This is a genomic window from Aeromicrobium sp. (genome assembly GCF_036675695.1).
In the GTDB taxonomy this organism is placed as follows: domain Bacteria; phylum Actinomycetota; class Actinomycetes; order Propionibacteriales; family Nocardioidaceae; genus Aeromicrobium.
Genome location: NZ_JAKFEL010000013.1, coordinates 1 through 45005 on the forward strand (window position 1 = coordinate 1; position 45005 = coordinate 45005).

Annotated in this window: 36 protein-coding genes, 1 other RNA gene and 2 pseudogenes; 10 read left to right on the plus strand and 29 right to left on the minus strand. The window is 63.6% G+C overall.

What is annotated here, in order from left to right:
- From V6M39_RS00660 to V6M39_RS00690, 7 genes and pseudogenes are all read right to left on the minus strand, one after another.
- Positions 1-1169, minus strand: a pseudogene (locus V6M39_RS00660) (hypothetical protein); the annotation flags it as partial.
- Positions 1170-1239: 70 nt separating this feature from the next.
- Positions 1240-2121, minus strand: a complete 882-nt coding sequence (locus V6M39_RS00665) for an oxygenase MpaB family protein (protein WP_332641724.1) — start codon at positions 2119-2121, stop codon at positions 1240-1242.
- Between the two features lie 29 nt (positions 2122-2150).
- A complete protein-coding gene (locus V6M39_RS00670; protein WP_332641758.1) occupies positions 2151-3083 on the minus strand; it encodes an alpha/beta hydrolase in 933 nt (310 codons plus the stop codon).
- 37 nt (positions 3084-3120) lie between these two features.
- A complete protein-coding gene (locus V6M39_RS00675; RefSeq protein ID WP_332641725.1) occupies positions 3121-4242 on the minus strand; it encodes a lamin tail domain-containing protein in 1122 nt (373 codons plus the stop codon).
- Positions 4243-4258: 16 nt separating this feature from the next.
- The gene (locus tag V6M39_RS00680; RefSeq protein WP_332641726.1) at positions 4259-5950 is read right to left on the minus strand and encodes a DEAD/DEAH box helicase; all 1692 of its coding nucleotides are present in this window, start codon (positions 5948-5950) and stop codon (positions 4259-4261) included.
- Entirely contained in the window at positions 5940-6209 is a 270-nt protein-coding gene (locus V6M39_RS00685) for a DUF3039 domain-containing protein (RefSeq protein WP_442880637.1), read from the minus strand. Before V6M39_RS00685 ends, V6M39_RS00680 begins: the two co-directional genes overlap by 11 nt.
- Positions 6210-6243: 34 nt before the next feature.
- A complete protein-coding gene (locus V6M39_RS00690; protein WP_332641727.1) occupies positions 6244-6792 on the minus strand; it encodes a YqgE/AlgH family protein in 549 nt (182 codons plus the stop codon).
- Between the two features lie 17 nt (positions 6793-6809).
- On the opposite strand from V6M39_RS00690, the gene V6M39_RS00695 reads away from it, so the two are divergent.
- Complete coding sequence (locus tag V6M39_RS00695) at positions 6810-7592, plus strand: MerR family transcriptional regulator (protein WP_332641728.1); 783 nt, start codon at positions 6810-6812, stop codon at positions 7590-7592.
- A gap of 57 nt (positions 7593-7649) precedes the next feature.
- On the opposite strand, the gene V6M39_RS00700 is transcribed toward V6M39_RS00695, so the two are convergent.
- Positions 7650-8162: a hypothetical protein gene (locus V6M39_RS00700; RefSeq protein ID WP_332641729.1), complete on the minus strand. Its 513-nt coding sequence runs from the start codon at positions 8160-8162 to the stop codon at positions 7650-7652.
- Positions 8163-8303: 141 nt separating this feature from the next.
- On the opposite strand from V6M39_RS00700, the gene V6M39_RS00705 reads away from it, so the two are divergent.
- The gene (locus tag V6M39_RS00705; protein WP_332641730.1) at positions 8304-8987 is read left to right on the plus strand and encodes a TetR/AcrR family transcriptional regulator; all 684 of its coding nucleotides are present in this window, start codon (positions 8304-8306) and stop codon (positions 8985-8987) included.
- Here the strand turns inward: V6M39_RS00705 and V6M39_RS00710 are convergent.
- The 3 genes from V6M39_RS00710 to V6M39_RS00720 all read right to left on the minus strand — a co-directional run bounded on the left by V6M39_RS00710 (position 8974) and on the right by V6M39_RS00720 (position 11919).
- Complete coding sequence (locus V6M39_RS00710; protein WP_332641731.1) at positions 8974-10002, minus strand: DUF3048 domain-containing protein; 1029 nt, start codon at positions 10000-10002, stop codon at positions 8974-8976. The genes V6M39_RS00705 and V6M39_RS00710 overlap by 14 nt on opposite strands.
- 121 nt (positions 10003-10123) lie before the next feature.
- Positions 10124-10915 carry a sunset domain-containing protein gene (locus V6M39_RS00715; RefSeq protein ID WP_332641732.1) on the minus strand — a complete coding sequence of 264 codons (792 nt, stop codon included), beginning with the start codon at positions 10913-10915 and terminating at the stop codon, positions 10124-10126.
- Between the two features lie 2 nt (positions 10916-10917).
- Entirely contained in the window at positions 10918-11919 is a 1002-nt protein-coding gene (locus tag V6M39_RS00720) for an OmpA family protein (RefSeq protein WP_332641733.1), read from the minus strand.
- 113 nt (positions 11920-12032) lie between these two features.
- On the opposite strand from V6M39_RS00720, the gene V6M39_RS00725 reads away from it, so the two are divergent.
- Positions 12033-16565, plus strand: a complete 4533-nt coding sequence (locus V6M39_RS00725; RefSeq protein ID WP_332641734.1) for an ATP-dependent helicase — start codon at positions 12033-12035, stop codon at positions 16563-16565.
- Positions 16566-16585: 20 nt separating this feature from the next.
- Positions 16586-17365, plus strand: coding sequence for a DNA-formamidopyrimidine glycosylase family protein (locus tag V6M39_RS00730; protein WP_332641735.1), 780 nt, complete (start codon positions 16586-16588; stop codon positions 17363-17365).
- A 6-nt stretch (positions 17366-17371) separates the two neighbouring features.
- On the opposite strand, the gene V6M39_RS00735 is transcribed toward V6M39_RS00730, so the two are convergent.
- Complete coding sequence (locus V6M39_RS00735; RefSeq protein WP_332641736.1) at positions 17372-18847, minus strand: flavin-containing monooxygenase; 1476 nt, start codon at positions 18845-18847, stop codon at positions 17372-17374.
- A 108-nt stretch (positions 18848-18955) separates the two neighbouring features.
- On the opposite strand from V6M39_RS00735, the gene V6M39_RS00740 reads away from it, so the two are divergent.
- Positions 18956-19561 (plus strand): vitamin K epoxide reductase family protein, encoded by a 606-nt coding sequence (locus V6M39_RS00740; protein WP_332641737.1) that lies wholly within the window; start codon positions 18956-18958, stop codon positions 19559-19561.
- 33 nt (positions 19562-19594) lie between these two features.
- Complete coding sequence (locus V6M39_RS00745) at positions 19595-20368, plus strand: SHOCT domain-containing protein (RefSeq protein WP_332641738.1); 774 nt, start codon at positions 19595-19597, stop codon at positions 20366-20368.
- Here V6M39_RS00745 and V6M39_RS00750 read toward each other — a convergent pair.
- Together V6M39_RS00750 and V6M39_RS00755 are read right to left on the minus strand one after the other, a co-directional pair.
- A complete protein-coding gene (locus V6M39_RS00750) occupies positions 20365-20652 on the minus strand; it encodes a 4a-hydroxytetrahydrobiopterin dehydratase (RefSeq protein ID WP_332641739.1) in 288 nt (95 codons plus the stop codon). The two genes, V6M39_RS00745 and V6M39_RS00750, sit on opposite strands and share 4 nt — an antisense overlap.
- Before the next feature lie 39 nt (positions 20653-20691).
- Positions 20692-21087 (minus strand): MarR family winged helix-turn-helix transcriptional regulator, encoded by a 396-nt coding sequence (locus V6M39_RS00755; protein WP_332641740.1) that lies wholly within the window; start codon positions 21085-21087, stop codon positions 20692-20694.
- Between the two features lie 134 nt (positions 21088-21221).
- On the opposite strand from V6M39_RS00755, the gene V6M39_RS00760 reads away from it, so the two are divergent.
- The gene (locus tag V6M39_RS00760; protein WP_332641741.1) at positions 21222-22313 is read left to right on the plus strand and encodes a substrate-binding domain-containing protein; all 1092 of its coding nucleotides are present in this window, start codon (positions 21222-21224) and stop codon (positions 22311-22313) included.
- Here the strand turns inward: V6M39_RS00760 and V6M39_RS00765 are convergent.
- From V6M39_RS00765 to urtA, 11 genes are all read right to left on the minus strand, one after another.
- Positions 22306-23100: an urease accessory protein UreD gene (locus tag V6M39_RS00765; protein WP_332641742.1), complete on the minus strand. Its 795-nt coding sequence runs from the start codon at positions 23098-23100 to the stop codon at positions 22306-22308. The two genes, V6M39_RS00760 and V6M39_RS00765, sit on opposite strands and share 8 nt — an antisense overlap.
- Entirely contained in the window at positions 23054-23794 is a 741-nt protein-coding gene (gene ureG / locus V6M39_RS00770; RefSeq protein WP_332641743.1) for an urease accessory protein UreG, read from the minus strand. The genes V6M39_RS00765 and ureG overlap by 47 nt, the downstream gene beginning before the upstream one ends.
- Entirely contained in the window at positions 23787-24455 is a 669-nt protein-coding gene (locus tag V6M39_RS00775; protein ID WP_332641744.1) for an urease accessory protein UreF, read from the minus strand. Before V6M39_RS00775 ends, ureG begins: the two co-directional genes overlap by 8 nt.
- Positions 24456-24458: 3 nt before the next feature.
- Positions 24459-26162 (minus strand): urease subunit alpha, encoded by a 1704-nt coding sequence (locus V6M39_RS00780; protein WP_332641745.1) that lies wholly within the window; start codon positions 26160-26162, stop codon positions 24459-24461.
- A gap of 1 nt (position 26163) precedes the next feature.
- A complete protein-coding gene (gene ureB, locus V6M39_RS00785; RefSeq protein WP_332641746.1) occupies positions 26164-26484 on the minus strand; it encodes an urease subunit beta in 321 nt (106 codons plus the stop codon).
- Between the two features lie 34 nt (positions 26485-26518).
- The gene (locus V6M39_RS00790; RefSeq protein WP_332641747.1) at positions 26519-26821 is read right to left on the minus strand and encodes an urease subunit gamma; all 303 of its coding nucleotides are present in this window, start codon (positions 26819-26821) and stop codon (positions 26519-26521) included.
- 3 nt (positions 26822-26824) lie between these two features.
- Positions 26825-27529, minus strand: coding sequence for an ATP-binding cassette domain-containing protein (locus V6M39_RS00795; protein ID WP_332641748.1), 705 nt, complete (start codon positions 27527-27529; stop codon positions 26825-26827).
- Positions 27522-28283, minus strand: coding sequence for an urea ABC transporter ATP-binding protein UrtD (urtD, locus tag V6M39_RS00800; RefSeq protein ID WP_332641749.1), 762 nt, complete (start codon positions 28281-28283; stop codon positions 27522-27524). Before urtD ends, V6M39_RS00795 begins: the two co-directional genes overlap by 8 nt.
- Positions 28284-28285: 2 nt before the next feature.
- Positions 28286-29380 (minus strand): urea ABC transporter permease subunit UrtC, encoded by a 1095-nt coding sequence (urtC, locus tag V6M39_RS00805; protein ID WP_332641750.1) that lies wholly within the window; start codon positions 29378-29380, stop codon positions 28286-28288.
- Complete coding sequence (gene urtB / locus V6M39_RS00810; protein ID WP_332641751.1) at positions 29377-30261, minus strand: urea ABC transporter permease subunit UrtB; 885 nt, start codon at positions 30259-30261, stop codon at positions 29377-29379. Before urtB ends, urtC begins: the two co-directional genes overlap by 4 nt.
- A 113-nt stretch (positions 30262-30374) precedes the next feature.
- Positions 30375-31610: an urea ABC transporter substrate-binding protein gene (gene urtA, locus V6M39_RS00815; RefSeq protein ID WP_332641752.1), complete on the minus strand. Its 1236-nt coding sequence runs from the start codon at positions 31608-31610 to the stop codon at positions 30375-30377.
- A gap of 190 nt (positions 31611-31800) precedes the next feature.
- Here urtA and V6M39_RS00820 point away from each other — a divergent pair, with 190 nt between their 5' ends.
- The 3 genes and pseudogenes from V6M39_RS00820 to V6M39_RS18025 all read left to right on the plus strand — a co-directional run.
- Positions 31801-32916: a HoxN/HupN/NixA family nickel/cobalt transporter gene (locus V6M39_RS00820; RefSeq protein WP_332641753.1), complete on the plus strand. Its 1116-nt coding sequence runs from the start codon at positions 31801-31803 to the stop codon at positions 32914-32916.
- A 458-nt stretch (positions 32917-33374) separates the two neighbouring features.
- Positions 33375-33605, plus strand: coding sequence for a hypothetical protein (locus tag V6M39_RS00825; protein WP_332641754.1), 231 nt, complete (start codon positions 33375-33377; stop codon positions 33603-33605).
- Positions 33602-33859: pseudogene (locus V6M39_RS18025) on the plus strand (helix-turn-helix domain-containing protein); the annotation flags it as partial. The gene V6M39_RS00825 and the pseudogene V6M39_RS18025, both read left to right, overlap by 4 nt.
- A gap of 103 nt (positions 33860-33962) precedes the next feature.
- Here the strand turns inward: V6M39_RS18025 and V6M39_RS00830 are convergent.
- The 4 genes from V6M39_RS00830 to ssrA form a co-directional block, all read right to left on the minus strand.
- Positions 33963-34091 (minus strand): hypothetical protein, encoded by a 129-nt coding sequence (locus V6M39_RS00830; protein WP_332641755.1) that lies wholly within the window; start codon positions 34089-34091, stop codon positions 33963-33965.
- A gap of 666 nt (positions 34092-34757) precedes the next feature.
- Complete coding sequence (locus V6M39_RS00835; RefSeq protein WP_332641756.1) at positions 34758-41354, minus strand: RHS repeat domain-containing protein; 6597 nt, start codon at positions 41352-41354, stop codon at positions 34758-34760.
- A complete protein-coding gene (locus V6M39_RS00840; protein WP_332641757.1) occupies positions 41342-44179 on the minus strand; it encodes a LamG-like jellyroll fold domain-containing protein in 2838 nt (945 codons plus the stop codon). The genes V6M39_RS00835 and V6M39_RS00840 overlap by 13 nt, the downstream gene beginning before the upstream one ends.
- A gap of 663 nt (positions 44180-44842) precedes the next feature.
- Positions 44843-45005, minus strand: a transfer-messenger RNA (tmRNA) gene (gene ssrA / locus V6M39_RS00845); the annotation flags it as partial.

A 45005-nucleotide genomic window follows, 5' to 3' on the forward strand; every position in this document is an offset into this window, starting at 1 on the left:
CAGGAGTTGCGCTTGAGCGGGTAGATCGTGCAGAGCTGGTTGTTCTCGACGAGCAGGTTGACCAGGATGCGCTGGCCTCCGCGCCACGAACGCTCGAGCCACTTGTAGTAGGTGCCCTCGTGCGTGAGCGAGTTGGGAGCTGGCCAATCCTTGAATGTCGGCCAACCGACCGTGTCGTGGGGCGCGATCGGTAGGCCGCCCTTGAGGAAGTTCTCGACGACGGCACCCGAACCGCCAGTGAGCGAGTGGTCAGGGCAGTCGACCAGAGCGGCGGTGACGCCGTACGGGTGCCACGGGCGGCCGCAGTGCAGCTGTCCACCGAGGAACTCGAATGCCATGCCGTGCGTGTGCGCGTCGACGTAGCCGCGTACCTCTTGGTACGTCGTCTTGCCGCCGAACGGATTGCCTGTCACGTTGACATCGACCTCTGGCCACGGCTCGCAGCCGGTCGTCATCTTCAGCGCGAATGTCGTTGCGGCGCCATTGAGAAGCTTGCCGGCAGCATCGACGTTGACCGCCTTCGCGAGCGTCGGCTGCGTGAACGTGAACGCGGTGCCGACTCGCTGCACTGTCCAGTCGCCGGCGGCCGACGGCTTCGCAACGGGCTTGATCGCCGAGCCACTTGATGAGAGGAAGCTCGCGGGCTTCCCGTAGAGCAGATACGTACCGAGATCAGTGGCCTGGAAGTGGAACGGCTCAGCCTCCGAGATGGTTGCTCCGGATGCCGTGTAGCCGGTGCCAGCTCGCGCAACCCATTTGCTGTTGCTCTTGGACTGGAGAGCGTAGCAGCCTCCGGCCATCGCATAGCGATCCTGCGGCACTGAGGTTCGGGCGGCCGGCGACGGCGTACTGACGAGGGTGGGATCAGCCTCCAGGCGTTGCGCCTCGACGCCGGTGATGCCTGCGACCGCTTCGAGGGCGGTCGTGGTGTCGGCGGTTCCGGCTGACGCAGGTGCGCGGGAGATCGCGTTCTTGGTCGCAGGATCCGTGTGCGAGTGTGCGTGCCCGTCACCCTCGTCGACGGCCTTCGGAGCGACCGTGTTCGCCGAGTCGCCGTGGAACTGGTCGGTCCATGCGGCATACGCCGGGAACGTGCCGACTGTCAGAGCGATCGTCACCACAGCGATCGAAATTGGCCAGAAGTGACGGTGCCGCAGGACTCGTGACATGGATTCCCTCTCGAAGTTACCCAGCTGTCACAACGAGACGTGCGACACAAAAGTCACGAAGAGTTACACGTCAAGCAACGGTTGATTCGTCTTTCATTTCCGGCATCGACTCAGGGAATGTGCCGAGCCGTTCGACGATGAACCCGCCCGGATAGGACTTGATCCGCTTCAGGTCGATGGCATGCTGCGGCTTGCGACGGGGCGGCATGAGACGCACAATCCGGGCGCGCATACGAAGGCTGGCGCGCGAAAGCCACACGACAGGGCGCGATGGCTTCTTGTAGGCGAAGGCCTTGAGCAAGTGATCGTCCATCAACGCACGGCTGAAGAGGTTGGTCCCCTTGGCGAAGATTCGCGGATAGAACGACACCAGAAGATTGAGCGTCGCATCGGCAACCGCGCGGGACTTGTCGTCGTACGCGAAGTGCTCGTCCTCGTACGTGTCGAGCAGCTCCTCGAACTCCGCGAAGTCGGCTGGGATGTCCTTGATGCCCATGAGTCGGCCCAGGCGTTGGTAGTAGCGGACGGCGGCGACCTTCTCGGCCTCGACGCCCTTGCGCCAGCCGTAGTCACGGATCCAGCGCTGCGGGATCACGACGAACGTCGCGAGGACGTAGCGCATGTCGTCGTTGGAGATGTCGTAGCTGCCGTGCATCTGGTTCATGCGCCGTACTGCGGAACGGCCCTTCTGCGACTCCATGCCCTCGTCCAGCACGGACTCGAGGACCAGAGCCGTGTCGTCGTGGCGCTTCTGGGTGTCCCCCGTGAACTGGTCGGTGTCGTAGAGCAGCCGGCCGATCGACGGGACGGCGTACGTACGGAACAGCGCGAAGCTCAGCGACTGCTGGATGTCCCAGGGGAACTCGTAGTAGCTGATGATCCGCGAGATCTCCTCGAAATCAGTCTCCGGGTCAAGCTCTGCGATCTTGCGCTGCCAGTGGTCACGTCGCATGTCCGGACTCTATCGTGACAGTGTCACTGTCACAATGCTTGAGCGAGAAAGCCCACGACGTCATCGAGCGCCTGCTTCGCCGGCGGCGACACGCCCGGCAGGCTCATGAATCCGTGGATCGCGCCCTTGTACTCGGCATATCGAACCGGTACGCCGGCCGCGACGAGTGCATCGCGATAGTGCGCGCCGTTGTCGAGCAGCGGGTCGAGCTCAGCCGTCAGGATGAACGCCTTCGGGAGGTCTGCGTGTGACTCGGCGCGGATCGGCGAAGCGCGGAAGTCCTCGGTGCCGTACTGCTCCCCCAGGTAGAGCCTGGCGAACGCGTTCATGTTGCGCGAGGTCAGCACCGGCGCTTCGGCGTTGCGGAGCTCAGAGGGCCACTTGTCGTACATCTCGACACCCGGATAGATCAGCACCTGCGCGCGGATCTCCGGACCTCCCGCGTCACGAGCGAGCAGCGCGACCACAGCTGCGAGATTGCCGCCCGCACTGTCGCCCATCACGGCGATGCGCTCGGGGTTGATCCCCAGGTCCTCGGCGTTCTTGACGACCCACTCCACAGCATCGCGGGCGTCCTCGATTCCCGCCGGGAACCTGTCCTCCGGCGCCAGTCGATAGGCCGGAGAAATGACGACGACGTTGTTGCGTACGGCGACTCGGCTCGCCAGCCAACCCGACTGCTCAGGGTTGCCCTGAACCCAGCCACCGCCATGAAAGTTGACGACGCACGGAAGAGGAGCGATGGAGTCCTTCGGCCGGTAGACAAGTGCGCGACGGTCCGCGCCCCAGCTGATCTCCTCGACCTCGGCACCCTTGTCGAGCGATCCGAATACGCGGCGACCGATGGCGGAGGTCTGCAGCTTGCTCCGGTCAGCCCGCAACTTGGCGAAGTCCTCTGCTTCTTCGACCGGCGTCGACACGCGACGAAGGACCGCGGCGAAGACGCGCGTACGCATCGGCATGGAGCTCACTGCTGTGCCCTTCTCAACATCGTGCCCCTCAACACAGTGCCTTTCCGGTGTTGTCGCCCCTGTAGCGACAGATGTCCGCGACCTTGCGCTTTCCGTCGATCAGCGTGGCCGTGTCGCCGGAGTTGTTCCACACATCACCCCAGTTGGCGTGCTGCACGGGATTGCCAGCTGCATCTACTCGGCTGCGGCCTTCAGACGACAGGATCGTGAGCGTACCTCTGGCTGGGATCACCGTCTTGGGCATCCGGTATTGGCCGTAGCCGATCTCGTCACGGACGACCCAGCCAATGAGCTTTGCCGGGGAGTTGCCGGTGTTGTGCAGAATGATCTTCTCGGACTTGCCGCTGTAGATGATCGAGTCGATCGTGACGTTCCTGTTGGTCGTGCCCGTGCCGGCCGCGAACGGGAGCAGTCCGATCTTGGCTCGGGTGATGGTCAGCTTGCGGTCAGGGCAGCCCTTCATCACCCGGTCGATCGCTTCCTTCTCCCGCTGGTCGACAGTCATGCTCCAGCGCGCCTTCACGGCGATCCACGAGGCGATGTACTTGCACTTGTTGACCTTGGGGACATACCACTGCGGGTCGTCCGCAACCTTGTCGTAGTTGAGGTCGGATGTCGTCGGAACGAGGCCTCGCTTCTCCTTCAGGTCGTTCGCGAAGCGGATGCGGGTCGCCTTGGTCCACTGGTACGCGCCGGAGTCCCAGGCCTCGGCGAGTGGAACGAGGTGGTCGATCTGCACCTGGAAGCTCTTGGTCCACGTCTTGTTGTCGTAGTACGAGAGCCACTTGCCCAGGTAGATCTTGCATCCCTTGGTGACCGGTACGAGCGACTCTCGGGCCAGCACTTCCTGACGGGTGTCCCGGCAGTCCTTGTCGGCGTCGATCCAGCCTTTGCCGAAGTAGGACCGCAGGTAGGCCTGCCGGTCCTCCGGTACGACATTCAGGAGACGGGACGCTTTACGGAACGACGTGACGGTCACGCCTTTGGCTGGCTTCACCGGGGGCGCAGCAGTGATCGATGACCTCGACGGGGATGCGGTTGGCTTCGTCGTGGACTCGCCGTCCAGCTCAGGCTCGATGTAGCCGTTCCACGCCAGGAACCCGAGGACAACGATCACGAGCATCGTGATGAAGGCCCGCAGGGAACGCATGCGAAGAGCGTACGGCTCAGCCCGATGCCTTCAGGGCCCAAGCGCGCAACGCGTCAATGCGTTCCTTCAGCTCAACTGCCGAGGCTGCAGTCGCGGCTGGGCCGCCACATTCCTGACGGAGTCGGGTGTGTGTCACACCGTGCGGCGTTCCCGTGCGATGGTGCCACGCACCGACCAGCGCGTGCAGCTCCTTCCGAAGCGCCGCACGACGCTCAAACGCCACATCAGCCGCAGCCTGGGTGCCCTTGGGGGCCGCCTTGGCACGCTTGCTTCGCGACTTGCGGAGCAGTTCAGCGACCTGATCCGGGTCCAGCAGGCCCGGGATGCCGAGGAAGTCGAGCTCGCCCTCATCGTCAGCCATCGAGTCGTACCCGAACTCGCCGCCGTCATAGACGAGACGATCGAACGAGGCATCGCTGCCAAGCGCCCGGTACTCTCCGAGCTGGTCGGAGGCTGATTGTTCCTGCTGCGCCCGGGACATCAGTTCTGCCTCAGCGGCAAACAGATCAGCCTCGTCCGAGACAGGCCGCCCGATCACATGATCGCGTTGAGCCTCAAGGTCGGACGCGAGTGCCAGCAATGCCGGGACGCTCGGTACGAAGATCGATGCCGTCTCGCCCCGACGCCGCATACGTACGAAGCGACCAACCGCCTGCGCGAAGTAGAGGGGCGTTGCCGTCGTCGTGGCATAAACACCGACCGAGAGCCGCGGGATGTCCACGCCCTCGCTGACCATGCGTACGGCAACCATCCATGGCGTCATACCGGCGGAGAAGTCGGCGATCCTCGCGCTCGAGCCTGCCTCGTCAGACAGCACGAGCGTCGGCTCGGTCCCCGTGATGGCGGCGAGCACGGAGGCGTACTGGCGCGCGGTGTCCTGATCACTGGCGATGACGAGTCCACCCGCGTCCGGTACGTCGCGACGCACCTCCATCAGTCGGGTGTGCGCGGCCTGCAGAACGGCGGGGATCCACGAGCCCTGCGGGTCGAGAGCCGTTCGAAGAGCTTGTGCGGTGGCCGCTCGATCGAGCGGCTCCCCCAATCGAGCTGCCACCTCGTCACCAGCACGGGTACGCCAGTGCATCTGTCCCGAGTAGGCCATGAACAGCACCGGCCGTACGACGCCGTCCTTCAGCGCGTTCCCGTAGCCGTAGGAGAAATCCGCAACGCTCGAGACCGTGCCATCGTCGGCCGGCGCGTACGAGACGAATGGGATCGGGTTGTCGTCGGAGCGGAAGGGGGTGCCGGTCAGCGCGAGCCTCCGAATGGCAGGTTCACACGCCTCCTGCACGGCATCGCCCCAGCTCAGCGCATCAGCGGCATGGTGGATCTCGTCGAGGATCACCATCGTCGCGCGGGTTTCGATACGCGTGCGGTAGCTGTTGGCGTTGACGGCAAGTCCCGCGTACGTCACCGCGAACCCGTCGAAGTCGGCGCCCAATCGGCCCTGGCCAGCCAGGGACGGGTCGAGGGTGATGCCGATGCCGGACGCGGCCAGAGCCCACTGGGTCTTGAGGTGGTCGGTCGGCGTGACGATGACGACCCGCTCGACGATGCCACGGGACATCAGGTCGGCGGCAATGGTCAGCGCGAACGTCGTCTTGCCCGCACCCGGCGTCGCAACCGTGAGGAAGTCACGGGGTTGCGTGCGTTGGTAGAGCTCGAGAGCGTCTCGCTGCCAGACCCGGAGGTGCTGGCTACGCGTCACCCGACGGGTCCCCCTCGTCGCCTTCGTTGAGGCTCTCCCAGATGTCTTTGCATTCCGGGCACACCGGGAAACGTTCGGGATCGCGGCTGGGAACCCACACCTTGCCGCACAGTGCGATCACGGGGTGACCCATGATCATGGCCTCGGTCAGCTCGTCCTTGGGGACGTAGTGGGAGAACTTCTCATGGTCCCCCTCCTCCGTGCGCATGTCAGTGCGCTCGTCCACCACCGTCTCTGCACCACGTCCGAAGAAAGCCACGATGTCAGTCTAACGAGAATCGGTGACAGCTTCTCTAGTTGGCCGAGGGGTCGTCCGGGAATGTCGTCAGGAATCTCGCGTCCGTGTCGAGTCGTCGCAACACCTCGCGCCACAGCGTCTCGGGTTGAGGCGAAACGAGGTCCTCATCGCGGGCATCGATGACGAGCCAGGCGCCCTCATCGATCTCGTCCTCGAGCTGCCCGGGACCCCATCCGGCATAGCCTGCGAACACCCGGAGTCCGGTGAATTCGCCGTGGCTCGGCACCGGCCCCTCAAGGTCAACGAGTCCGACACGACCGGCCATCTGGCGCCATCCGATCGGCGGCGCGGTATCAGAGATCACTCCGAGCGCCAGTGCTGAGTCCATCGCCACCGGTCCCCCGTCGAACAGGCACACTGGAGCGTTGACCAGATTGGCCCAGTCGGGCAGGACATCATCAACGTCGGATTCGAGCGGCCGGTTGACGATCACACCCAGCGCACCGTCTCCGTCATGGTCGAGCAGGAATACGACACTGCGCATGAATGGGCCGGACTCGATCGCGGGCGTCGCGACCAGCAGCCGTCCTCGCAGTGTGTCCATGCCTCTATGATGCAGCCATGTCCAGAGACGCGTCGGCGGTCGAGGAATTCACCGTCGATGAGTTGGCGGCACGAGCCCAGATGACCGTCAGGAACGTTCGTGCCTATGCCGGTCGCGGGCTCATCGCCGCACCCCGGCTTGAAGGTCGTACGGGCTACTACACGCTCGAGCACCTGCAGCGATTGCAGCTCATCCGACAGCTCGTCGATCGTGGCTACACATTGGCCGCCGTCGAGAAGGCAGTTTCCGGTGCACCCAGTGCCGCAGCGGGTCACGCTCTCGACTTGATCAGCGTCCTTGACCTGCCGAATGACGATGCTGGCGCTGCTGAGGTACTGACGCGTGATGGTCTGGCGGCGCTCGCAGGAGTCGAACGCAATGACGCCCTGATCGACTCGATGCAGGAGTTCGGTCTGGTCGAGTGGGTCGACGGTGATCGTGACGTCGTACGACTTCTCGAGCCTGTGGTCGTACGCACTGGCGCCGCGGCAGTCGCGATCGGGCTGGCACCCGAGACAGTCATCGCCCTGTTCCCGATCCTGAAGTCACGACTCCGTGAGATCGCCGATGCGTTCGTGAGTGAAGTGTCGGCCGAGATCATCCAGCCGTTCGTCGACGCAGGCCTGCCCGAGGACGAATGGCCACGCATCCTTCAGACGATCGAGAGCTTGTTGCCGATTGCCAGCCAGGTCACTCTGGGCATCTTCCGCAGTCAGTTCCGCGAGGCGATCGACACCGAGGTCGGTCAGCAGCTCAGCGCATTGAGCGAAGCAACCCAAAAGGCTTCAGACAAGAGATAACCCCGCCCGGCGCCGAGGGGAGGGAGATGGCGCCAGGCGGGGTGATCGTTTACCCGGTCAAGCAGCGCGGCTGCGCAGCTTGCTGAGAAGCGAACCGCTGTGCGGCGCTTCAACCTCGGTGACCTCGGCGTACACGACCGACTCACGAGCTGAGTCCTGCAGTCGCTTGCCGTGACCGTTGAGGTCCGGGTGGTTCCAGGGCACTCCGGCCGATGCGGCGAGAAGCGTGAGCTCCTTCGCGAAAGCCTTGCCGAGTGCGGGGTTGTTGATCTCGGCATCCAGCAGGGTGCGCGCGCCGGGCATTTCGCTGGCGGCGTTGACCCAGGCGCTGATGGCCATGATCTCGGGAGTGTCGACGCCTTCGATGAGGAGGCGATCCAGCTGGCCACTGAGGCGCTGGAACCAGCTCATCTGGAGGTCGAACAGGAGCTCGGTTTCGTTCGCGTAAGCCTCGCGGCCTCCGTCGACCGTGTCGAGCAGATCGGTGATCGTGATGTCGCGGCGCTGGTCAGCGATGGCGAGCATCTCGCGTAGTACTTCCTTGCGACGGTTGTAAGCATTCCAGGTCATGGGGTGCTCCTTTCGTCTCCGTCTTGTACGAGAGTTCCATACCCTCGGTACGTACTCTGAGTATGTTCCATACTCGCGATAAATACAAACCCCCGGTATGTGATCCGAGGCACATGACATGCAGGGTCATAGACTGGTGGGATGCCGCACTCGTCAAAAGTGGTCCACAAGAGCGTCCTTCGCGCCGCGCGCAAGACAACCCGACGCCAGGATTACTCCTCCAGCACCAAGCGTGCTCTCCTCGACAACGCTGCGCGCTTGTTCACCGATCACGGCTATGCAGGCACCTCTCTGGACGAAGTCGTCGCCGCGGCACGCGTGACCAAGGGCGCCTTCTACCACCACTTCCCCAGCAAGCTTGCCCTTTTCGAAGCGGTCTTCGACCGGGTACAGAGCAACACCACCTCACAGGTCGAGAAGGCGATCGAAGGATCAAAGGACCCGTGGGAGCGCGCTCAAATCGGCCTCGAGAAGTTCCTTGAGGTCTGCCGTGAGCCACAGTTCCGTCGCATCTGCATCCAAGAGGGCCCGGTCGCGCTGGGACACGAACGCTGGCACGAGGCCGAGAAGGCCTCCACCCTTGGCATCGTGCAGCGCACGGTCGACGCCTTGCTCGAAGACCTGGGCGGCGGCGAGGACCTCAACGAGGCCTTCGGCATGATCTTCTACGGTGCCATCAAGTCCTCATCCGAGTTCGTCGCCGACGCGGAGGACCCGAGTGCTGCCAGTGAAGAAGTCCAGGGCGCGATCGGGGCAATCCTGGCCGGTATGCGCCTGCTGCCGACGATCGACATACCCATCGGATCGACGACTAGCGGAGCCTGACGGTTCCGTTGCCCTTGGGCGCCAGCTCGACGAACACCTTGCCCGGTTCGATCGTGATCGGCTGACCATCGGCACCTGTGAACGAGATTGTCGAGCTCAGCTTCGGCTTGGACCAGGTGGCCTCGGTGACGGTCTTGCCGTTGAAGATCACCGCACGACCGGTTCCCTTGACGACGGTCTCAGGCACCGGGTTGTTGGAGATGTCGGTGTAGCCGGCGTCGACGATCCTGGCGAACATCACGATCATCGTGTCGGCCTTGAAGTCAGTGGCGCGAGGCGCGTGGCTGTTGGTACGGATCCACTTGCCACCCTTGAGCGCCCAATCCGTGTATGTGCCGGGCGAGAATCGCACCGTCGCCGCTCGCGCGGTCTTGGGCTCAGTCGCAGGAGTCGCTGAGTCGGTCGGTGCCGGCTCGGACTCCTTCGCAGCACCCTCGGGAGTCCAGGTGAAGTAGGGGCCGACAATTTCAGTCGGCTTGGCCTTGCGCGCGACTGTCTTGAGGTTGATCAGCCGGTTGTAGGGACGCGACTTGGCAGGGTCACTGCTGAAGCCAGGCGCGCCGTGGTCCTCGGAGAAGATCGTGGTGCCGGCCCTTCGGACCTCTTTGTACGTCTTGTTGGCGCCGCCGGAGGCAATGATCTGTCCGCCAACCGGGGCAGCGAGGCCGATGTCGGTCGTACGCATCGAGCGCACGTGTCCGACCGTGGACGGCAGGTCGCTGTAGAAGAACGCGGCGAGGCGAGTCAGGCCACCTTCGACGAGCTCTTCGACCACGAGGTCAGCCTTGTTGAGCCCGATCTGTGGCTCACCGCCGTACGTGTTCTCGATCTTGACGACGAAGACCGGGTTGTCGGGACGGCCGTCAGGCATCGGTGTGCCGTTCAGCGGCGAAATCTCGACAATCTTCTCCGCGGTGCCCTCGTCGGGGTCAGGAGTGGTTTTCTTGTCGTCGCCTCCGCCGGAACAGCCCGCGAGAGTCAGAGTCGCTGCGGTGAACAGGAGCGCACTGGTCATCTTCAAACCGTGCACGGATGTCTTCGAAACAGGCATTGCCTCAGCATGCCGCATGGACCTAGCGAAGGAGCGCACCGGGCCAGCGTGGCGCGCTACGCTCCTTCGCTCGTCCGTCAGCTGATCAGGCGTTGCGAGGCTTGCGGAAACCGGCTGCGACCGCAGCGGCTTCTGTCCTGAACCACGTCTCTGCGATGGTCTGTCCGTAGAACGGGCTGTCAGGCGTGTGATAGATCATCGAGTCTTCATTGCCCTTGATCTTGTACGCCGCCGACGGCGCGCGTCCTCCCGAGAGCGGCTTGGCCGATCCGGGGAACTTGCCGGCCGCGACAGTCGTCTTGGCAGCGGCCTTCGCCGGAGCCTTCTTGGCAGCCGCCTTCGCCGGAGCCTTCTTAGCTGGGGCCTTCGTCGCGACAGCCTTGGCAGGAGCCTTCCTGGCGACAGCCTTGGCCGGAGCCTTCGACGCGACAGCCTTGGCCGGAGCCTTGGCCGGAGCCTTGGCCGGAGCCTTGGCTGGAGCCTTCTTTGCCGGAGCCTTCTTGGCGGCTCCGCCCGTTCCCGGAGGAGTGAATCCGGCGGCGCGAGCTTCGGCCTCAGACTTGAACCAGACCTCAGCGATCGTCTGCTCGTACGACGCGCTGCCGGGCGTGTGGAAGTACATCGAGTCCCTGTTGCCCTTGATCGTGTACTCAGCGGTCGGGGCTCGGCCTCCCTTGCGGGCGTTCACAGGTCCAGCCGACTCGACACCGCCGCTCAATGCGACTGCCTTCGCGGGTGCCGGTGCTGCCGCCGTGCGTCCTGCGGCAGCGCGCGCCCGCTGGTATTTCTGCTGGCGAAGCAGCCAGCCGAGGACAAAACCGAGGATCGCGGCAAGGAGCAGCCAGACGATGATCTCTCCAATGGTGTAACCCGACATGCTCAGTTTCCCTTCACGATGAAGTCGACGCGACGGTACTGCTCCGCATATGCGTCGCCGTCGGTCTCCGGATCAGATCCGTAGCTCTTGGTTGAAAGTCGGTCGGCATCAACGTTCGCCGCCACGAGGAACGCCTTGACTGCCGCAACACGTGCGTCGCTCAAGGCCTGGCCGCGAACCGGGTCAGTGGGACCTGCGTGGCCGCCGATCTCAAGCTCGAGACCAGGCACCCGTAGGAGCACGTCAGCCAGGGTGAGGAGTGCCGCCTTGCTCTTCTCGTCCAAGATCGACGAGCCTCGAGCAAAGTAGACGTTGGCTGCGTCGACATACGACGCCTGCTCCGCGCTCATCGAATCTGAGTCGACCTTCAGCGTGTTGTCGAAGGTGAGTCCCGGCACAGCCGGTTCGACAAGCGCAGTCACAGCGTCCACGCCCTCCTGGGTGGTGACGGCGCCGCCGATGGCGATCGAGTCGCCATCGACAGTGAGCGCGAGATCGTTGACGCCTTCGAGATCGGGGATCAGCTTGGGCAGTGTGTTGAGCCAGTCGGCGGTGCCGACGTTCGGGTCGACCTTCAAGTTGCCGGTGACTTCACCCAGCGAAAGGGCCGCATCCTTGAGCTGCCGTGCGACAGCGGCGTTGGGGACAACTCCCGACAGGTTGACCCCGTCGGCGCCGCGCGTCATCGAGAAGGTCGGAGGTGCGGGCAGTGTCGTGTCGCGGTCGGAGTCGATCTTGGCCCAACGGACTCCCGTGACTCCTTCGACGATCTTCTCGGCCTTGGCGAGCTCCTCGGGAGTGCCGTTGCTGAGCTTGGCCTCGCGCCCGTCGAAGTCGACCCTCACATTGCTCAGGCCCGCTTGGACAAGAGCCTCGTATGCCTTGGGAGTGAGGTCGTCTCGTACGGAGTTCGCCCCGGCAACCGATCCGATGGCGATGACGGCGGCCAACGCAATGCCTGTCATTCCGGCAAGCTGTTTGGTCCTGGTCTGCGGTGTGGTCACTTCACCATCCCCTGGTGTAAGTCTCGGCCGCGCCGAGTCGTGTCTACCCTAACGACGCAGGTCAGCTGACGCTACGAGATTCATATGTCGGATATGGCTGGAAGAATGGCCAGATGCCAGGCACACCAGCGTCGTTCGCACCCGCAACGCGGGAGTGGTTCGACAGCTCGTTCGCTGAGCCGACCCCTGCCCAGGTGGGCGCTTGGGACGGCATCGCCGGCGACGAGCATGTCCTGGTCGTCGCTCCGACGGGTTCAGGCAAGACCCTCGCCGCGTTCCTCACGGCAATAGACGAGCTCATGAAGCCCGGCGATTCGACCGGTACACGCGTCCTCTACATCTCTCCGCTCAAGGCACTGGCAGTCGATGTCGAGCGCAACCTCCGGTCCCCGCTGGTCGGCATCACGCATGCCGCCGCGCGTCGCGGAGATGAGTTCCGCGAGGTGTCGGTCGGCCTGCGTTCAGGTGACACCTCAGCCAAGGACCGTCGAGCACTGGTGACCCGTCCCCCGGACATTCTGATCACCACGCCCGAGTCGCTCTTCCTGATGCTCACGTCGGCGGCACGCGAGACTCTGCGCGGCGTCGGCACGGTCATCATCGATGAGATCCACGCCGTCGCCGGCACCAAGCGCGGCGCCCACCTCGCCGTGTCGCTCGAACGCCTCGACGACCTCCTCGACAGCCCGGCGCAACGCATTGGACTGAGTGCCACCGTGCGGCCACATGAAGAGGTCGGCCGGTTCCTCGGAGGCGCTGCTCCCGTACGCATCGTGGCTCCCGAGTCAACCAAGACACTCGAGCTCCAGGTCACGGTGCCGGTCGACGACATGACCCAGCTGCCCGCGTCGCCTTCGGCGGGCGATGATCCTGACGCCCCGCGCGGCAGCATCTGGCCCCATGTCGAGCACTCGATCGTCGAACGAGTGATGCAGCATCAGTCGACGATCGTCTTCGTCAACTCGCGCGGTCTCGCCGAGCGACTCACGGCGCGGCTCAACGAGACACATGCCGAGCAGTTGGGCGTCGCATCCGGCTCCGACTCCAAGCGACCTCCAGCGCAGCTGATGGGTGGCAGCGCGCAGACGTCGGGCGCCGAGCCAGTGCTGGCTCGCGCTCACCACGGATCCGTCAGCAAGGAGCAGCGGGCCCTCATTGAGGACGACCTCAAGGGTGGGCGGCTGCGCTGCGTCGTGGCGACCTCGAGTCTCGAGCTCGGCATCGACATGGGTGCCGTTGACCTCGTCATCCAGGTGTCGACGCCGCCGTCGGTCGCCAGCGGTTTGCAGCGGGTAGGGCGCGCGGGACACCAGGTCGGGGAGATCTCCCGCGGCATCGTCTACCCGACGTCGCGCCACGACCTGCTCGCGTCTGCCGTCACGACGGCTCGTATGTCAGACGGGCTGATCGAACGCCTCGACATACCTTCCAACCCGCTCGACATCCTGGCCCAGCAGACTGTCGCCGCGACCGCCCTCGACACCCTCGACGTCGAGGAGTGGTTCGACGCCGTACGCCGCAGTGCTCCCTTCACTACACTGCCGCGCACCGCATACGACGCCACCCTTGATCTGCTGTCGGGCCGCTATCCCACCGACGAGTTCGCCGAGCTTCGCCCGCGCATCATTTGGGACCGCGAGGCCGGGACCATCACGGGGCGGCCCGGTGCTCAGCGACTCGCTGTCACGAGCGGCGGCACGATCCCTGACCGCGGAACGTTCTCCGTGACCCTCGCGGCCGGCACAGATGAGACCGGCTCGCGCAAGGTCGGTGAGCTCGACGAGGAGATGGTCTACGAGTCGCGCATCAACGATGTGTTCGCGCTGGGCGCGACGAGCTGGCGCATCCAGGAGATCACCCACGATCGCGTCGTCGTCACCCCGGCGTTCGGGCAACCTGCACGCCTTCCGTTCTGGAAGGGCGACAGCGTCGGGCGACCCTACGAGCTCGGTGAGGCGATCGGCCAATTCGTCCGTGAGATCTCCACTCTCACACCCGCGAAAGTCGCAGATCGCGCCTCCGCCGTGGGTCTCGGCAAGCAGGCGGCGGACAATCTCGTCGCCTACCTGCACGACCAACGACAGGCGACCGGACAGATCCCGTCAGACCGCAACCTGGTCGTCGAACGGTTCCGCGACGAGCTCGGCGACTGGAGAGTCGTCCTGCACTCCCCCTACGGCCGCCGGGTTCACGCTCCCTGGGCGCTGGCCGTCGCAGCGCGCATCATCGAGCGCTACGGCATCGATGGCTCCGTCGTGGCCAGTGACGACGGCATCGTCGCCCGCATACCCGACACCGAGGTCGAGCCGCCCGGTGCTGAGCTGTTCGTGTTCGACGCCGACGAGCTCGACAAGATCGTCACCGAGGAGGTCGGCGGCTCGGCGTTGTTCGCGTCGCGGTTCCGTGAGTGCGCCGCGCGGGCATTGCTGCTCCCCCGTCGCAACCCCGGATCTCGCGCCCCGCTGTGGCAGCAACGGCAACGCTCGGCGCAGCTGCTCGACGTCGCGCGCAACTACCCCGAGTTCCCGATCCTGCTCGAGACCGCGCGCGAGTGCCTGCAGGACGTCTACGACCTTCCGGCCCTGACCGGTCTCATACGCCGCATCGACTCCCGCGAGATCTCGATCGTCGAGGTCACGACCGACAAAGCATCGCCGTTCGCGCAGACGTTGCTGTTCGGCTACGTCGCCGCCTTCCTCTACGAAGGTGACACGCCACTGGCCGAACGCCGGGCTTCGGCACTGACCCTCGACCCGACCCTGCTCGCCGAGCTGCTAGGACGAGCCGAGCTGCGCGAGCTGCTCGACCCCGAGGTCATCGAACGCACCGATCGAGAGCTGCAACGTCTCGCCAAGGACCGCCGAGCCAGGGACGTCGAAGGCCTCGCCGACCTGTTGCGCATGCTGGGCCCGCTGTCGATCGCCGAGGTCGCCGAGCGGCTCGAGCCAGACGTCGCGACGAATGCCGAATCGTGGCTCGTCGAGCTGCGAGACAACCGGCGTGGGGTGGCCGTGGCGATCGCCGGCGAGGAGCGATGGGCTGTCGTCGAGGACGCTGGGCGTCTGCGCGACGCGCTCGGCGTTTCTCTCCCGCTCGGAATCTCCGAAGCTCTTCTGCAGCCCGTGGCCGATCCACTGACCGACCTGATCTCCCGCTATGCCCGCACCCACGGCCCGTTCACCACCGACGAGGTCGCGTCGCGATTCGGCCTCGGAACCGCGATCGCACTCCAGGTTCTGCGTCGACTCTCCCATGACGGTCGTCTGACCGAAGGCGAGTTCAGTCCACAGGCCACCGGAACCGAATGGATCGAGCCGGGCGTGCTCCGCCGCATACGATCTCGGTCACTGGCTGCTGCACGACAGCAGGTCGAGCCCGTCGATCCGGCGACCTTCGCCCGGTTCCTGCCGGCGTGGCAGGGGGTCGGATCATCCGTGCGGGGTGTCGAAGGTGTGCTGTCGGCCATCGACCAGCTCGCTGGTGTCGCGCTGCCCGCATCGGCCTGGGAGTCATTGGTGCTGCCGGCCCGCGTCCGCGACTTCACCCCGGCGATGCTCGACGAGCTCACCTCGGCGGGTGAGGTCGTCTGGTCAGGTGCCGGTTCACTGCCCGGCAACGATGGCTGGATCCAGCTCTCCCCGCCAGATCTCCTACTCCCATCAGCCGCGCCTCCCTCCGATCTCACGCCACTGCACGCGGCGATCATCGACGCTCTCAGCGGCGGAGGAGCGTTCCTCTTTCGCCAGCTCACCGAGCTGCTCGCTCTGTCAGATTCTGCGCTGCCGCACGTGGATGACGACCGCGCAACGGCGGATGCGTTGTGGGATCTCGTGTGGTCCGGGCGGGTCAGCAACGACACATTCGCACCCCTTCGCACCCTCGTCGGGCGTGGCGGAGCGCACCGAACGACCCGACCGGCACCGCGCGGTCGCGTCCACGGGCGACGGCTCCAACCACGCGCGGCGCTTCAGGGCCCACCCACCGTCAGTGGCCGATGGTTCGCGCTGCCCGATGCGCCGCATGACACGACCGCACTCCAGCTGGCTCGCACCCAGACGCTGCTCGGCCGCTATGGCGTCGTCACCCGCGGGTCGGTCATGGCCGAAGGCACTCCTGGCGGATTCGCTGGCGTCTATCGCGTGCTTCGCGAGCTCGAGCAGACCGGCGCCTGCCTGCGTGGCTACTACGTCGACACGCTCGGTGCCGCCCAGTTCGCGGCGCCGTCGACCGTCGACCGGATGCGCACCCACGTCATGAATGACGACACGGTCACCGATGCCGAGGCCCTGACCCTCGCCGCAACAGATCCGGCCAACCCCTTCGGTGCCGCCCTTCCCTGGCCGATGCGCACGACCGACTCCAAGCACCGACCCGCCCGCAAGGCTGGGTCCCTCGTCGTCATGCACGACGGCCGGCTCGTGCTCTACCTCGAGCGCGGCAGCAAGAAGGTCCTGGTGTTCGACGATGACCCGATGCGCCTCCAGGCGGCGGCTTCGTCGCTCGCTGCGACGGTGCGCGGCCGCCGCGTGCACCGCCTCAGCGTCGAAACCGCCGACGGTGCACCCGTCGAGGGCACCCCACTGGGTGAGGCGCTCCGCGCAGCCGGGTTCGAGCGGATCCCCAAGGGACTCCGACTCGATGCTTGACCTCTGCGGCCGGTGGGCCGATGCCTGAGGGCGATACCGCCTGGCGCACAGCGCGACTGCTGCACGAGACTCTGGCCGGTCACGAGCTGACCCTGAGTGACTTCCGGGTGCCCGAGTTCGCGACGCTCGACCTCAGTGGCCAGCGGGTCGACGAAGCCGTGAGTCGCGGCAAGCACCTGGTGATCCGGGTCGGCCGCCACTCGATCCACACCCACCTCAAGATGGAGGGCTCATGGCACGTCTATCGCCTCGACGAGCGGTGGCGTCGTCCTGCCCACACGGCTCGCGTCGTCCTCGCGACGTCCGAGCGACAGGCCGTCGGGTTCTCCCTCGGCATCACCGAGGTGCTCGACCGCCATGCCGAGCCAGCAGCGCTCTCCTACCTCGGGCCTGACCTGCTCGGCCCGGACTGGAACCTCGAGGAAGCCGTACGCCGGGTCACTGCTCACCCGTCGACCCCAGTGTTCGTGGCTCTGCACAACCAGCGCAACCTCGCCGGGTTCGGCAACGAGTACGTCAACGAGATCTGCTTCCTGTCCGGTCTGTTGCCGACCAGGCCGGTCGCCGACGTACACGACATCGCGCACGTGATCTCGCGGGGTCAGACGATGATCCGGGCCAATCGAGAGCGCACGATCCGCACCTTCACCGGCGTTGCCCGCAACGGGCAGAACGAGTGGGTCTTCGATCGGGCAGGTCGACCGTGCCTGCGGTGTGGCACGACCATTCTGCGGGGCGAGCTCGGCGACGCACCCACCCGGATGCGCCGCACCTTCTGGTGCCCTAGCTGCCAGACCTAGCTAGCCCTAGCTGGCCACGGAGGTTGCGGGAACCTTTGCGTTGCCGAACACCATGGCCTGCTCGAGATCCGTACGCTTCATGTCGCGCGAGTCAAGGAACCAGTTCTGGCGGATCGTCCACGGTGACGTCACACCCTGCTGAGGCAGCTCATTGACCACGCGCTGCACGTAGCCAGACGTCAGATCGAGGATCGGGCGTGGAGCATCGCCGGCGCCCTTGGGGTCGGGCATGCCGTAGTCGTAGCCCTTCCGGTCAAGCAGGTTGATGAGCTTGCAGACGTACTGCGATGACAGGTCGGCCCGCAGCGTCCACGACGCGTTGGTGTAGCCGACGCACCAGGCGAAGTTGGGCAGTCCGCTGAACATCAGCCCCTTGTAGACGTACAGCTCGTGCGGGTCGATGTCCTTGCCGTCGACGCTGAGCTTGAGCTGGCCGAACGCGACAACCTGCAGACCTGTCGCCGTGATGACTATGTCGGCGTCGAGGCGCTTGCCCGACTCGAGCTCGATGCCCTTGGCGTCGAAGGTCTTGATGTGGTCGGTGACGATCGATGCCTTGCCCTGGCGGATCGTACGGAACAGGTCACCGTTGGGCACGATGCAGAGGCGCTGGTCCCACGGGTCATACACAGGAGTGAAGTGCGGATCGAGGTCGTACCCCGCGGGCAGTTTCCTCTTCGCAAGCCTCGTGAGCAGCTTGCGTGACTGCTTGGGGAATCGCTGGCAGAACTGGTACATACCGACCGAGAACGCTGCGTTCTTGCGGCGGATCGCACGGTGGGCGAAGCCGTCGGGCAGCACCTTGCGCATGACGTCTGCGATCTTGTCCTCCTGCGGCAGCGACATCACGTACGACGGCGAGCGCTGCAGCATCGTGATGTGCTTGACGTCGTCAGCCATCGACGGGACGAGCGTGACAGCGGTCGCGCCGCTGCCGATGACGACGACTTCCTTGCCGGCGTAGTCGAGGTCCTCAGGCCAGAACTGCGGGTGGATGACCTGGCCCTCGTACGAGTCGAGGCCGGGGAACTCCGGCGTGTAGCCCTTGTCGTAGCTGTAGTAGCCGCTGCAGAGGTAGATGAACGAGGCGGTCTGCGTGACGGTCTGGCCGTTGGCGGTCGAGGTGACGGTCCACATCGCATCGTCTGTCGACCAGGCGGCCGAGGTCACTCGGTGGCCGAACTGGATGTGCTCCTCGATGCCGTACTCGACGGCCGCCTCTCGGACGTATGTACGGATGTCATCGCCGTCGGCGATTGCCTTGGGGTTCTTCCACGGGCGGAAGGGCCAGCTCAACGTGTACATGTCGGAGTCCGAGCGGATGCCCGGGTAGCGGAACAGGTCCCACGTGCCGCCGATCGCATCCCTCGACTCGAGGATTGCGTACGTCTTGCCGGGGCACTCGGTCTGGATGCGGTAGGCCGCGCCAATGCCGGACAGTCCTGCGCCGACGATGATGACATCACTGTGTTGGACCGTCATGATTTCCTCTTTCGCATACCCTCGGTATGCGAACACTAACCCACAGATACCCCTCCGGTCACGGGTCTGAGCCACTCTCCTTTGCCGGCTGACTCTAGGATCAGGCCTATGACCGAGCAGACCGTGGACACCACGACCGACGACAAGACCGAGACCTCCCGAGGACTGGGAATCTTCCTGGCGCTCGCCGGATCAATCGGCCTGTTGTCATCAGCCATCTTGATCATCGAGAAGATCAAGCTCCTCGAGGACCCTGCGGATGCACTGAGCTGCGACATCAACCCGTTCGTCAGCTGCGGCAATGTCATCAACACCGATCAGGCCTCCGCTTTTGGCTTCCCCAACCCGCTGATCGGCGTCGCGGGGTTTGCCATCGTCGTCACGCTCGGCGTGCTGCTCGTCGCCGGGGTCAAGCTCCCAAGCTTCGTGCAGGCTGGGCTGTGGCTCGGCTCGTTGCTCGGTGTCGGTCTGGTGACCTGGCTGCAGTACCAGAGCATCTATGACATCGAGTCGTTGTGCCCCTACTGCATGGTCGTGTGGTCGGTGACGATCCCGATCTTCGTGCTGGTCTCGGCATGGGTGCTTAGGACTCTCCATCCCGGTGCCGCACTCACCCGCTTCGTGAACAACTGGTCGGTGCTGATCATCGTGCTCTGGTACGTGGCCATCGCCTCGGCGATCTGGTTCCAGTTCGGTTCCGACCTCTGGGCCTAGCCCGCGAACCGGCGAGCAGGCCAGACTGATCCCATGAAGCTTGCAGTCCTCGGCGTAGTGACCGCCGCCATCGGCCTCATCCTCTCCGAGTCCGGCCTCGCCGCGATCGGTGTGCTGTGGGTCGTCCTCGGCCCGATCATGCGACAGCACGGTCGCAGGCTGGAGGCGATGAAGGGCCCTGACGGCAAACCATCCATGGATGGCCGAACGTTTGCGTCCGGCACACTGCTCTGGCTTCTGCTGGGTGTGCCGTCGCTGTTGGTCGGCGTGCTCAAACTCGGCATCTCTCCCGAGCACGAGAACTGGCGCTGGCTACCGATCGTGATCGGTGTCTTGGCGCTGGGCATCGGCATTCTGGGCGGGCTCCTGTACGCGACAGGTTCGGCGATCGGCGCAGTGACCGGCAACTCCACACCGCCGACGGTGCCAGCCACAATCCGGATCAAGTCCAGCAAGGAAACCGGCACGTTCATCAACGAGCGGCCGCGCCTGGAGCTCGAGCTCACGGTGGAGCCAGAGCCGAGTTCCGGCGTGGCGTCGTACGAAGTCACCAAGCTGGCGACGGTGCCGTTCACCGCTCTGGGCTCCCTCAGGGTTGGGGACGGCTTCAAGGCGCTCGTGGCCGGACCGGACGAGCCGACCTCCATGGAGATCCATTGGGACCAGCCGATCGCAGCGCAGGGCAGTCCTGAGGAGCCAGTTGACGTGCCTGCCCGGCTGGCTGAGCTTGACCGGTTGCACCGGGCTGGGAAGGTCAGCGACGAGGAGTACGGCGCTCAGCGCGAGCGCATCCTTGGATCGCTCTAGGTAGCGTCCGCGACTCGTTCAAGAACCGTTGCCAGCCTGGTGTCGCGGTCAGTCACTCCCCCGACGTCGTGGCTGCTTAATCTCACCTCGACGCGGTTGTAGACGTTCGTCCACTCCGGGTGATGGTCCATCTCCTCGATCGGACCGGCTGCTCGATTCATGAAATCCAGTGCAGCTCGAAAGTCGGCAAACTCGTACGTCTTGGTGATCGCGTCACCATCCGCTGACCAACCGGCCAGGTCCTCGAGCGCAATGGCGATCTCATCATCCGTGAAGGTGCTCATGTCTTCGACGGTACGCCCGCTGGAAAGCCGGCCGATGGCTCAGGCCCGCAGGGCAACGACCGAGACGGCTTCGAAACCCACGCCAGAGTCAACCTCACGTAGGCGCCGCGCCAACTGTTCGCCGCGCGACGAGAGAGCCACGACTGCGCGCCTCTTGTCGCCGGGATCGATACGTCGGATGACGAGACTGCGCTCGACCAAGCGATCGACGTGACGGGTCAAAGTGGCGGCGGGAAGCACCGAGGCCTCGGCAAGTTCGGTCATGGGCAAGCCCGGCTGCTCAAGCAACGCGGCAAGCACCTGCCAGTGCTCGAACAAGATGTCCTCGGCGTCAAGAAGGGGTTCGAGGGCGCGACGGAGTGCGTGTTCGGCCTGCTTGAGCCGCAGCGTCACGCTGGTCTCCGTACCGACCTGCACCATCGATTTGCCCTCCATTCCGCTAGTTCATCACAACCGTGTTGCTTTTCGGTTTCACAACTGTGACTTTTGCCTGGCATTGCAACGAATAGCCCCATTGTGCCTCAGACTGGGAAAAACCACAGCACGAAACGACGCCGCGCGGAGAACTTTTGACTGTTCTGCCTCTCCAGATGCACCGTCAGCGCCAGGCGCTGTCGGTCGCCTTCGTGGTGCCACTGCAGGGACCGACCGGAATCTACGGCCCGTCGTGTCTGGCATGCGGCGAGCTGGCAGTCGAGCAACTCAACTCTCGCAACGGCATCGCGGGGCGCGAAATCAGGCTCGTGATCGTCGACGGTGGCCGAGACCCCGAGGTCGTAGCGGCTGAAGTGGGTGAGTTGGTCGACTCGGGTGCGGTCGAAGCTGTCGCAGGCTGGCACATCTCCGCGGTGCGGCAGGCGATCACCCGCCGTATCGGCGGCAAGGTTGTCTACGCGTACGCCGCCATGCACGAAGGACGCGATGACACACCCGGTGTGTTCATGCTCGGCGAGCGACCAGTCAATCAACTCTTGCCCGCCGCTCACTGGATGCGCGAACAACTGGGCGTGGGCCGCTGGTCGATCGTCGGCAACGATTACGTCTTCCCTCGGGTCACCGGCGCAACCACTCGCATTGCCCTCCAAGACTCGCTCTCAGAGATCGTCAGCGAGACATATGTCCCGCTCGGCACGACGAACTTCACTCCCGTGCTCCAGGAGCTTCAGCGCGGCGACGTCGACGGCGTGATCATGCTGCTCATGGGCCAAGATGCCGTTCATTTCAACCGTCAATTCGCGAAGCATGGACTCGCGGATCAGCTCACTCGGCTCAGCCCGGCGATCGAGGAGAACACCCTGCTTGGCGGTGGCGCCGGAGCCAATCACAACCTGTATGCCGCGGCGGCCTACTTCGACAACATGGACACCGTCGAGAGCAACGAGCTCGCCAACGCGTACTACAAGCGTCATGGCGCCTGGGCTCCGGCGCTGAACGCGATCGGCGAGTCCTGCTACGAGGCCATGCTGTTTCTCGCGTGGATTGGTGAACGATCAGGCGGCATAGGAATCCACGCCGTCTCGGCCCTCGAACCAGGCACCTTTTACGACGGTCCGCGCGGACTCGTGCGGCTCGACGGCAATCTGCTCAATCAGGACGTCTACCTTGCGGCCGCCGACAACCTGGAGTTCGACATCCAGGAACAGATCGCCTGGGCTACCTGAACTGTTCGTCGACTCGGCGACGAGCCGCCGACCACACGCCTCGCTGCATGGCCAGGTGTGCATCCCAAGCGAGGTGCCGTACGAGCGTGCCCTCCGCTTCCAGCTCATACCGTGCTCCGCACCCGACGACCACGTCCGCGGGAAGTCGCTGACCGAGCATCAGCACCGAACCAATCGCACGCGCTCCGCCGAGCAGCAGCCGTGACGAGTCAGGTCCGACGTCCAACTCCTCATGAAGAACCGGTACGTCCCCGTGCCCGGTGACCGTGAGCTCCTGGTGGAGTGATCCGGAACGCTCGCCGTGGCGTCCGAGCACGAGGGTCTCTCGCCAAGCCATCGATGCGCCAGCGTCGAGTCGGATTGTTGTGCTCCGGAGGACGGAAGCTCCCTCAGACACAACGAAGGGCTCCCCCGCCCATACCAGCGAGGCCGCCGCTGCAAGCTCAATCGTGACACTCCACGATGCGCAGTCACCGTTCATGGCATATGCGACCGTGCCAGCCGGCTCCACCAGCTCCAGCCGAGCACCTGGACCCACGAAGATGTCGACCTTGATCGCGTCCCCCGCCAGCAACAACGCTCCCTCTGGCATCAACGACACGGTGGCACCCGTGTCATCACTGCGCATCAGCATCGGCCTGATGACAGGGCGATCGCTTGAGTCGGCCACGGCCGTCGACACGCGCACCCGGCCGCCAAGAACCGGACGCGTGACGTGCACGCGAGATCGGCTCAGGGGCTCACGCGTGCGCGTGCTGGTGAGCGTCATCGCCATCCAAGTGCACATGGGCGGTGCCATCGGCGTGGGTGTGCGGAGCCATCGGACCGGGATCGGCGGGCACCAGATTGCCGGACCGATGAGCGGCGAGCTGCGTCTTCACCCAGTCGGTCAACGCGGTCACCGAGTCGGCATTGCTGCGCGATAGCGCGATCACCGGACGCCCGTCTCGCACAGCGGAAGCATCCGACACCATCTCGACAGGGTCGACGCCGACGTACGGCGCAAGGTCAGTCTTGTTGACGACCAGGAGGTCGGCACGCGTGATGCCGGGACCACCCTTGCGAGCAACGTCGCCGCCGCCGGCAACGTCAATGATGAACACTTGGGTGTCCACGAGTGCAGGCGAGAACGTTGCGGTGAGATTGTCTCCACCCGACTCCACCAAGACGATGTCGAGCGGCGCGAAATCCTCCTCGAGCTGCTCGACCGCCAGCAAATTGGCGGTGATGTCATCGCGGATCGCCGTATGCGGGCACGCTCCGGTCTCGACAGCGCGGATGCGCTCCGGATCAAGCACTCCTGCCGACCGCAGAAAGCGGGCATCCTCATCGGTGTAGATGTCATTCGTGATCACCGCCAGCTGCAACATGCTCGCCAGCTCGCGACACAACAGCGCGATAAGCGAGCTCTTCCCGGTTCCGACTGGTCCGCAGACCCCGATGCGCAGCGCGCGATCAGCTGCGATGGATAGGTCAGGCACTGAACAACCTCCGTGTTGTCACGGCGTGGGTCTCGGCCCATGCCTCGATCTGGGGGGCACCGGCTGCGGGAATCGAGCCGGGCAGAGTGAGTGATCCGACCTCGACGGCAAGCCGATCGACCACGGGTAGGGCACCGAGCGCCCACGCGCTGACATCAGCGGGGTCGAGCGGGAGCAGCTTGAGAGCGGCGGAGGCGACAGTCTGGACGTCGTCGTATCCAACGAGTCGCGCGAGCGATCTCGGAGCGAGTCCGCAGGCATCAGCAACCGCAGCGAGAACTACGGCACGTGACGCGTCTGAACCCACGGCAAGCACAGATGGATGCTCAGGCCACAGCCGACGCACCACCCGCATGGTCGCGCGCGCCATGGACCGAGACGTCGATCGCATCGCCCCACTTGGAGTTCGCGCCGCCCATGCGGTCTCCACATCGACCAACGGCAGGCCCTGCCTCAAGTGGTGAAGCGCGACTACGGCGCTGGCCGCCTCGACCCGTGTGACAGTGCGCAGACGAAGATCGATGTATTCGGGCACATCTGTGGATCGCAGACCGCTTACAACGGCCGGCTCGAGCCCGCCTGACTGCGTATGCCCAGACGTCGGCAAGCGAGCGTCCGCCAGCAGCATCAGCATGAGATCGGGCGACGTAGTCGGAGTCATGATCTAGAAGAGCGAGTAGAGCTGGGTCAGTGGAAGAGACGTGGCCGGTGAAGGCACCACCGGTTCTCCATCGATGTGGATCGCGAATGTCTCGGGTTCGACCCGGATCTCGGGAAGCGCGTCATTGTTGATCATCTGCGCCTTGCCGACGTCGCGCGTCGCCTTCATGCCGACGAGCCGACGGCGAAGGCCCAGGCGATCGGCCAGCCCATCCTCGATCGCGGACGGTGCAACGAACGTGATCGAGAGATCCGCGCCGGCACCGTCAGCTGGATCGACCAGGGTGGGCCGCATGAGTTGCGGCTGCGGCGTCGGAATGGACGCGTTCGGGTCACCTAGCGCTCCCCATACGAGCGCACCCCCTTTCATTACGACCTGGGGTCGGATGCCGAAGAAGCGCGGGTCCCACAGCACGAGGTCAGCAAGCTTGCCCGGTTCGACCGAGCCGATCTCGTCCCCGAGTCCGTGGGCGATCGCGGGGTTTACCGTGTACTTCGCGACATAGCGCTTGGCACGAATATTGTCCGCTTTGCCCCCGAGACTCCCCCGGCTTGCTTTCATCACGTGCGCGACCTGCCACGTACGGGTCACGACCTCGCCCACGCGTCCCATGGCCTGGGCGTCCGACGAGGTGATCGACAGTGCGCCCATGTCGTGCAGGATGTCCTCGGCCGCAATCGTTGTCGCACGAATGCGCGACTCGGCAAAGGCGAGATCCTCCGGCACGCGGGGGCTCAGGTGATGACACACCATGAGCATGTCGAGGTGCTCCGCAACGGTGTTCACCGTGTGCGGCAACGTGGGGTTGGTCGAGCCAGGGATGACGTGCGGAAGCGAGGCGATCGACAAGATGTCGGGCGCATGACCACCGCCGGCACCTTCTGCATGGAAGGCGTGGATTGACCGGCCGGCTATTGCGGCGATGGTCGACTCGAGGTATCCAGCTTCGTTGAGCGAATCCGAGTGCAGCGCCACCTGCAACCCGTGCTCGTCGGCGGCCTTGAGTGCGGCGTCGATCGCGGCCGGGGTCGAACCCCAGTCCTCGTGCACCTTGTAACCTCCGGCGCCCGCAAGGGCCTGCTCGGCCAAGGACCCGGCCGAGACGGTGTTGCCCTTGCCCATCAGCAGGAAGTTGAGCGGCAGCGAGTCGAGCGCACGGTGCACGGTCTGCAGGTGCCAGGCGCCAGGCGTGACTGTCGTGGCCTTGGATCCCTCGGACGGTCCGGTTCCGCCGCCGCCGACAGTCGTCGTGCCGGTGGCCAGCGCCTCGACGAGCTGCGACCGCGACAGGAGGTGCACATGTATGTCGATGGCTCCGGCGGTCAGGATCTTGCCCTCGCCGGAGATGACATCCGTGGACGGCCCGATCAACAACTGCGGGTGCACTCCGTCGGCGATATCGGGATTGCCCGCACGTCCAAGCGCGACGATGCGTCCATCGCGGATACCGACGTCGGCGCGCACAATGCCCCAGTGGTCGAGCACGATCGCATTCGTAATGACAGTGTCCAGAGCTCCGTCGGCGCGAGTCGCCATCCCCTGAGCCATCGATTCGCGGATCGACTTGCCGCCACCGAAGACGGCTTCCTCACCGCCGAATGTCAGGTCCTCCTCGATCTCGATCCAGAGGTCGGTGTCGCCGAGGCGCACCTGGTCGCCGACCGTGGGGCCGTACAGAGCTGCGTACTCAGCCCGCGAGATGTCCACGTCATTCCCCCTTGATCTGGATGCCGGGCACGACGCCCCGACCGCCGAAAGTCACGATGCCGACCTCACGCGATGCCCCGGGCTCGAAGCGACGAGAGGTGCCGGACGGAATGTCGAGTCGCCATCCGCGGGTGGCCTCGCGGTCAAAGTCGAGCGCGGTATTGACCTCGGCGAGATGGATGTGCGACCCGATCTGCACGGGCCGGTCACCCGTGTTGACAATGACGATGGTCCGCCGCTGCTCGGGCGTACGGTTTGCGTTGATCTCGACCGTTCCCTCGGCCACCTTCAGGCTGCCGGGGCCCTGCGTCTGACTGCTCACGGCAACCTCCTACGCACTCTGCTGCTTGTCATCGCTACGCGATGGGTTGGTGGATGGTGACGAGCTTTCGGCCGTCAGGGAACGTGGCCTCCACCTGCACATCGGTGAGCATGTCGACCACATCAGGCATCACCTGGTCGCGCGCGAGCACCTCACGCCCGGAGGTCATCAAGTCAGGCACGCTGGCCCCGTCACGAGCACGCTCGATGACCCAGGTGGCGAGCAGGGCAACTGCCTCGGGATGGTTGAGCTTCACTCCCCTGGCGAGCCGGTCTCGAGCGACCATGCCCGCGACAGACAGCAGTAGCTTCTCGGTGTCAGCCGGAGTCAGATGCACGGCCTAGACCGCCATCGCGGCGCGTACGTCGTCGATCGCTCCCGGGCCGCCCTCGCCGCTCGAGGTGACGCGCCCGGACTCGAGCACGTAGTAGCTGTCGGTGGCCCGAAGGGCGAAGCCGACGTGCTGTTCAACAAGCAGGACTGACAGGTCACCTCGTCGAGTGAGATTGGTGATGAACGCTTCGATCTCGGACACGACATTGGGCTGGATGCCCTCGGTCGGCTCGTCGAGGATCAGCACCTGCGGCTCGGTGATCAACGTTCGGGCGATAGCGAGCTGTTGGCGCTGACCTCCGGACAACAGCCCCGCACGACGAGACAGCAGACCCTTCAGTGCCGGGAAGGTGTCGAGAGCGTCGTCGATCAGTCCCGGTCCGTTTTTGCGTCCGTCGGCGACGAGCTGCAGGTTCTCAAGCGTCGTCATCTGCCCGAAGGAGAGCTGCCCCTGAGGCACATATCCCAGACCACGCTTCACCCGCGCATTGGGCTTGAGCCTTGTGACGTCCTCACCGTTGAGGAGCACGGCGCCCTTCTTCAACGGGAGCAGTCCGACCGCAGCTCGCAGGGTCGTCGTCTTGCCGGCACCGTTGTGGCCCATGATCGCGACTGCCGAGCCCTTCGGCACCACGATGCTGACGTCGTGGAGCACCATGCTGCGGCCGTATCCCGCAGTGACACCCCGCAGTTCCAGTGCTGGTTCAGTCATCAGTGCCTCCATCTACGACTGCTGCGACGCTTCGACCGAGATAGACCTCTTGGACCTCGGCGTTGGCCTGGATCTCGGCGACCGAGCCCTCCGCGAGGACCTTGCCTGCGTGGAGCACGGTGACGATGTCAGCGAACGTACGAACGAACTCCATGTCGTGCTCGATGACGATGATCGTGCGGTCGGCGCAGATCCTGCGCAGCAGCTCACCGGTCTCGTCGCGCTCCTCAGAGCTCATGCCTGCCACAGTCTCGTCGAGGAACATCACCTGGGCGTCCTGGACGAGCAACATGCCGATCTCGAGCCACTGCTTCTCACCGTGAGCCAGTCGGCCCGCCGGGAAGTGGGCGACTTCTTGAAGACCGATCGTCTCGATCACCCGCTCGATCTCCTCCGGAACGCCCTTACGGGCAAAGGCCAGCTGCCATGGCTTGCGATGCAGACCACCGGCGATATCGAGGTTCTGAATCACGGTGAGCTCTTCGAACACGGTTGCCGTCTGGAAGGTGCGACCAATACCAGCACGTACGACCTGGTGAGACTTGAGATCGAGCAGGTTCTGACCGTTGTAGGTCGCGCTTCCGCTGGCGCGCACCAGTCCCGTGAGGGCATCGACGAGTGTCGTCTTCCCGGCTCCGTTCGGACCGATCAGAAAGTGCAGACGCCCTGGCTCGAACGTGACGTTGACGCGCTCATTTGCCTTGAAGCCATCAAAGTCGACGGTCACATCGGCCACCACAAGAGAGCCGCTCATACTCACACCTCCTCTTTCGGGGCAATGCCACGTAGTTCGCTCGTCTGACGTACCAAGTCCTTGCGGAACCGCTTGAGTACGGAGGCGAGGCCGCCCGGAATCAGGAGGATGACCACGATGAACAGCAGGCCCTGGAAGTACGACCACTGATTCGGGAACTGCTCGGATAGCGAGGACTGCCCGTAGCCAACCGCCAGCGCACCGATGGCCGGTCCAAGCAGGGAAGCTCGGCCACCCAGAGCAACACCGGCAATCAGAAGGATCGACGCGGTCGCATCGACATCAGATGGGGAGATGATGCCGGCCACCGGAGCGAACATTGCGCCGCCGATGCTGGCCATGACGGCAGCAACAACGAAGGCGAAGAGCTTGACGTTCGCCGGGTCGTACCCGAGGAAACGCACCCTCTCCTCTTGGTCGCGCGTTGCGACCAGCAATTCGCCGAACCGGCTGCGATTCAGCTGCCAAACGACCAAAAGACAGGCGATCAGCAGACCTGCCGTGATCATGTAGATCAACTGCTTGTTGACCGGGTCGTACAGGTTGTAGCCGAAGAACATCGTGAAGTTGTTGAGCCCGTTGAAGCCGCCCGTCTGCTTGATCGTGGCTATCAGCAACGTGGCGAACGCGACGGCGAGTGCTTGGGTGAGGATCGCGAAATACGCACCCTTGACCCGGCGCTTGAAGATCGCGTATCCGAGAATCGCCGACACGACAGCCGGTAGCACGATGATCGCGATCAGGGTCACAACGGGACTGCGGAACGGCCCCCACCACCACGGCATCGTTCCGTCTCCATAGAGCTGCATGAAGTCAGGAACGTTGCCAGGACCGGCTGCGTCGAGCTTGAGATGCATCGCCATCGCATACCCACCGATGCCGAAGAACACGCCTTGTCCCATGACGAGCATTCCGCCGCGACCCCATGCGAGGCCGATGCCGACTGCGGCGATCGCCCAGCAGCAGTACTTGCCGAGGTTGCTCAGCCGAAAGGTGCTGAGCACAGCGGGTGCCACCGCGAGCAGCAGGACTGCCAGCAGGGCGATGCTGAGCAGCGGAAGCCAAGGCTTGACCTTGGTGATTGCATTCGAACTCATGCCAGCCCCCTCGTGCTAACGGTGAACAGGCCCTGAGGCCGGATCTGAAGGAACACCACGACAAGCGCAAACACGACCACCTGGGCCATCGAGCCGCTGAACCAGTCAGTCATGAACTGAGTCAGAATTCCGACCGAGAACGCCGCGATCACCGTGCCCTTGAGCTGTCCGAGTCCACCGGCGACCACGACCAGGAATGCCGGGATGATGTACGTGATGCCCAAGGTCGGGAACGTGCCCGAGATGAGCGAGATCGCCACTCCGCCGACCCCCGCCAGCCCTGATCCGATGAAGAACGTGATCCGGTCGACGGTCCGAGTCGAGATTCCCATCGTCTCGGCGAGCTCACGATTCTGAACCGTGGCGCGGATCCGGCGACCAAACGACGAATACTTCAGCAGTGCCGCCAGTCCGAGGAGAGCCAGGACGCCGAGCGCGATTGTGAACATGCCTCGATAGGGCCAGTTGTAGCCGAACACCTCGATGTGTCCGCGCAACCATTCGGGCGCCCTCACGGGGTCGCCTTGCGCACCGAAGATGTCTTTCGCCGCCTGCTGAAGAACCAGGCTGACACCGACCGTGACAAGCAACGTGTCCAATGGTCGGTGGTACATCCAGGAAATGATCAAAGTCTCGAGCAAGAGCCCTAACAACCCGGCCACGAGGAACGCGACGGGGAGGGCAATCAGGATCGAGATGTCTGTGCTGGTGATGACCTGCTGGGTCAGGTACGTGGCGTAGGCGCCGGCCATGAGGAACTCGCCGTGCGCCATGTTGATGACGCCCATCTGACCAAATGTCAGCGCCAGACCGAGTGCAGCGATCAAAAGGATCGCCCCGGTGACAGCTCCGGTCAGCAGCGGTGTGGTGAACGACTCCATGCGTGCTCCTCTGAGGTTCTGCGGATGGTGGGACCCGGGGGCCCCGCGCCAGGCGCGGGACCCCCGGTTCGAGGTGAGGCGAGGACGGCGGGGCCGTCACAGCTCACTTCGTGTCAGGGCTTCCACCAGGGGTATCCCTCGAGGAACGGATCCGGTTCAATCGGCCCGTCAGACGACCAGACGATGTCGAACTGGTTGTCCTTGTTGATCTGACCGATCAGACCCGTCTTGGCGATGTGATGGTTCTCGCCGTTGATCGTGACCTTGCCCTCGGGAGCATCGAACGAGACTCCGTCAGATGCAGCGTTGATCTTGTCGACGTCGAAGGAGCCAGCCTTCTCGACCATGTTCTTGTACAGGTAGAGCGAGGTGTAGGCAGCCTCCATCGGGTCAGATGTCGGACGTCCCGGGTACTTCTTCTGGAACGCCTTGATGAAGGTGTCGTTGGTCGGCGACTCGACGGACTGGAAGTAGTTCCAGGCGGCGTACTGACCGGTGAGGTCCTCGCCCATCGAAGGAGCCTCTTCTTCGGCGATCGATACCGAGATGATCGGTGTCGTCTTCGCGGTCAGACCCTGCTCGTAGTACGCCTTGACGAAACCGACGTTGGACGAGCCGTTGATCGTGTTGAACACGAAGTCAGGCTTGGCCTTGACGATCTTGGCGACCTGAGTGCTCCAGTCGTCCTTGTCGAGAGGTACGTACTCCTCGCCGACGATCTCGATACCGAGCTCCGTGGCGTACTGCTTGATGATCTTGTTCGCCGTACGCGGGAAGACATAGTCGGAACCGGCCAGGAAGAGGGTCTTGACGCCCTTGCTCTTGAGGAACTCCATTGCCGGGATGATCTGCTGATTCGTCGTTGCGCCGGTGTAGTAGATGTTCTTGGAGGCTTCAAGACCTTCGTACTGAACTGGGTAGAACAGCAGGCCGTGGTCGCCTTCGACGACAGGCAGCATTGCCTTGCGAGAAGCCGACGTCCATCCGCCGAACACCGCTGCGACACAGTCACTGGTCAGCAGCTTGCCAATCTTCTCGGCGAAGATCGCCGGATCGGATGCACCGTCTTCTTCGATCGGCACAATCTTCTTGCCGAGGATGCCGCCATCGGCGTTGATCTCCTCAGCTGCCAGGTTGAGCGAGTCCCGGACAGTCTGTTCGGAGATCGCCATCGCACCTGCTGTCGAGTTGAGGAACCCGAGCTTGACGGTGTCGCCTGACGTGTCGACACAGCTTTCGGCCTTCGAGCCTGAGCCGCCATCGGATGACTTCGAGCCACACCCTGTCAGGATGAGGGTGGCCGACAACGCCGCCGCGGTGCCTGCGACGAGCCTTGCGCGTGATTTCACCACTGGATTCCCTTTCGTTCTGCGCGTGCGGCTCGTTGGTGCGCCGCTTGATACCTGCACGCTAGGAACGACAGATTTCCGTTACTTCCAAATGGTATTACTTTCGTGTTAACCCTTTCCTCGTCCGAATAGGAGCTCCAAAACCTCGACTACGTTGAGGAGTAGTTCCAGATGGAAGGGATCTTCGCCCATGCCCGCACGCACGTTCACCGCATTCCACCGGAGCCTGAATCACACCGACTGGCGGTCACTCTTCGGGATGTTCGGGCTCATCCTTCTGCTGCACATCGCCGGCTTCGGGATGCTCTTCGGACTCGTCGTCCCCCAGCACTTCAGCATCGGTGGGGATCACGCCGTCTTCACGGTCGGAGTGGGCGTGCTCGCGTACACACTCGGTCTGCGCCACGCCTTCGACGCGGACCACATCGCCGCCGTCGACAACACAACCCGCAAGCTCATCGAGGACGCGTCCGTCAATGGCGACCCACGCAAGCCACTCTCGGTCGGCTTCTGGTTTTCACTTGGGCACTCCACGATCGTGTTCGCACTGGCACCGCTCCTCGCAGTCGGTGTCAGGACACTCGCCGGGCCGATAGAGAACGACGATTCATTCCTCCACTCGGTCACCAGCGTGATCGGACCGTCCGTGTCAGGGGTGTTCTTGTGGATACTCGGCATCCTCAACCTCGTCGTGTTGATGGGGATCATCAAGGTGTTCCGCAACATGCGGGCCGGTGTCTACGACGAAGCCGCCCTCGAGGAGCAACTGAGCAAGCGTGGTGTCATGAACAGGATCTTGGGCGGCCTGACAAAGTCGGTCCGCAAGCCTTCGCACATCTATCCGATCGGTGCGCTGTTCGGCCTCGGCTTCGACACCGCCACAGAGGTCGGCCTTCTCATCCTTGCTGGCGGCGCCGCCGCGTTCAGCCTCCCGTTCTATGCGATCCTCGTGCTCCCGATCCTCTTTGCCGCGGGTATGTGTTTGATGGACACGATCGACGGCGTCTTCATGAATGCCGCGTACGGATGGGCGTTTGCCCGGCCGGTTCGCAAGCTCTTCTACAACATCGCGATCACGTCAATCTCGGTCGCAGTCGCCCTCCTCATTGGGACCGTCCAGCTCATCGGCGTTCTCGCCGAGCAAGCGAACATCACCGATGGACCGCTCGCCGCGATCGCGAACATCCCGCTCGACTATGCGGGCTACGGCATCGTCGCCCTGTTCTTCATTTCGTGGCTGATCGCGCTCTCCGTGTGGCGCTTTGGCCGCGTCGAGGAACGTTGGTCTGCCCCACTCGTGCGCTGACCGCGTGACGGTGCCGGATTCTGGAGCTGCCGGGATCCCGCTCCTACTCGCTGCGCTCGTGGGGGGACCCCCAGTGCGGCAACGCTGAGTGGCGCTCCGCGCGATCGCAGCACTGCGTTGGTGGGGCCCGACTCGATTCACTCTGCTTGATTCACGAATGACAAAGCCCCCCTCAGGCAACGCTGGCGGGGCGCTTCGCGCGGAACACCATTGCGGGGGGTGGGCCCACTCGATTCCCGGCAGCTCCACGACGAAGGACCTCCGCCCATCGGGCGGAGGTCCTGTCTTCGTCGTGGAGCTTGCGGAAATCTATTCGAAGCAGGCACACCTAACTTCCGGGTGGCAGCAGATCGTCGCCTACCAGTTGCCAATGGAAACGCGGCAGGTTGCGCACTCCGTGTCACGCAACCTGTCACAGCGACTATCAGATCAGCAGATCCAAGAAATCATCGACCGCTATGAAGCCGGTCAGAACTCTCGCCAACTCGCAGATCAGTTCCGGATTTCACCGCCAAGCGTGCTTCGACTACTGCATCGCAACGGCATCGAAGTTCGAAGCCGAGGAGCGTGGGATCGACGCGAACGGTGACCCATCGGCTCTCACTGTTGGCGGGAAGCCAAGTGCCGTGCTACTCGGACTAACCGAGGAAACGATCGTCCTCGAGGGAACCTTCAGCGAGTACCCGTGACCGACACCAACTTCGCCGCCCGCCTCGTCGCTGCGCGCAAGTCCGCCTTGCTCACCCAGCAGCAACTCTCGGACCGCGCCAGCGCGCACGTCACCCAGATTCGTCGCTATGAAGCCGGCAGCAGCCAACCCACCCTCGACCTCCTGCGGTCGTTGGCGCTCGCGCTGAACATCAGCGCTGACTCGCTCCTATTCGACGAAGACGAACGCGGCCCCCAAAGTCAATCGCTGCGACTCAAGCTCGAAGCCGTCGACCAATTTCACCCCCGACGAACAACGGCACGTCGCCGCCTTCATCGAAGGTGCACTCCTGCGCCACCACGCCAAACAGGCCCTCACCGGCCGAGCCAGCTCACGCTCAGCTCTTGCCCGTCTCGTAGATCAGCCGCCCTGCCTTCTCTTCGGCTGCAAGGTAGTCAGCGATCTCCTGGCCGTGAGCAGCATCGCGCTCATCGACCGCGAACATGCTTGGCGATGACCATTCCACCAGCGCACCCCGCTCAGTGAGGCCGACCACAACGTCGTCTCGAAAACCTTCGTTCGCCTGCTGGCGACCACAGCCGTAGTGCTGCCGCAGAGAACAGCGAGCAGCGCACCGACCAGCGCAACTAGTACCTTGACAGCCGTCGCTAGTCGTCGCACCGGACGCTCTTCTGAGTTGCTCACTGCTGCCCGCTATCCACCAATCCCCAAGGCCCAGCATCGGGGACCTTCACGCGCCGGTAGGACTCCCGAGCCTCAGCTGAGTTGAGGAGCACCGCAATCCCGGCAGCGGAGTCCTCTGCGAATTCGTCCAAGCCATCCCATGCCGGATCAACGCGGCGCAGCAGCCACCGAGCTGGAGTTCGTTGCTTGAGATTCAAGCGCGGAAGACCGTCACGTTCCACAGTCAAGGTCGTGATCAGCCCACCCCAAGTCGTTTGCGCGACAGCCCGTGTTTTTCCATCCACGGGATACCGAGTGGACCCCTTTTGAAGCCAAATGCCCGTTTCGTCTGCCGCCACGTACGTCGCCACCACCGTGCCCGACAATCGGGTGGCGTTACCGGCAGTCACGCCGACAGCAGACTCAGTCTCGTACCGGCGATAGCTCCCAGACTCAATGTCGAAGAGATAGGCCTCGTTGTAGCGGTCTCCGTTTAGCCAGATGCGCGTCACTGGACCCCCAAGAGTCGGTTGATCCACGGGCTTGTGCTTCCCGCGCGCTGGATGATGCTGAGATCCGTCGCGCCCGGCCGCCCGATAAGACCCTCATAGGTTGGGCCGACTGGGTTGCCGTAGCGGCCCGTGTTGCGCCACTCGGCCCATCTATTCAACACCGCAGGCAGGTTCTGGCGCGCTTGAACCTTGAGTGCATTTCGTGACTCGACAACCCCACGGGCGACAACCTCAGCCGATTCGCCAGAAGCGACACGTGCAAGGCCATCATCCGAGATAGCTCGAGCCGAGTCCACATATGACTGACGCGTCGCTCGGATTCCGGTGTTCGCGGCCTTCGCGGTCAGCGACGCCGTTCGTGCGGCATCCTCGGCGGCCATTGTCGCAGCCCGCGGACCGCCGCCTAGCAGCAATCCCAGAAGGCCGACCGCCTCCCCACGCTGGTAGTTGAGTGTGCCGCGCTCTGCACCAAACAGCCAGTCGGTGAAGTCCTGCCCAGGAGTCCCACGCGAGAGGCCGGAGAGACGGGCGAGCGGACTGACGTCCAGCGCTAGGTCACCGAGCGAACTGAAAGTACTTGCCAGGCCGCCCAGGAGATCCTTCTTTGATCCGGTCTTGACCAGATGGGATCGCCTTACCGCATAGACGCGCCCGGACCCGCGGTCTATGCGCGGCACCACCTTCGTAATACCAAAACGGTACGTAGCCGTGTACTGCGTTGGGTGTTCGTTACCTCCAGAACCAGCTGTGGTGAATAGACCTGACGGATCGGAGGTCGTGACCGGCGAGTTGTTGGCGTAGGCGTACCCGTTCATCTGCTGCGGGTCCATTGGGTCCATGATCGGGTCGACGGACATGAATCGGCCGAGTTTGGGGTCGTATTCGCGGGCGCCCAGGTGCGTGGTGCCGGTGGAGGTGTCCTTGGTTTTGTCGAGGTAGCCGTGTTCGTTCGGCCACGCAGGTAGCGGCGTGGTGAGGTCTTCGCCGAACGGCGTGAACTGACGCTTCTGCACCACCAATGTCGCGGCGTTGATCGCCAGCTGGCCAGTGTTGTTGCGGTCCCCAATGAGCACTGTCAGCCCAGCGGCGGTTCGGGTTGCGACGGGCTCGCTTCCCACGCTGTAGCTGCGGACCAGCGACTTAGATTCGGCTTTGACCTTGTACTCGCTGTTGCCGACGTACAGAGTCACAGAGTCGTCGGCCTGATCGGTCTTGAGGATCCGGTTGCCGTCTGCGTCATACACAAAGCTGGTGACCTCATCGGTGCCGGCGTTGGTCACTGACTCCTGGTGGCCTTCGCGGTCCCAGGTGATTGTCTGATCCCCGACTTCACCACCGGCTCGGGTCACCGTGTTGCCGGTGTTGTCATAGGTCAGCGTTTCGGTCTGTGGCGACGAGCCCGATGACACCACAGACGTGACTCCATGTGGACGGGACGCTATAGCAGCAGGGTAGTCCGAGACGTGCGTCGTACTTGATGCTCCACCAGCACCACGGATCTGAACCCACGTCTTGCGGTTGCCGGACTTGTCGTAGGTGTACGCGTCCCAGTAGGGCGACTGTGTGCCAAGGGTGGCTGTTGTCGGTGCAGCACAATCAGTGCTGTCGGTCGACCATGCGTCCGTCATCCGACGCAGGTAGTCATAGTCGAAGCACTGCTTCATCGGCGTCGCGCCTGCCGCGGTGGAGTCATCGTCAAGGCTGGTGACATTGCCGGCCGGGTCGTAGCCATACTTCTGATCCAGCTGGGTCTCTGTCGCAGACGTCTGCAATGACACTGCTTGGCGGGTCAGACGCCGGGTGCTGTTGTCGTAGTCACGGGTGTCATAGACCGACTTGCCGATCGACGACCCCAACACTCGCTGCGTGACCATGCCGTCAGCGGTGTAGGTCGTGCCGGCGACCAGGGCACCTGCACCGGTGAGTGTCTTGACATTGCCTAACGCGTCATAGGTGTAGTTCAGAGACTCGTTCAACAACCCGGTACCTTCGGTCGAAGGCTGCAGCACCTGCCGGGGCAGACCGTTGGGGTAGTACGACATCGAGGTGGTGTAGCCATCAGCACGGTAGAGATCATCTACCGATTCCGGGATCCTCAGCGTGGAGCTGGCCGGACGTCCGGCGCCGTCGTACGTATAAGAGGTCGCATAGTCGCCGCCTGCTGTGTGCCGGGTGGACGAAGTTAGCGCCCCCTCTTGCTCAGTGTCATAGAGCCACGATGCCCGAAGCGTTCCGTCATCGTTATCGTCACGAAGTTCGGTCTTGCGACCAAGCACGTCGTAGCCGGTCCACAACTTCTTGCCGTCATTGTCTTCGGTCGTGATTGGTCGATCCAGGTCGTCGTACTCGGTGGTCGTAAACCCCTTGTCGGGGTCGTTCAGTGAGACCTGTCGCCCACGAATGTCGTACCCGTAGACCCACTCAATGTCCGAGGGATCCTTGACTGTCTTGAGCTGTCCGGACGGTGTGTAGGTGTAGGTGGTTTCGTCGAACGAGGAGCCCGTCTCGTATTGCCGCAAGGCGGTCGTCTGGCCGCGCGCGTCTACCACAGTGGTGGTCTTCGTGCCGCCAGTCGGCGGAGTGACCGTCGTCCGGTCGCCGCCGTACTCGGTGGTGGTGTGCCACTTCTCGCTGCCGTGGGACATCAGCGTCGTCTTAGTGGCGCGGCCGGCCCGGTCATACGTGTAGTCCGTGTAGGCCGGGATGGATCCTGTGGACGCCTGAACGAGAGTCGTAGACGCGTCTCCGGTGTTGAAGTACGGGCCACGTTGCGACTCCACCCACCCGCGCGTGTCATAGACGGTGTCGGAGATCATTCGACCACCGCCAGAGTCTGCCGCGAGCGTTTGCGTCTGACGCGACCGCAGCAGCCCATCGAAGATGTCGACGGACGTGGTGTATCCACCCGCTGCATTCAGCGTCTGGCTGGTGATCGAATTCGGTGACGAGTCGCTGACAACGTAGGCGAACTTGTACGTAGCCGACAATCCCGTCGATTTTTCGCGCCCTGGAACCCAGGCGCTGGTGACCCTGCCCAATACGTCGTAGGAGTAGTCGGTCTTGCGACCGGCGACGTCCGTGGACTGATCGACGCTGCCCCACTGCACGTTCAGTTTTTGTGTGGTCGTTTGATCTAGCGCGTTCGTCGTAACGATCTGTGTTGGTTGGCCGGTGGCAGGGGTGTAGGCGGTGGTCGTCTCCGCTCCGGCAGCGTCCTCGACCGACGTTGGTTTACCTGATGCGTCGTAGGTGGTCTTGACGTCGGTGTGGTCGACTTCGATGCCTCCGCCGGAGGTCCATTTGGACAACGACTTGACAGTTGTGACGAGGCCTCGGGTGGGTGCATCGCCAGAAGCGTCGGTGTCGTCGTCGTAGAAGTTCCTCGTTGCGCTGATCACCTTGTCGCCGGAGTCGATCGTTGCCCCACAAACTCCAGCCGTGGTGGTCTCAGACTTCACTGCGTCGGTGATCCACACATCCTCGTTGTCGTTGTAGCTGGTAACGGTGCACCGATCATCTGAGGAGACTGAGGTGTCGCCCTTGTCGTGGGTCTGGGTTTCACGACCAAGGCTGTCGTAGGTCATAGCCTGCTCGACGACGCTGTCTGGTCCGCCGGTGACCGCGGTGGTGGTTTGAGTGTTGGCCGTGTTGATAATTCGCGCCTTGAACCCGTTCGAGGCGTCGGTTGCCGTGATCGTATTGGTCGGTGTGTTGACTGTTCTCTCGACCATTGGGCCGGTGTCGCCGAGCTTGGTCGTGGTGCGTCGTACGAATCCGTTGTACAGAGCGTCGTCGACGATGGACGGGCTTTCAGTTCCATCGCTGATCGTGACCGATTTCGTCCCACCGGCCGATGTGGGGTCCCCATTCATGCCGCGCATGTAGAGAGACTCAGACCATGTTGCGTCGTCGCCCTTGCCGACCTGGGTGATGACCTTGCCGTAACCGCGCCAATCCGACCAGGTTCGATATTTGGGCAACTCGAGGTTGGATTCAGTCCAGTGCCACGCTGGTGCACCGACGTAGGTGTACTTGGTGGTCACTGGTGGTGAGCCACCGGTCTGGTCTGACTCGACGACGCTGTTGACGAGATACTTGTGGAAGTACTCCAGCTGTCGGCCTTTCGCGAAGTCTCGCTGGTAGAACGACGGGAAGCACCGTCGGCTGTTCGTGTCTGGACTTGTTGGTTTGTCAGTTGCCGTGCAGTCGCGACCGGAGTAGTTGATCGACATGTTCCCGCCCGCGCCGTTCAAGATGGCGCGTACGCGGTACTTGGCGAACATGGCGATGCCATCACCTTGGGCATCGACCCGGTTCTGGAATTCCTCGCCCTTGAACCCCACCGGCGGCAGGGTCACAGCCGACGAACCACTGCCTGCGACCTGCTGCAGTCTAAATAGCCACAAGGAGTCGTTCGTCCCGTCATACGTGTTCGGGAAGGACTGACTCAGGTTCCAAGTGTTCACTGGCTCATAGGTCCCGGAGCCTGTGCGCACCTCTGTAGTGATCTTGTCCGTCATGTACCTAGACCAGAAGGTCGGCGCCGGGCGATTGGCGCACATCTCGGACAGGTTCGTGCAGTACTGGTCGATCGGCACATCCGGCCAATGCGAAGCATTCTCGGTCTTGAAATCACTGGAAGTGCAGTCATTATCGCAACGCCACGCATGCCCGAACGTCACCTGCAAAGGCGCCTGGCCCGAGGCAGTGTCCTTGCGGGTTCCATACTCGATCCTTTTCAGCAACGCGGCTCGGTCGTACGTCGTCTTATTGCTTGGGGAATCCGCGCCCTCGGCGCCGTACATGTTCTCTTCTTGCGTATAGAACAACGACATCGTGTTTCCGGACGGGTCTTCTACATAGTCAAGACCCCACCGCCACGCCTGCACACAGTCCGAGTCGTGGAACGAGGACTCGTGGCAGGGGTCACCTGCAAAGGCCCCGTACACGCGGACGGTCGAGACCGAGTCTGTGATCCTGGAATCGTTGGTAACGCCGACCGTGTCGCGTTTGTTGAGGCCGTAGTAGTACTTCGTGCCATCCGGTGTGGTGACGACCCATCGCTCGCTCGTGTTGTCGTCGTTGATGTTGCTTGTCGTGCCGTGCGCATCGACGAGCCGAATGACCTTCGTACCATCGTCGTCCTTCAACCGCCACTCGGCGCCAGACTTCTGGACCAACGAGGTGGACTTACCACCCAGCGTCAACGAGATGTTGCGGTCGCGCCAGCACAGGTCCGCGCTATCGGAAGGTGCGTTGCTGCCGTCATCAGTGTCATTGTCCCCACACGACGAGAAACTGCGCTCGATCGACCCAGGATCGAGGCTGAATCCCTCGCCAATGCCAGACGTCTGATTGTTGGTCGATGACGTGCGGCCGTCAACGGAGCTGGACGAGTAGTCCAGAGACAGATCGGGTGCCGGCCCTGCGCCCGCGGGAGGCGCAGGAAGCGGGTAGGACCAGGTGAAGTCGCCAGATTGCCCACCGCCGGACCACTCCGAAGACGCCGACATGGGGGTGCTGGAGAAAGAGCCGGCATCGCCAGCCGGTGTAGCGACCAGGGCCACCGTCATCGGAGCTGCCGCTGACGATGCCGCAGGAATCCCTGCTGCGGCTGGCTTGACCTCGGTCGTGGCGGACGGCGCCGCGTACGATTCCGCAGGAAGTACAGCTGTGACTGTCTTGGCCTCGGTGTCGTTGGTCGATTCCAACGGCACAACCGACTCACATTCAGAACCAGAGTCCTCGGAGTCGTCTTCATTTGTTGTGGCGTCTGGGCAGTCGACGAGCTGGACCGCGCGCAACCGGCTGGCCCAGCCACCGCCAACGGCACCCCGAAAGTCGTCGTAGTTGATCTGCAACTCAATTGGGGCAGTGAAGTCTTCGGCGGTGCCGTTGTCGTCGGCCGGTGGGGGTTCTGGTTCGTTCTCGTCGCCGGGGTCTGTGGAGGGTTCTGGTGTGGTCGGGGTTGGTGTCGGGCTGGTCGGTGACGGCTCCTCGGTATCTGGAGACAACGACGGAATGCTGAACAAGATCGTTCGCACCGCGGTCTGGGAGGCCGTGTCGGACTCCGGGTTGTTACTAGGTGCTGGTGTCGTGCCGCTGGGAGCGGTTGGCTCCGGGCTCGGGTCGTCGGTGGTCGCGACTTTTGGTGTGATTGTGTAGCTGACGCCGGGACCGATGTCGTAGTCAGCGTTCAGTTGGCCCAATGACGTCACTTCGACTGCGGCGGGTGCAGAGTTGGGGTCGTCAGAGCGAACTGCCACATCTGCGTCGCCGCTGGCATCTATGGGGAACTGTTCACTTACCGTGCTCTCAGTCGTTTCCCCGGCTTCAGGCCAGGTGACTTCGGGGGCTGGGACCGTCTTCGTGTTGTCGTAGTCGCCTGCGGCGGCTTGGTAACCGACCTTGGCCACATCTACTGACTTGGTCTTCTCTGGAGACAGAGCGGATTCTTCAGCGGCTGTGGCAAAGCTTGGGTCGGAGACCAGCAGGCTCGCGGTCAGCAGAATCGACAGCGGAGCAATAGTGCACACTCGAGCCGTCGTGCGGGCACGAATGGCACGACGGGGAGCCAGAGTCAGTTTGCGCATGGGGTCACCCCTCCGTCGGTGCGGGTGCTGTAGCAGCGACCCGCGTCTATGGCGTCGAGCTGTACCAACGCAGCGTCGTCCAGCAGTCCTTGCATGACCATGACGTCATCGATTGCGCCGTTCCACTTGTTCACATATGCGCTGCCTGCGCGACCAGCACCCACCAGCATGGTGTTGCCCGCGCTGGGGGGTCTCGTACCGGTGACAGCGGAGGTGCTGGTGACCGAATCGACCAACTGGCCCCCGACCATGATGCGGATCCTGGAAAATCCGGACTTTGAGATGTCCCCGACCAGATGCACCAGGGAGGGACTGAATGCGTCCTGTTGCGGTGCGCGGTTGGAGTACACGTATCTCATCGTTCCTGTCCCATCACGAACTCCGAACGCGTAACAACCGGCTCCGCCGCCGCAGTCTGCGATCGTGCCAAGAACGAAGTTGCTTTGCACGCCGCTGCCCTGGCTCAGCACCGTTCTGGTGCTGGCAATCTCTGGGGAGCGTGACCACGCCGACGCAGTGAAGCTCTGAGCCGTGTCCACCACAGGTCCGGACGACATGGGCGGCGCTGCCTCGGTGCCGTCCAGGCTGACCATGTTGTCGGTGACCAACGGCAACGTCTCATCAGCCTTGAACGTTCCGCGGACCGCCCAGTTGTCCAACATGCCGGTCAGCGGTTGGGCGCCGAGCTGGTCCGACGAAGCGTTGCCGACACCCTCGTCGAATCTGTACTGCGAGGAAAACACACCGCTGGACCCGCCCGTGTCGAACGTGAATACCAACGGCAGGCTGCGGTTCGCCGAAGCGCTATATGCCCACACGCGCAGCACGTTGAGACCTGCCTTGTCCACCTTCGGCTTGAATGTCGCGCGCTTGTCAGCGCCGGTCGCAGTGACAGGATCACTGGTTGGGCTGTCGGAGTTCAGCGACCACCGGTAGTAGGCGACATTCGCCGGCACAGGCGCACTCGGGTCAGCCAACGGAGTGATCGTGACATCCGGTGGAGTCTCATCAATCGACCACACTGTTCCTGGTGGAACGATCAAGCCCGGCGTGCCAAGCAACGAATTGTCGACCTTGAACGTGCAAGGCTCCGACCACGGCCCGTTTAGCCCGGAAACTTCAACGGCTCGAACACGCCACGTGTACGTGCCATCCGGCAACTCACCTGCAGAATTCTGTACACGACCAAGTGTGGAGAACACTGTCGGCAACTCAGTGGTGTTTCGCTGCGGGTGCTGCGCATCGGAGTTGATCTCGGTCCAGAATTTGGGTGTCGCATCGGCGATCGTGGTGCCCTGGGCAACCTGGAACTCACTCTTCAAGTTCTCGATGTCGCCGTCGAACATGTTCGCCAGAAGGCGCGGCTTCACTCCACCGATCACGGGAGGATTTCCAGCCACACAGGGCACCGTGGGATCCGACATCCCCAACCCGGTCGGGACACCAGGCGGGAACCGATACTGCACATTCAATGAAGCCTTGTTGAGGAACAGCTTCCAGCTCGCGGTGCTGGTCTCAGCAGTAGCTCGGAGACCCAGGATCAGCCGAGTCCAAGGCGCGTCAGAGGTATATACAACAGCAGGAGTCGCGTTGAACTCCAACAACCTCCCGTACCGGTTGCAGTTGTCGTGCCCGGCGGAGTCATATCTCGTCTGCAGCAGGGTCACCCAGGAGGGCTGGTTGCTCCAATTGGTCGCCGAGTTGATCCCACCGGTACGCCACAGTCCAAGACCATGGTCTGCACAGGACTCCGACCCGTACAGCCGCGAGGTGAACTCCGCTGAATCCACCTGCGCGCCCACCAAATCAGTGACATCGAACTCCCACAAGAGTCGCTGGACGGTGCCTTCGTAGTTACCGGCCCAGCGACCGTTGGTGGAGGTCCATTTGTAGAACTCGGTCGACGGGTCCTGTTTGCGGATCATCGTCCACTCGTCGGCGACCGGTGAAAGGTATGGGTCTATGAACGTCGGGAACACGACGTCCTTGTCGGTCAGCGATTCAAGGTTGGGGCGCAACACGACTTCGCCCTTGCGAACCGTGGTACGGATCGCAATCTCGGCATCTCCCCGACCTGGGCCCTGCGACCGGGCTATCTCGGCGTCGCGGCCAGACAGCTCTTCACCCTTCGACCCGTACACGGTCCCACGCGAATCCCACATCGACGCCTGCGGTGCGGCGCCCACCTCAATACCCCGGGCGTCCAAGACGGACAAGCCTCCTGCGTCCGTCTGCTTCAACGACCCGTCACTTACGGTCGTTCGCAGGCGTAACTCGCCTAATTCTGGGTTCCGCGATGCTTCCAACGACTGAACCACCAGTACCTGGGTCAACCCGGCATCGGTCACCGTCATCCGTAGATCGACCCCGGGGAACACGCCAGAGTACGTCGCAACAGGGCCGTCGACGACCGGCTTCGGCAACGTGCTCGGCCAGTACGTCTTCACGACCACGCCGTCGATAGTCACTGCCGACAACGGTGCCTTATCGCCGCCACCAGACAATGTTGTCGGCACCGGCGCCGCCTTCGGCTCCCAGTCGCCGCTACGTTGACGCTCAAGATCCAGATCGATTGATTTCCAGGTCTTGCCAACCAGCACCCTGACCGGCGACGAGGAAATCTCGCGACGGAACGAACGATCCGGGTTCGCCCACACCGTTTGGTTGCCGGTACGCTCCGACACGATCTCAACGGGCTTGCCCGTTCGCGCAGCCTCACCCGACTCGTCACGCATACCGGCGTCGAATCTAGGCGCGCTAGAGAACGAGACGAACCCCGCCACCACGGCAAGACACACACCCAAAGCCACAAGCCGAAAACGCACGGCGCGCTCCCCTCCCGGGTACGCAACCGCGTGACCCCCAAAACGACGATCCGCCAATGCAGATGCAGCGCCGCGAAGCAATATTCTCAGCAAACGCTCAGATTGTCAGATGATCCGATCAGAAACTTCAGAAGAACAAAGCTCTCCAAAATTGAGCAGTCAGCGCTATAGGTGCCGCGTCTCGCTGGGCGTCGAAATCCGAATAGCCTGTCCTCCACGACGGAAGACCTCCGCCCACCAGGCGGAGGTCCTGTCTTCGCTGCGCTCGTGGGGGGACCCCCAGTGCGGCAACGCTGAGTGGCGCTTCGCGCAATCGCAGCATTGCGGTGGTGGGGCCCGACTCGATTCACTCTGCTTGATTCACGAAAAGAAGATGGGCCTCCGCACCCAAAACCGGGGTGCAGAGGCCCATCTTCTTTTCGTGGAACTGCCGGGATCCCTCGCATGGCAACGCCGGTGGGCGCTTCGCGCGATTGCAGCATTGCGTGGGCGGGGCCCACTCGATTCACTCGCTTGTTTCACGAATGAGCTGCCGGGATCCCCCTCAGGCAACGCTGGCGGGGCGCTTCGCGCGGAACACCATTGCGGGGGGGTGGGCCCACTCGATTCCCGGCAGCTCCACGACGAAGGACCTCCGCCCATCGGGCGGAGGTCCTGTCTTCGTCGTGGAGCTGCCGGGAATCGAACCCGGGTCCTATCGCGCTGAGCCAGGGCTTCTACGGGTGTAGTTCGTCTAACGCTTTTCTCAGCCCCGGAGCTCGGACGAACACGTCTCCGACAGGCTCAGTCGCATAAAAGTCCCGGTCACACCCTGCGACATGGTGTG

Excerpts from the sequence above, each read along its gene's own strand:
- V6M39_RS00735 (WP_332641736.1), bottom strand. The coding sequence starts at position 18,847 with ATGACGGTCCAACACAGTGATGTCATCATCGTCGGCGCAGGACTGTCC.
- V6M39_RS00725 (WP_332641734.1), top strand. The coding sequence starts at position 12,033 with ATGCCAGGCACACCAGCGTCGTTCGCACCCGCAACGCGGGAGTGGTTC.
- V6M39_RS00820 (WP_332641753.1), top strand. The coding sequence starts at position 31,801 with ATGCCCGCACGCACGTTCACCGCATTCCACCGGAGCCTGAATCACACC.
- urtD (WP_332641749.1), bottom strand. The coding sequence starts at position 28,283 with ATGAGCGGCTCTCTTGTGGTGGCCGATGTGACCGTCGACTTTGATGGC.
- V6M39_RS00705 (WP_332641730.1), top strand. The coding sequence starts at position 8,304 with ATGCCGCACTCGTCAAAAGTGGTCCACAAGAGCGTCCTTCGCGCCGCG.
- V6M39_RS00695 (WP_332641728.1), top strand. The coding sequence starts at position 6,810 with ATGTCCAGAGACGCGTCGGCGGTCGAGGAATTCACCGTCGATGAGTTG.
- V6M39_RS00670 (WP_332641758.1), bottom strand. The coding sequence starts at position 3,083 with ATGCCGATGCGTACGCGCGTCTTCGCCGCGGTCCTTCGTCGCGTGTCG.
- V6M39_RS00765 (WP_332641742.1), bottom strand. The coding sequence starts at position 23,100 with ATGTGCACTTGGATGGCGATGACGCTCACCAGCACGCGCACGCGTGAG.
- V6M39_RS00750 (WP_332641739.1), bottom strand. The coding sequence starts at position 20,652 with ATGAGCACCTTCACGGATGATGAGATCGCCATTGCGCTCGAGGACCTG.
- V6M39_RS00825 (WP_332641754.1), top strand. The coding sequence starts at position 33,375 with ATGAAGCCGGTCAGAACTCTCGCCAACTCGCAGATCAGTTCCGGATTT.
- urtC (WP_332641750.1), bottom strand. The coding sequence starts at position 29,380 with ATGAGTTCGAATGCAATCACCAAGGTCAAGCCTTGGCTTCCGCTGCTC.
- V6M39_RS00795 (WP_332641748.1), bottom strand. The coding sequence starts at position 27,529 with ATGACTGAACCAGCACTGGAACTGCGGGGTGTCACTGCGGGATACGGC.
- V6M39_RS00700 (WP_332641729.1), bottom strand. The coding sequence starts at position 8,162 with ATGACCTGGAATGCTTACAACCGTCGCAAGGAAGTACTACGCGAGATG.
- urtB (WP_332641751.1), bottom strand. The coding sequence starts at position 30,261 with ATGGAGTCGTTCACCACACCGCTGCTGACCGGAGCTGTCACCGGGGCG.
- V6M39_RS00740 (WP_332641737.1), top strand. The coding sequence starts at position 18,956 with ATGACCGAGCAGACCGTGGACACCACGACCGACGACAAGACCGAGACC.
- V6M39_RS00675 (WP_332641725.1), bottom strand. The coding sequence starts at position 4,242 with ATGCGTTCCCTGCGGGCCTTCATCACGATGCTCGTGATCGTTGTCCTC.
- V6M39_RS00730 (WP_332641735.1), top strand. The coding sequence starts at position 16,586 with ATGCCTGAGGGCGATACCGCCTGGCGCACAGCGCGACTGCTGCACGAG.
- V6M39_RS00715 (WP_332641732.1), bottom strand. The coding sequence starts at position 10,915 with ATGTCGGGTTACACCATTGGAGAGATCATCGTCTGGCTGCTCCTTGCC.
- V6M39_RS00665 (WP_332641724.1), bottom strand. The coding sequence starts at position 2,121 with ATGCGACGTGACCACTGGCAGCGCAAGATCGCAGAGCTTGACCCGGAG.
- V6M39_RS00835 (WP_332641756.1), bottom strand. The coding sequence starts at position 41,354 with ATGCGCAAACTGACTCTGGCTCCCCGTCGTGCCATTCGTGCCCGCACG.
- V6M39_RS00710 (WP_332641731.1), bottom strand. The coding sequence starts at position 10,002 with ATGACCAGTGCGCTCCTGTTCACCGCAGCGACTCTGACTCTCGCGGGC.
- V6M39_RS00745 (WP_332641738.1), top strand. The coding sequence starts at position 19,595 with ATGAAGCTTGCAGTCCTCGGCGTAGTGACCGCCGCCATCGGCCTCATC.
- V6M39_RS00690 (WP_332641727.1), bottom strand. The coding sequence starts at position 6,792 with ATGGACACACTGCGAGGACGGCTGCTGGTCGCGACGCCCGCGATCGAG.
- V6M39_RS00755 (WP_332641740.1), bottom strand. The coding sequence starts at position 21,087 with ATGGAGGGCAAATCGATGGTGCAGGTCGGTACGGAGACCAGCGTGACG.
- V6M39_RS00775 (WP_332641744.1), bottom strand. The coding sequence starts at position 24,455 with ATGACTCCGACTACGTCGCCCGATCTCATGCTGATGCTGCTGGCGGAC.